Source organism: Stenotrophomonas sp. YJH_SMC_48-3, assembly GCF_059369375.1.
The window spans coordinates 166,147-221,499 of record NZ_JCAFSQ010000007.1; the positions used below are offsets into that span (position 1 = coordinate 166,147).

Genomic DNA, 55,353 nt, shown 5'->3' on the forward strand with positions numbered 1-55,353 from the left:
GCTCAGACCTCCCGATCCAGCAGCGAACCCAGCATCTGGTCCTGGCGCCGTATCACCGTGGCATTGGCGGCGAAGGCCACCACCTCGGCTTTCGCCGCCAGCAGGTCCCCCAATGGCGCGCCAGCATCGGCGTCGGCAGGGGTCATCGCGGCCTGCACCCCGCCCTGCTCCGCCTCACTGCGCAGCAGTTGCAGGCGTCGGGCATCAGGAGTCGCCAGGTTGGCCACGTTGTGCGCGGCCACCTGCACGCCCTGGTGGGCCGCGCGCATCCCGCCGAGAGCGATTCCCATCACGTCGTTCATGGCGGTCTCCGGGCCGCGCTGCGCAGCCCTTCGGACCGGTTAACGGCCGGCGGGCCGCGACCTTGAGTCCACATCAGCCCGACAGGCCCGAGTGGTAGCATATCCCCCTGATTTCAGCGCCTTTTGCCAATGCTCAGTTTTTTCCGCCGCAAGAAGCCCCAGGATGCCCCCGCCACGGAGGCACCCAAGACCCAGCACTACTCGGCTGAAGAGCTGGCGGCGGCGTTCCCGTCAGCCGCCCCGGCCGAAGACGCCGCCACGATCCCGGTAGTCGAAGCCGCAGCACCGGCACCTGTACCGGAACCGGCGCCCGTCGCCGAATGGCCTGCCGTACCGGCTGCGCAGCCGGTCACCGCGCCGGAGGACGTCCAGGCCGAAGTGCTGGCTGCGGCCGCCGTGCTGGCCCCTCTGGCTCCGGTCATTCCGGTCGAGGAACCAACCGCCCCGGCCGCCGACCTGCCAGCTCTGGTGGATGCCCCGCCAGCCCCGGCCGGCAAGCCCGGCTGGCGCGAGCGCCTGCGCAACAGCGTCATCGCGCGCAGCTTCGGTGGCCTGTTCTCGCGCAATCCCAAGCTCGACGACGACCTGCTGGACGAACTGGAAACCGCACTGATCACTGCCGACGTCGGCGTGGGTGCCACTACCGATCTGGTCGAGGGCCTGCGCAAGCGCATGAAGTCGCGCGAGTTCGCTGATGCCAATGCGCTGCTGGCCGCGCTGCGCGCCGAGCTGATCGCGATCCTGCAACCGGTCGCCAAGCCGCTGGTGATCGACCGCAACGCCAAGCCCTTCGTGGTGCTCACCGTCGGCGTCAATGGTGTCGGCAAGACCACCACCATCGGCAAGCTGGCCAAGCGCTTCAAGGACGAGGGCCACAGCCTGATGCTGGCCGCCGGTGACACCTTCCGCGCCGCCGCCGTGGCCCAGTTGCAGGCCTGGGGCGAGCGCAATGGCGTGGCCGTGGTCGCGCAGGGGCAGAACGCCGATGCCGCGTCGGTGGCGTTCGACGCGCTGCAGGCCGGCAAGGCCCGCGGCACCTCGGTGCTGATCGCCGATACCGCTGGCCGCCTGCATACCCAGTCCGGCCTGATGAACGAGCTGGGCAAGATCCGCCGCGTGCTCGGCAAGATCGACCCCACCGCCCCGCACGAAGTGCTGATGGTGATCGATGGCACCACCGGCCAGAACGCGCTGTCGCAGCTGCGCCAGTTCAATGCTGCGGTGAACGTGACCGGCCTGGTGGTGACCAAGCTGGACGGCACTGCCAAGGGCGGCGTGGTGTTCGCACTGGCCCGCGAGTTCGGCATCCCGATCCGCTTTGCCGGCATCGGCGAGCGCCCGGAAGACCTGCGCGTGTTCGACCCGGAAGCCTTCGTCGACGCCCTGCTGCCCGAAGCGCTGGGCGCCTGATACACCGTGCAGCCACGCATGGCGTGGCTCTACTGCACCGCAACCGCAATCCAGTAGAGCCACCCTACGGGTGGCTGCCTTCCCCGGAACACCCATGCCCCGCCAGCCGCACGCCAGCGCCGAGAGCCCCCAGCAAGACGACTTCATCGCTCGCCTGCTGCACTGGTTCGACGACCACGGCCGCCACGACCTGCCCTGGCAGCACCCGCGCAGCCCTTACAGGGTCTGGTTGTCGGAGATCATGCTGCAGCAGACCCAGGTGACCACGGTCATCCCGTACTTCCTGCGGTTCCTGCAGCACTTCCCGACCCTGCCCGACCTCGCCACCGCCAGCAATGACGCGGTGATGGCGCAGTGGGCAGGGCTTGGCTACTACGCCCGTGCGCGTAACCTGCATGCCGCTGCAAAGCGCTGCGTGGAACTGCACGGCGGCGACCTGCCGCGCGATTTCGATGCATTGCATGCCCTGCCCGGCATTGGCCGCAGCACCGCTGGCGCGATCCTCAGCCAGGCCTGGAACGACCCGTTCGCGATCCTTGACGGCAACGTCAAGCGCGTGCTCAGCCGCTATCACGGCATCGACGGCTTCCCCGGCCTGCCAGTCATCGAAAAGCAGCTATGGGCGATCGCCGAGGCACACGTGGCGAAGGTGCCGGCCGGTCGCATGGCCGATTACACCCAGGCACAAATGGACCTGGGCGCGTCCGTATGCAGCCGGGCCAAGCCCGCCTGCGTCATCTGCCCGCTGCAGGACACGTGCGTGGCACGCCGCGAAGGCCGCACCGCTGAACTGCCCACGCCCAAGCCCAGCAAGACCCTGCCCGAGCGCGAAGCCGTGGCTCTGCTGCTGCGTGACGCCCAGCAGCGCGTGCTGCTGCAGAAGCGGCCGGACACCGGCATCTGGGCGCAGCTGTGGACGCTGCCGCAGGCGGAGGTCGGCAGCGACCTGCAGGACTGGTTCGACGCACATGTCGACGGCTCGCTGGAAGATGCAGAGGAACTGCCGGTGCTGCAGCACACCTTCAGCCACTACAGGCTGCACCTGCAGATATTGTCACGGAAGGTGCGCGGCCTGCGCGGGGAAGAACCCACGCTGCGCTGGGTCGCCAACGACGAGCTACCCGCATTGGGCCTGCCAGCGCCGATCCGCAAACTGCTCGACGGCGCCACGATCAGGACGCCAAAACGAACTTCCAAGAAATCCCGCAACCACGAGTGAGTGCCATGCCCCGAACCGTCTTCTGCCAGTACGAACAACGCGATGCCGAGGGCCTGGACTTCGTGCCCTACCCCGGCGAGCTGGGCCAGCGCATCTTCAACAACATCGGCAAGCAGGCCTGGGCCGCATGGCTGGCGCACCAGACCATGCTGATCAACGAGAACCGGCTGTCGCCGCGCACCCCGGAGCATCGTGCGTTTCTTGAAGGCGAACTGGTCAAGTTCCTGTTCGAGAAGGACGCAGAGAAGCCGGCTGGCTTCGTTCCGGAAGCCTGACCTGCCGGTAGCGCCGGGCCATGCCCGGCGTCCAGGCATCCGCCGGGCATGGCCCGGCGCTACCCGTTCATTTCCCGGATTCCTCGCGCTCCTGCACCTGCGCCTGTCGCAGCTCCTGCTCGGACGCGCGCAGCGCCTTCACATCCAGCTTGCGGATGCTGTCGATGAAGCACGGCATGCGCGGGCCACCGGTAGGGTCGCGCACCAGCACCTTGTCGAAGCGCGCCGAAACACGATTCATCTGGCTGGTCAGGCCGATGGCGGTGGCATACGGCAGGTCCTGGCAGGGGCCTCTCAGCTCCAGCAGGTAGGCCTCGCTCGGGCGCGTCCAGACCGCCAGTGCGCTGTCGCCCAGTTCGGTCCAGCCATTGAGGGTGCCGAAGAACTGCATGTCGCTCTGCGGCGCACCGGCGTGGGCGCGGTAAAGGTCAAGCTTCTCGGCGCTGCTGAGCCGGCCGGTGGTCGCGCAGGCGACCAGGGCGAGGCAGAGGCCGGCCAGCAGGATCGGGGTCTTCATGGCGATCTCCTCGGGGAACTGTCGCCATCATGCGCCCGGGCTCGCAACGCTGGCGCGACGACCGGCAGCCCATTCAGCCGCCGGTCGGCGGCTGCTGGCCGGACCACGGTAGACGCCAACCTTGCTTGGCGCTCGCCCTGAAGGAGCAGCCGACCCAGGTCGGCTTGCACCAAAGCGGGCCCAGCGCCTCAGACGTCGGCGTGGGCCAGTGCGTGCAGGCGCCCTTCCCGCAGTTCCAGCACCCGGTCCAGGCGACGCGCCAGGCTGCGGTCATGGGTCACCAGCACCAGGCTGGTATGGCGCGCGCGGTTGAGTTCAAGCATCAGCTCGAACACCGTTGCCGCCGTGCGGTCATCCAGGTTGCCGGTAGGCTCGTCGCCCAGCACGCAGGCTGGGTGATTGACCAGTGCCCGCGCCACCGCAGCACGCTGCCGCTCGCCGCCGGACAGCTCGCCCGGCTTGTGGTCCAGGCGATGGCCGAGGCCGACCGCTTCCAGCAGCATGGTGGCGCGGCTGCTCGCTTCGGCCACCGCGGTGCCAGCCAGCAGCACCGGCATCATCACGTTTTCCAGCGCGGTGAACTCCGGCAGCAGGTGATGGAACTGGTAGACGAAGCCCAGCGCCTGGTTGCGCAGCAGGCCGCGCGCGGTGTCCGACAGCGCCGACATGCGCTGGCCGGTCACATAGACCTCACCGGCAGTGGGAATGTCCAGGCCACCCAGCAGGTGCAACAGCGTGCTCTTGCCGGCGCCGGAGGCACCGATGATCGCCACCGTTTCGCCGGCGGTCACGGTCAGGTCCAGCCCATCGAACACCGGGGTCTGCATGCGCCCTTCAGCGTAGGTCTTGCCCAGTGCTTCGGCACGGATCACTTCGTCGCCGCGGTTGAAGACCTTATTCATAACGCAGGGCCTCCGCCGGCTGGGTGCGTGCTGCCCGCCAGGCGGGATACAGGGTGGCCAGGAAGCTCATCAGCAGCGCGACCACGGTGATCGCCACCACGTCGCCCGTCTGCATGTCGGTCGGCAGGCCGGTGATGTAGTACACATCCTCCGGCAGCAGCTTGACGTTGAACACGCTCTCGATGGCGCCGAGGATGCGTTCCAGGTTGAGGGTCAGGGTGATGCCGCCGATCAGGCCAGCCAGCGTACCGAAGATGCCGATCAGCGAACCCTGCACCATGAACACCTGCATCACGCCACCCGGGGTCAGGCCGAGGGTGCGCAGGATGGCGATGTCGGCCTGCTTGTCGGTCACCAGCATCACCTGCGAAGACACCAGGTTGAACGCACCCATGGCGATGATCAGCGACAGCAGGATGCCCATCACCACCTTTTCCATGCGCAGTGAGTGGTAGAGGTTGGCATTCTGCTGGGTCCAGTCGCTTACGCGGTAGGCGCCACCGAGGTTCTGCGCAAGATCCACGCCCACCTCCAGCGAGCGGTCCATGTCGTGCAGTTTCAGGCGCACGCCGGTGGCACCGTCGCTGCGCAGCACGCGCTCCAGGTCCTGCATGTTGGCGAAGCCGACGCCGCGATCGACCTCGTTGTAGCCGGCCTCGAAGAGGCCACTGACGGTGAAGCGTTTCATCCGCGGCACCGCGCCGGCCGGCGTGCCCTGCACTTCGGCAAAGGTCACCAGCACCTGGTCACCAACGTCCACGCCCAGCCAGATCGCCAGCTCCTTGCCCAGCAGCAGGTTGAAGCTGCCCGGCTTGAGGCTGTCATAGCTGCCCTTGGTGATCTTCTTGTCGATCACCGAGACGTTCGGCTCCAGCGCCGGATCGATGCCCTGGATGATCGCGCCCTGCACGCGCGGGCCGCTGATCATCGACTGGATCTCGATGTACGGTGCGGCGCCGGCCACACGCGGGTCTTTCCTGGCCACGTCGACCACCCGCATCCAGTCCGGCATCGGTTCGCCGTCGCGGCTGATGGTGGTGTGCGCGGTCATCTGCAGCAGACGGCTGCGGATTTCCTTCTGGAAACCGCTCATGACGGCCAAGGTGGTGATCAGCACCGTAACGCCGAGCGCGATGCCCAGGATCGATGCCATCGAGATGAAGGAGATGAAGCCGTTGCGGCGCTTGGCACGCAGGTAGCGCAGGCCGATCGCCACGGGAATGGGTTTGAACATGCAGGCACGCCAGTCAATTCAGCTTATGGTGCCATTGACCGGGGCCGACGGGAAACGCCGCGTGCGGCCACGGCCAGTCGCAGTTCACGTCGCTGCCCGGAATCGAGCACATCGGGCCAGAACAGCAGGCGCCGGCGGCGCCGATCCTCACACCACAGCAACAACAGCCATGGGCCACGCACCACCAGCCGTGGCGTATCAACGTCCTGCCCGGCCACCTGCAGTGGTTCGGGAAGCGGCGCAAGAAGCACCTGTACGCGTGGCCTGCGCTGGCGCCAGGCCAGTTCGGCCAAGCCGACGCCCCAGGCCAGCAGCAGCGCGGGCATCAGCAGCCGCGCAGGCAGATCCGAGGCGCGCAACAGCCAGGGTGCGGCCAGCAGCACCGCCAACTGAGCGGCGGCCTGCAGCCTCGAAGGGCGCCACTCAAGGCTTGAGGGTGAGGATCTTCTGCATGAGGGGGATCGCGTGCGCATGCGGACAGGCCTCGTAGCCCATGAACCAGCGCCACAACTTATCGTCCTCGCAGTCGAGCAGGAACAGGAAAACCTCGCGCTCTTCGGTCGGCGCAGTGCGCCATTCGTGGTCGAGATAGCGCTCGAACAGCTGATCCAGCTCACGCATGCCGCGGCGGCAGCGCCAGCGCAGCTTCTTCAGCAGAACGTCTTCTTCCATCGTGCTTCTCCAGATACAGCAAAGCCACGCATGGCGTGGCTCTACTGAGGTGGTGCAGCCACGCATGGCGTGGCTCTACCGGGTACAGCCAGGCCTGATCAGGCGCGGCGTTCCATCATCAGCTTCTTGATCTCGGCGATGGCCAGCGCCGGGTTCAGACCCTTCGGGCAGGTGCGGGCGCAGTTCATGATGGTGTGGCAGCGGTACAGCTTGAACGGATCTTCCAGATCGTCCAGGCGCGCACCGGTGTCCTCATCGCGCGAGTCGATGATCCAGCGGTAGGCCTGCAGCAGGATTGCCGGGCCCAGGTAACGCTCGCCGTTCCACCAGTAGCTCGGGCAGCTGGTCGAGCAGCAGGCGCACAGGATGCACTCGTACAGGCCGTCCAGCTTCTTGCGGTCTTCCGGCGACTGCAGGCGCTCGCGGTCCGGCGGTGCCGGGGTCTGGGTGCGGATCCACGGCTTGATCGAGGCGTACTGCGCGTAGAAGTGGGTCAGGTCCGGAACCAGATCCTTGACCACGTTCATGTGCGGCAACGGGTAGATCGGCACTTCCTTCTTGCCGCAGTCCGAGATGGCTCGGGTGCAGGCCAGGGTGTTGGTGCCGTCGATGTTCATCGCGCACGAACCACAGATGCCTTCGCGGCACGAGCGGCGGAAGGTCAGGGTCGGGTCGATCTCGTTCTTGATCTTGATCAGGGCGTCCAGGACCATCGGGCCACAGGCATCCAGATCGACCTCATAGGTATCGGTGCGCGGGTTGCTGTCGTCGTCCGGACTCCAGCGGTAGATCTTGAAGGTGCGCACATTCTTGCCGCCGTTCTTGACGGGGAAGTGCTTGCCCTTCGTGATCTTGGAATTCTTGGGGAGTGAAAACTCGGCCATGGCTGCTCTCGTTGGCTCAGGCGGCCCGCGCCCGTGGGCGCGGATTGCATGGTAGGCGGGGTCGAATCAGTACACGCGCGGCTTCGGCGGCACCACGGACACGTCGTCGGTCAACGTGTACATGTGCACCGGACGGTAGTCGAAGCTGCACTTGCCCTTCTCGTCGACGCTGACCAGGGTGTGCTTCTGCCAGTTGACGTCGTCGCGGTCCGGATAGTCCTCGTGCGCATGCGCACCACGGCTTTCCTTGCGCTGTTCGGCCGAGTTGATCGTCGCCACCGCGTTGAGCAGCAGGTTGTTCAGCTCATAGGTCTCGATCAGGTCCGAGTTCCAGACCAGCGAGCGGTCGGAGACCTTCACGTCCTGGAACGAGTCGAAGATCTTGTCCATCTTCTCGCAGCCTTCCTTCAGCGTCTGGCTGGTGCGGAAGACCGCCGCGTCGGCCTGCATGGTGCGCTGCATGCGGTCGCGGATGACCGAGGTCGGGGTATCGCCGTTGGCGTGGCGCAGCTTGTCCAGCAGGCCCAGCGCCTTGTCGCAGGCATCGGCCGGCAGCGGCTTGTGCGCGGCGCCCGGCTTGATGGTCTCGGCGCAGCGGTTGGCCACCGCACGACCGAACACCACCAGGTCGAGCAGCGAGTTCGAGCCCAGGCGGTTGGCGCCGTGCACGGAGACGCAGGCCGCTTCGCCGATGGCGTACAGGCCCGGCACCACGGCGTTGTCGTTGTCGCCGACCTTCTGCACCACTTCACCGTGGTAGTTGGTCGGGATGCCGCCCATGTTGTAGTGCACGGTCGGAATGACCGGGATCGGCTGCTTGTGCACGTCGACGCCGGCGAAGATGCGGGCGCTCTCGGCGATGCCCGGCAGCTTCTCGTCGATCACGCCCGGGCCGAGATGGGTCAGGTCGAGCAGGATGTGGTCCTTGTGCTCGCCGACGCCGCGGCCTTCGCGGATCTCGATGGTCATCGAACGGCTGACCACGTCGCGCGAGGCCAGATCCTTGTAGTGCGGTGCATAGCGCTCCATGAAGCGCTCGCCGCTGCTGTTGCGCAGGATGCCGCCTTCACCGCGGACACCCTCGGTGATCAGGCAGCCGGCGCCGTAGATGCCGGTCGGGTGGAACTGCACGAACTCCATGTCCTGCATGGCGATGCCGGCACGCATGGCCAGGCCGCCACCGTCGCCGGTGCAGGTGTGCGCCGAGGTGGCGCTGAAGTAGGCACGGCCGTAGCCGCCGGTGGCCAGCACCACGCCCTGGGCGCGGAACAGGTGCAGCGTGCCATCGGACATGTCCAGGGCCAGCACGCCGCGGCAGGCGCCTTCGTCGTCGAAGATCAGGTCGAGCGCGAAGTACTCGATCATGAAGCGCGCATCGTGCTTCAGCGACTGCTGGTACAGGGTGTGCAGCATCGCGTGGCCGGTACGGTCGGCCGCCGCGCAGGTACGCTGCGCCGCCGGGCCTTCGCCGTACTTGGTGGTCATGCCACCGAACGGACGCTGGTAGATCTTGCCTTCGGCGGTGCGCGAGAACGGCACGCCGTAGTGTTCAAGTTCGATGATGGCCGGGATGGCCTCACGGCACATGTACTCGATGGCGTCCTGGTCACCCAGCCAGTCCGACCCCTTGATGGTGTCGAAGAAGTGGTAGCGCCAGTCGTCCTCGCCCATGTTGCCGAGCGCGGCCGAAATACCGCCTTGGGCGGCAACGGTGTGCGAACGGGTCGGGAAGACCTTGGTCAGGCACACGGTCTGCAGGCCCTTGGCGGCCAGGCCGAACGTGGCGCGCAGGCCGGCACCGCCGGCGCCGACCACGACCATGTCGTACTTGTGTTCGGTGATCTTGTAAGCGGACATCTAATCTGGATTCCTGTGTAGGTGCCTGGGCTCAGGCAACGCCGAGGGCGATGCGGCCCACCGCAAACACACTGACGATCATGCCGAGCACGGCGACGAACTTCACCGCGGTCTGCAGCACCAGGGCCAGCAGCGATTCGTGGATGTAGTCTTCCAGCACGACCTGCATGCCGAGCTGCGCGTGCCAGAACATGGCGATCAGCAGGCCGATCAGCGGCACCGCGTTCCACGGCTTGGCCACGGCGGCGGCGGCGGTCGCGTAGTCCGAGCCGAGCAGGCCCAGCACGAAGACCAGGAACCAGATGCCCAGCACCACCAGTGCGGCGGCGGTCAGGCGCTGGTGCACGAAGTGCTCGGTGCCGGTCTTGGCCGAGCCCAGGCCGCGCACGTTCTTCAACGGGGTACGGAACTTGCTCACGCGGCACCTCCGAACATCACATAGGCCCACACCAGCAGGGTGATCACCAGGCTGCCGATGACCGACAGCCAGCTGCTGCGGATGAAGGCCGGGATGCTGAAGCCGATGGCAAAGTCCTGCACCACGTGGCGGATGCCATTGCACAGGTGATAGGCGAACGACCATGTCCACGCGAACAGGAACACGCGGCCATACCAGGCCCCGGCATGGCCGGTGAAGCAGTTCCAGGACTCGGGCCCCATCATCAGGGCCAGCAGGCCGGCAGCGATGATGAGGGCACCAACAGACAGAAAGATGCCGGTGGCTCGATGCAGGATCGAGGTGGCCATCTGAATCTGCCAGCGATACACCTGAAGGTGCGGGGAAAGTGGGCGTTGTCTGGTCGCCATTCGCTGGGCTCGTTGTCTCGGCTGGGCGGCACGCGGCCGCGTTGGCTCAATGCTGATCAGAAATCGATGCAGCGTCCGTTTTTCTCCCAATCGCCATACCGCACCGGATCAAGTCCGCCGCGGCCGCCGAATTCTTCTGCCTTTTCCTGCTCCACGGGCACGGGTGCCGCAGGGACCAGCGGGGCTTCAGTTTCGTCGTCGGGAGTGGGGGTTGTTTGGCCTATCATGTTCGGTCTCGCAACGCACAAATTTTAGACCTCGTTCACGTGCCTGACAACCTGCCCCCTGCTTTCGTCGGATATCCGCGCCTGCCCGGCCACCAGCTGCTGAGCCTGCAGGGCCCGGATGCGGCCGCCTTCGCCCACGCCCAGTTCAGCAGCGATGTCACCGCCCTGCCCCTGTTGCACTGGCAGTGGAGTGCCTGGCTGAGTGCCAAGGGCCGCACCCTGGCGGTGTTCCAGCTGCTCCGGCTGGCCGACGATCACGTGATGCTGGTGCTGGCCGACGGCGATGCCGATGCGATTGCGTCGCAACTGCAGCGCTTCGTGTTCCGTCGCAAGGTGAAGGTACAGGTGCGCAGCGATCTGGCAGCGGCCGGCGCCTTCACCGCGCCCGAGGCCGCCAGCGGCGCGGCGATTGCGCAGGCCGCAGATGAGGGTTGGGAGCTGGACCTGGGCAGCGATGCACTGCCGCGCACCCTGCGCATCGGCAGCGCCGAAGCGTTCGCCGCCAGTTCTGAAGCCGATGAGACTGCTTTTGCCCTGGCCTGGCGCCAGGCCGACCTGCGCTACGGCCTGCCACGGCTGGAAGAGAGCCAGCGCGAAGTGTGGACCCCGCAGCAGCTGGGCCTGGACCGCCTGAATGGCTACAGCGTGAAGAAGGGCTGCTACCCCGGCCAGGAAATCGTCGCCCGCACCCATTTCCTCGGCAAGGCCAAGCGCGCGGTGCAGCTGCTGCATACCGCGGCACCCGCACAGGCCGGCGATGGCGTGCAGCAGGACGGCGCGACGCTGGGCACAATCGCCAGCGTGGCCGGCGAGCTGGCGCTGGCGGTGCTGCCACTGGAGGCTGGCGACGCCGAACTGCAGGTGGGTGATGCCATTGCGCAGCGCGTGCCGCTGCTGGATGGATTGGCGCGCTGAATCTGACGCGCCCTCATCCACGCATGGCGTGGATCTACTGACCGACCCGGTGGGTGCGGACCATTGGTCCGCACGCCTTCGGTGAAGGAATGGTAGTGCCGGCCGCTGGCCGGCAACCATGCAGGGTTGAGGTTGCCGGCCAGCGCCCGGCGCTACCCGTTACAGGCGCTCGCCGCTCTCTGCGTTGAAGAAATGCAGGCCCTGCGGGTGGATCGCCACGCGGATGTCATCGCCCACCGCAGGCAACGCCTGCGGTGCCACGCGCATGGTCAGCGCATGCTGGCCACTGCTGAGGTTGACGAAGATCTCGTTGCCGACCGGTTCGATGCCCTCAATGCGCGCGATGAACGCGTGCGCATCATCGGCAGCAGCCGGTTGCAGGTGCTCCGGGCGCACGCCCACCGCGATCGGTTTCTGCAGCCATGCCGGATCGATCGTGGCCTGGCCCAGCGGTGCACGCCACTGGCCGTCGACCACGGTCACGCCACCGGCATCGCCCTGCAGCGTGCCACGCAGCACGTTCATCGCCGGGCTGCCGAGGAAACCAGCCACGAACAGGTTGGCCGGGCGGTCGTACAGCGCCATCGGCGTATCGATCTGCTGGATGATGCCGTCCTTCAGCACCACGATGCGCTGACCCAGGGTCATCGCTTCAACCTGGTCGTGCGTCACGTAGATCATGGTGGTGCCCAGCTTCCGGTGCAGCTGCGCAATCTCGGTACGCACGCTGTGACGCAGCTTGGCGTCGAGGTTGGACAGCGGCTCGTCGAGCAGGAACACCGCCGGCTCGCGCACCAGCGCCCGGCCCAGTGCCACGCGCTGACGCTGGCCACCGGACATCGCCTTGGGCAGCTTGTCCATCATCTCGGTCAGGCCCAGCGTCTGCGCCGCCTCGGCAATGCGCTTGTCGATGGTCGCCTTGTCATGCCCGCGCAGCTTCAGGCCGAAGGCCAGGTTCTCGGCCACGGTCATGTGCGGGTACAACGCGTAGCTCTGGAACACCATGGCGATGTCGCGATCCTTCGGCGCCACGTCGTTGACCACGCGATCACCAATGGTCAGCGTGCCACCGCTGATCTCTTCAAGGCCGGCCACCATCCGCAACAGGGTCGACTTGCCACAGCCGGACGGTCCGACCAGCACCATCAGCTCGCCATCGGCGACCTCGAAGGTGGCGTCCTTCACCGCGACCTGGCCGTTGTCATAGACCTTGCGCACACCCTGCAACTGCACTTTTGCCATATCACCTATCCGGTCCGCCCGAAGCCGGGCTGTCTTTTGGGACTGCCTCGGCCCTCCCGATGGCAGTGATGATTGCGCGCCTGCCGCATGACGGCGAGCACTGCAATCGAATACAGTTGCCCATTCTGCCATGTAAACGTTTTCACGTGGCACTATCCGATGATCGGTGCGCACCGATCTGCGTCGGCGGTTGAACGAAGGTTCCGCCGAGGTAGTGGTTTCGAATGGAACGGTCTTCCGCAGTACGGTAGAACGCCCCTGACGAACCTCGGACAGGCAGTTGCGCGGATGTCCCCCGAACCCAGCCATGAAGCGATTGACAACGATGTCACCCGGATCTGAAACTCGAGCGATGCACGACACCCTCTTCCTGTTCGGTGCCACAGGTGATCTGGCCCAGCGCTACCTGTTCCCTTCGCTGCTTCGCCTGCTTGGCGACGGCCTGCTGCCGGAGGACTTCCGCATCCGCGCACTGGCCCTGTCCGGGCATGACACCGAAGCTTTCCATGACATCCTCCGGCCGCGCCTGCAGCAGGCCATGCCGATGGCCACGCAGGACGACATCGCTGCCCTGCTGCGCCGCATCGACTACCGTTCGGTGGACCTGCGCGATGTCGACTCGGTTGCCGCCGCCGTCTCCGACCTGGTGCACCGCAAGTGTGTCAGCTACCTGGCCATTCCGCCGGGCCTGTACATCTCCACCTGCGAAGGCCTGGCAAAGGGCGGCGCCCTCGCCGCGCCGGCACGCCTGATGCTGGAGAAGCCGATCGGCAGCGACAGCGAGAGCGCCGAGGAAATCATCAGCACCATCGGCCAGTGGATCGACGAGGACCGCGTGTTCCGCCTCGACCACTATCTGGGCAAGGCGGCAGTGCAGAACCTGATCGCGCTGCGCTTCGGCAACACGCTGCTGGAAGCGGTGTGGAACCGCAACTACATCGAATCGGTGCACATCCTGGTGGCCGAGAGCGAAGGCGTGGACGGCCGTGACGCCTACTACGCCCGCTCCGGCGCGCTGCGGGACATGGTGCAGAGCCACATCCTGCAGCTGCTGTGCATGGTGGCGATGGAACCGCCGGCATCGCTGGAAGCCGATCGCATCCGCGACGAGAAGGTCAAGGTGCTGCGCGCCCTGCGCCCGCTCGATGCCAGGCACGCCGCGCGTGACAGCATCCGTGGCCGCTACACCGCCGGCACCATCAATGGCCAGCCGGCCCAGGCCTACCAGCCGCCGGAAGGCAGCGACGTGGAAACCTTCGCCGGTGTCACCGCGCATATCGACAACTGGCGCTGGAGCGGCGTGCCGTTCCACCTGGTCACCGGCAAGCGCCTGCCAGAGCGCACCACCCGCGTGGTGGTCACGCTGAAGCCGGTCACCCACTGGCTGTTCGAGCGCCCGCAGCGCGCGCAGGCCGCGCCGAACCGCCTGGTGTTCCAGCTGCAGCCGCAGGAAAACATCGAACTGGGCCTGATGAGCAGCCTGGCCGGCCCGGAATGGGGTGCCCTGGAACTGCATCCGCTGGAACTGGAACTGTCGGTGCCGACCGGCCTGCACCGCCGCATCGCCTACGAACGCCTGTTCCTGGATGCCTTCAACGGCAACCACACGCTGTTCGTGCGCGACGACGAAGTGCGCGCAGCGTGGGCCTGGATCGACAGCGTTGCCGACGCCTGGAAGGAGGCCAAGCTGCCGCTGGAACCGTATCCTGCTGGCCAGTGGGGCCCGAGCAATGCAGGCGAGTTCCTGCCGCAGGGCGTGGACGCGCCGGACAGCGGGGCCTCGGCATGAGTGCCATCTCGCAGCCGGTGCTGGTTGCCGACATCGGCGGCACCAATGCCCGCTTCGCCCTGGCCGACACCTCGCAGGACGCGCCGCTGCTCAAGGAGAGCATCCGCGAGTACGCGGTGGCGGAATTCCCGTCGCTGGGTGATGCCGCGCGCCACCACCTGGAGCAGATCGGCGCTGCGGCCAGCCGCGGCGTGTTCGCAGTGGCCGGCCGCGTCGACGGTGACGAGGCGCGCATCACCAATCATCCGTGGGTGATCTCGCGCAGCCGCACGGCCGCGATGCTGGGGTTCGACGAGCTGCACCTGATCAACGACTTCGCCGCACAGGCGATGGCGATTTCGCTGCTGCAGCCCGAGGACGTCGTCCAGGTCGGCGGCGCCGCCTGGGTACCGGGCAAGCCGGGACAGCCGCGCAACTACGCGGTGATCGGGCCCGGTACCGGGCTCGGCGTCGGTGGCCTGATCATGCGCCACGGCCGCTGCTATCCGCTGGAAACCGAAGGCGGTCATGTCAGTTTCCCACCGGGCACACCGGAGGAAATCCGCATCCTGGAAATCCTCTCCGAGCAGTTCGGCCGCGTCTCCAACGAACGCCTGATCTGCGGACCCGGGCTGGTCAACATCCATCGCGCCGTGTGCGAGATGGCCGGCATCGACCCCGGCCAGCTGCAGCCGGTAGACGTGACCGCGCGTGCCCTGCACGGTGATCCGCAGGCAATGCGCACCGTGGACGTGTTCTGCGCGGTGTTCGGCGCCATCGCCGGCGATCTGGTACTGACCCAGGGCGCCTGGGACGGCGTGTTCCTGACGGGCGGCCTGACCCCGAAGATGCTCGATTCACTGCAGCACTCCGGCTTCCGCCAGCGCTTCGAACACAAGGGGCGGTTCTCTTCGATCATGGCGAGGGTTCCATCGCTTGCCGTGATGCATCCCCACGCCGGACTGCTGGGCGCTGCCGCCTATGCTGCCGACGCCGAACGTGACGCACCAGGAGTTGCCGCATGAGCCCCACCTTCCACGACGACCGCATCGAGTTCATTCAGCACGGCGACGCCGATGGCTGGATCGAGGCGGTGGCCGCCGAAATGGCGCAGACCCTCAACCACGACATCAATGAGGTGGGCCGGGCCCGCATCCTGCTCTCCGGTGGCACCACGCCGGCGCCGGTATACCAGGCACTGGCCGAACTGGACGTGCATTGGGACCGGGTGGAAGTGAGCCTGGCCGATGAGCGGTGGCTGTCGCCGCAGGATCGCGACAGCAACGCCTGGCTGGTGCGCGAGCACCTGCTCAAGCGTGCCGAGGGTGCGCACTTCGATCCGCTGGTGCGGATCGGCAAGCCGCTGACGGAGTGCGTCTACACCGCCAACCTGCAGGCCCAGCACAGCCAGCCACCCAGCCTGGTGGCACTGGGCATGGGCAACGATGGCCACACCGCCTCGCTGTTCCCGGGTTCGAAGGACCTGGCCCGTGCACTGGAAAGCACCCTGCCCTATGCGGCACTGGATGCCACCGGCTGCCCGGGCGCGAACCAGTGGCCGCTGCGCATCACCCTGACCCCGCACGGCCTGCGCCAGTGCCGCCAGCGTCTGCTGCTGCTGCGCGGCAAGCAGAAGCTGCAGGTACTGCGCCAGGCACTGGACAGCAATGACCCCCAGCAGTACCCGATCCTCAATGCAATCAACCTGGAAGGCGCGCGCCTGCGCGTCCACTGGGCTGATTGATGTCGGCGGCGGCGCCACGCCGCCGCTTGCCTCTCGCCACCACGAACGCCGGTAGCCAATGAGCCTCCATCCGCAACTGCAAGCCATCACTGAGCGCGTCATCCGCCGCAGCGCGGCCTCGCGCGCCGCCTATCTGGCCGCGATCGACGCCTCCCTGCGCGAAGGCCCGTTCCGCAGCCGCCTGAGCTGCGGCAACCTCGCCCACGGATTCGCCGCCTGTGGCGGCACCGACAAGAGCCGCCTGCGCGGTGGGGTGACACCGAACCTTGGCATCATCACCGCCTACAACGACATGCTGTCGGCGCACCAGCCGTTCGAGACCTATCCCGAGCAGATCCGCCAGATCGCCCGCGAGCTGGGCGCCACCGCGCAGGTGGCCGGCGGTGTGCCGGCGATGTGCGACGGCGTCACCCAGGGCCGTGGTGGCATGGAGCTGTCGCTGTTCTCGCGCGATGTGATCGCGCAGGCGACGGCGATCGGGCTCAGCCACGACATGTTCGATACCACCGTCTACCTCGGTGTCTGCGACAAGATCGTGCCGGGGCTGCTGATCGGCGCGCTGGCCTTCGGCCACCTGCCGGCGGTGTTCGTGCCGGCCGGCCCGATGACCCCGGGCATACCCAACAAGCAGAAGGCGGAAGTTCGCGAGCGCTATGCCGCCGGCGAAGCCACCCGTGAAGAACTGCTGGAAGCCGAGTCGGCCTCCTACCACGGCGCCGGCACCTGCACCTTCTACGGCACGGCCAACTCCAACCAGGTGCTGCTGGAAGCGATGGGCGTGCAGCTGCCGGGCGCGTCGTTCGTCAATCCGGGCACCCCGCTGCGCGACGCTCTTACCCGCGAAGCGACCGAACGTGCACTGGACATCACTGCGCTGGGCGATGACTTCCGTCCGCTGGGCCGGATCATCGACGAGCGCGCGATCATCAACGCGGTCATCGCGCTGATGGCCACCGGCGGTTCGACCAACCACACCATCCACTGGATCGCGGTGGCGCGTGCGGCCGGCATCGTGCTGACCTGGGACGACTTCGACGAGCTGTCGCAGCTGATTCCGCTGCTGGCCCGCGTCTACCCGAACGGCGAGGCCGACGTGAACCGCTTCGCCGCCGCCGGTGGCCCGGCGTTCGTGTTCGGCGAGCTGATCAAGGCCGGCCTGATGCATGGCGACCTGGTCAGCGTGGCCCGTGGCGGCATGGCCGACTACGCCCGCGAACCCCAGCTGCGCGACGGCCAACTGGTTTATCTGCCGGGCCTGGAACGCAGCGCCGATGACGAGGTGGTGCGTGGCGTCGACAATCCGTTCGAACACCAGGGTGGCCTGCGCCTGCTGCGCGGCAACCTGGGCAAGTCGCTGATCAAGCTGTCGGCGGTGAAGCCGCAGTACCGCACGATCGAAGCACCGGCCGTGGTGGTCGATGCACCGCAGGTGCTGAACAAGCTGCACGCCGGTGGCCTGCTGCCCGAGCATTTCGTGGCGGTGGTGCGTTACCAGGGCCCGCGTGCGAACGGCATGCCGGAACTGCATTCGCTGGCGCCGCTGCTGGGCCTGTTGCAGAACCAGGGCCGACGCGTGGCGCTGGTCACCGACGGTCGCCTGTCCGGCGCCTCGGGCAAGATTCCGGCGGCGATCCACGTGACGCCGGAAGCGGCGCGCGGCGGCCCGCTGGCGAAGGTCCGCGAAGGCGACATGATCCGGCTGGACGGCGAGGCCGGCACGCTGGAAGTGCTGGTGGACCCGGCCGAATGGGCGGCGCGTCCGCTGGCGCCGAACACTGCGCCGGCCGCGCATGACCTGGGCCGCAATCTGTTCGCGGTCAACCGTCGCGTGGTGGGCCCGGCCGACCAGGGAGCGATGTCGATTTCGTGCGGTCCGGCGGCGGCCGATGGCGGGCCGTGGGAGTACGACGCGGAGTACGAGCTGGGGCATGATGCCGCGGCGGCGGCAGCGCCGCATGAGGCGAAGGACGCCTGAAGCGAAAAGCCGCGGCAGGCTTCCCGGCCTGGGCAGTAGAGCGCCCTGGCCGGGACACGCCGTAAACCCCCTACGGGGCCGGCCCAACCGCTGGCGGTTGGGCGTTCGGGCGCTTGCAAAGCGTTGCTTCGCAAGCAAAGCGCCCTCACCCATGGGGGCTCGGTCGCGGCATCCATGCCGCTTACGGTCCCGGCTGGGGCTGACCGCGCCCTTCTGACACTCTCCGGCGCATCAATGCCGCGAAGTGATCATTGAAATCAAATTCGACAGCAAAGACAGAAGCAGAGCTATGGGTATCGAACAACATCAGGTGAAGGCGGCGGAGCTGTTGCATGCGGCGGGCATCCTGCCGGTGGTGACGGTTCATACGCTGGACCAGGCGCGGGCGGTCAGTGCGGCGCTGCTGGACGGTGGTTTGCCGGCGATCGAGCTGACGCTGCGTACGCCGGTGGCGATGGAAGCGTTGGCGATGCTCAAGCGCGAGCTGCCCGATGTGGTGGTGGGTGCGGGCACGGTGCTGACCGTGGAGCAGATGCAGCAGTCGATCGATGCGGGCGCGGACTTCCTGGTGACCCCGGGCACGCCGCCAGCGCTGGCCGATGCACTGGCTGCTGCGCCGCTGCCGGTGGTGCCGGGTGCGGCCACGCCGACCGAGCTGCTGTCGCTCTACGCGCGCGGCTTCCGCGTGTGCAAGCTGTTCCCGGCCACGGCCGTGGGCGGGCTGGCGATGATCAAGGGACTGGCCGGCCCGGTGGCGGACCTGAAGCTGTGCCCGACCGGCGGCATCACCGAAAACACCGCCGCCGAATACCTCGAGCAGAAAAACGTGGTCTGCATCGGCGGTTCGTGGATGGTGCCGGGCAACTGGATTGCCAACGGCGAATGGGACAAGGTGCGCGCCAGCGCCGCCGACGCCGCGAAGATCATCCAGCGCGTTCGCGGCCACTGAGCCCAACGCAGCTGTAGAGCCGAGCCCACGCTCGGCTCCACGCCAGCGGAATGGAAAGCAGCCGAGCATGGCTCAGCTCTACAGGACCAGCATCCAGAGCGCGCGCAGCGCGCGCCCCGCTCCCGCTCTTCCTTCTTCATTCCGCGGTGGCGGCGCACGAAAACCGTCCTTGGCCCTGCGGAGGGGATTGCGCAGGGGCGTGAGCGCCATGGATGGCGCGACCGAGCCTCCAGGGGTGGATTCACGGCGTCCCCTGCGCAATCCCTCCGCAGGGCCAACCCCACGAATCCTGCCGCACACCGCAAGGGGCTCAGCCGTTGGCCGAAACCCGTTACAGCGGCCGCGCCGGATCCACCAACCCGTACTGGCTGGCCATCCGCGCCAGCGCGATGTTGTCGTGGATCCCCATCTTCTCGAACAGCCGCGCCTTGTGCGTGTTCACCGTCTTCGCACTCAGGCTCAGCCGCCGCGCGATATCTTCCTGGCGCAGGCCCTGGGTCAGCAGCAACGCCACTTCCAGCTCGCGCGGCGACAGGCTGTCGAACGGCGAACCGTTGCCTTCCACCGTCGACAGTGCCAGATTCTGCGCGATGCTGGTGCCCAGGTAGCGGCGCCCACCTGCCACGTCACGCACCGCGCGCAGCAGTTCCTGCGCATCACAACCCTTGCCGATATATCCGGCCGCGCCGGCTTCGAGCAGCCGCTTCGGCAGCGGGCCATCTTCCAGCACCGACACGATCACCACGCGGGTGTTGCGGTGGCTGCGCACGATGCGCTCGGTCACTTCCATGCCGCTCACACCCGGCAGGTGCAGGTCACACAGCACCACATCCGGCAGCAGCTGGCGGACTTCACGCAGCGCGTCTTCGCCGGTCTCGGCTTCGCCCACCACCTCGATGTCGGCTTCCCCCGACAGAATCATCTTCATCCCGGTGCGGACCAGCGCGTGGTCATCCACCAGGTAGACTCGAATCGTCATTCACGTACCTCTTCGAATGCGGCCATTGCAGGTCAAGCTAGGCAGGGTGCCGATACCCTGCAAGCGCGTTCGGAATGCGGCCCCGGCAATCTGCCTTGCGCATCACAGTACCGCGCGTTGTGCTTGCCCCCTGTCTTGCAGAACCTGCTGCAACGAAACAACTGATCTATCACGTAGACGTCCCGCGCGGGGCATCCACGTCAATCCCCCGGTGATGATGCTTCGCTGGCCTTCGCTGGCCGCGTGCCATGATGCCGCCAAGGGTGCCGGCGACTGAACATGACCAGATAGCACCCTACCACCCAAACCAGCGCGGCACACCATCCGGCCAGGATATCGGAGGGGTAATGCACCCCCAGATAGACCCGGGAGACGCTGACCAGCAGGCTGAATGCCGGTGCCAGCAGCAGCACCGGCCAGCGCCAGCGGGTGTTCCAGGCCAGCAGTACCAGGGTCACCGCCAGGGTCATCGAGCCCATCGCGTGGCCGCTGGGAAAGCTGAACGTCGATTCCGGCGCGATCGATTCCCACAGGCTGGGGCGCTGGCGCTGGAAGAAGTGCTTGCTGCCCATGTTCAGCAGCGCCGAGCCGACGAAGCTGACCGCCACGAAGGTGGCCTCGCGCCAGCGCCGGTAGCCCAGCAGCACGCCGATGATCAGCACGTCGGCCGGGATCAGGAACCACTCATAGCCCAGTTTGGAAATGAGCACGAAGAAGCGGTCCAGCAGTGGCGAGTGCAGGCCATGCATCTGCCACAGCAGCGGCGCGTCGAAATGGAACGATTCAAACTCGTGCACCTCGTCCGCCAGGGCGACGAAGCCAGCCAGCGGCAGCAGCACGCCGCCGAACAGCAGGACCAGGCGCCAGGCATTGCGCGCCATCCAGTGGCGGAAACCGGAGGCGGACTCCGGTGCAGCGAGGATTGCAGGCTTATCCGGCGCTTCGGACATACGTGTGTTCGACGTAATCGTCGATCAGGGCGACGAACTCCTGGGCGATGTTGTCGCCGCGCAGGGTCACCTTCTTCTCGCCATCGACAAACACCGGCGCTGCGGGTGTTTCGCCCGTGCCCGGCAGCGAGATGCCGATGTTGGCATGGCGCGACTCGCCCGGCCCGTTCACGATGCAGCCCATCACCGCCAGGGTCATGTTCTCCGCCCCCGGGTGGTGGATCTTCCACAGCGGCATCTTCTCGCGCACGTGGTTCTGCACCACCTTGGCCAGCTCCTGGAAGAACTCCGAGGTGGTGCGGCCGCAGCCCGGGCAGGCCGTGACCAGCGGTGTGAAGGCGCGTTGGCCGGTGGTCTGCAGCAGTTCCTGGGCGACGATCACTTCCTGCGTGCGCGACTGGCCCGGTTCCGGGGTCAGCGAGATGCGGATGGTGTCACCGATGCCTTCCTGCAGCAGCACGCCCAGCGCCGCCGCCGACGCGACGATGCCCTTGCTGCCGATACCGGCTTCGGTCAGGCCCAGGTGCAGGGCGAAATCCGAGCGCTGAGCCAGGTCGCGGTATACCGCGATCAGCTCCTGCACGCCGCTGACCTTGGCCGACAGCACGATGCGGTCGCGCGGCAGGCCGAGTTCCACCGCCTGCTCGGCCGAATCCAGGGCCGAGCGGATCAGCGCTTCGCGCAGCACGCGGCCGGCATCCCAGGGCTGTTCGCGCAGGCTGTTCTCGTCCATCAGCTTCGCCGCCAGGGCCTGGTCCAGCGAGCCCCAGTTGGCGCCGATGCGCACCGGCTTGTTGTAGCGGATCGCAAACTCGATCAACTGCGCGAACTGCAGGTCCTTCTTCTTGCCGAAGCCGACGTTGCCGGGGTTGATGCGGTACTTTGCCAGCGCTTCGGCACACGCCGGTTCGGCGGTCAGCAGCTGGTGGCCGTTGTAATGGAAGTCACCGATCAGCGGCACGTCGATACCCATCATCGCCAGCTTGTCGACGATGCGCGGGATCGCCGCAGCCGCTTCCACGGTGTTGACGGTCAACCGCACCATTTCCGAACCCGCGCGCCACAACTCGGCCACCTGCTTGACGCTGGAAGCCACGTCGGAGGTGTCGGTGTTGGTCATCGACTGCACCACTACCGGCTTGCCTCCGCCTACGGTGACCCCGCCGATCTGCACGGCATGGGTCTGGCGGCGGGGCCAGGAGGTGGCATCGGAGGGAGGCGTAGGGCGGGTCACGGCGTCGTGCATGGGCGCATTCTACCGCCCGCTCCCGCATTCGGGGTGACTCGCATTCAGCCGGCGGCACGGCTGCGGCCGATTGTCGCAGGCACGCGCGCCCGTGAACGCATACGATGAGCATGAATGACCGGTCCCGACGCCCCGTTCCTCCGTACCCTGTGCAGCCTGCGCTGGCTTGCCGTAGGCGGCCAGGCCGCCACCATCCTGGTCGCCAGCTGGGTGCTGGGCCTGCCGTTGCCCCAGCTGCCACTATGGGCCGGCGTGGCCGTGCTCACCTTGTTCAACATCTACACCCAGCTGCGCCCGGAAGCGGCCGACACCGCCCCGCTGACCGCATTCGGCCATATCCTGGTGGACGTGATCATCCTGACCTGGATGGTGGGCTGGAGCGGCGGCATGGCCAACCCGTTCAGTTCACTGTTCCTGATCCTGATCGCGCTGGCCGCCTTCGCCCTGCCCCTGCGCTGGGCACTGGCAGTGGCCCTGGCCTGCCTGCTCGGCTACGCCGCCAGCGGCATCTTCGGCCAGCCGCTGCCGGACGGCTATTTCCGCGCGCAGGACCTCAACCGTTGGGGCGTGGTCGCCAACTTCCTCATTTCCGCAGCGGTCGTGCTGACCTTCTCCACCCGCCTGGCGCTGGCGCTGCGACAGCGCGAACTGGAACTGTCGGCACTCAGGGAACGCTTCGCCCGCAACGAAGGCATCGTCGCCCTGGCCACCCATGCCGCCTCCGTGGCGCATGAACTGAACACGCCGCTGGCGACCATGACCCTGCTTGCCGATGACGTCGCCGAGCGCAGCGAAGAGCCCGAAGTGCGCGAAGACATGGAAACCCTGCGCGAGCTGCTGGTGCAGTGCCGGGAACGTGTGCTGGCGCTGGCCGCACCAGCCTCGGCCGACGCGCCGGGCCGCAGCCATTCCAGCGCCCAGCACGTACTGGAACAATGGCGCCTGGTGCGGCCGACCATCGACCTGCACCGCAATGACGATGCGCCGCTGCGGCTGCCGCTCGACCCGGGCGTAGGCCATCTGTTGATGGTCCTGCTCAACAATGCCGCAGATGCCGGCGAGAAGGCCGGCCGGCCGCGCGTGGACCTGGACCTGCGCATCGAGGGCGACGACCTGATCGGCGAAGTACGCGACTACGGCCATGGTTTCGACGCCCGTGCCGCCGTGCTGCCGGGCAAGCTGTTCGGCAGCAGCAAGAGCGAGGGCATGGGCGTCGGCCTGGCCCTGTCCCATGCCACCATCGAACGCCTCGACGGCGAGATGTGGATGCGCCCGGCCCAGGGGGCCGGCAGCCGCGTCGGCTTCCGCCTGCCGCTGGCCCCACGCGAGGAAACCCCATGAGCGCCTCAACCCTTGGTCTGCTGGTCGACGACGACGAGCTGTACCTGCGCACCCTGCAGCGCAGCCTGGCCCGCAAGGGCCTGGAAACACAGACCGCACAGGATGCCGCCAGTGCCCTGGCACTGGCCCGCCAGCATCCGCCGGCGTTCGCGCTGATCGACCTGAAGCTGGGCAGCGATTCCGGCCTGGCGCTGATCCAGCCGCTGCGCGCACTGCGCGCGGACATGCGCATCCTGCTGGTGACCGGCTATGCCAGCATCGCCACCGCAGTGGAGGCGATCAAGCTGGGCGCGGATGATTACCTGCCGAAGCCGGCCACGGTGCCGATGATCCTGCGCGCCCTCGGTGAAGAGGACGACGGCCCGGCCGACGATGGCGAAATGGAAGTGCCGGACGCGATGACGCCGATCAGCCGCCTGCAGTGGGAACACATCCAGCAGGCGATGCACGAGACCGGCGGCAACGTGTCCGCAGCGGCGCGCCTGCTCGGCATGCACCGGCGTTCGCTGCAGCGCAAGCTGGCAAAGCGGCCGAGCCCGGAACGCGATCCGAGCCGTTGATCGCTGACGGACCGGTCCGGCTCAGGCCTCGACCAGCGCCGGCCGGTCCTGCGCGGCGCTGGAGCGCACCGCACACGCATCGGCCCGCGTGGCCATCGTCTCCTGCAGCAGCGGCGATGGCAGTACGCAGGCCGGATGCATGCGCAGGAAGCCGTAGATCGAACCCGCCAGGCCGATCATCAGGCCCGGGGTAAAGGCCGCGCGGGTGAGGCCGCCAACCATCCCCTGGTGCTCCTCGATCGAAGAAATGATCTCGATGGCGGCCTCGTCCTGCGGATAGGGACACCCTGCCGGATCCAGCGCAGCGGCCAGCACCAGCAGTTCCCGGGTGGACACATCGCCATGGCACAGGGTGTGGCTGAACCCCCATTTGCCGCGCGCATCGGCCACGGCGCGACGCATGTCGCGCAATTGCGCGGCATCACCGGTGCGGGCATACAGGTCCGCCGCCGCCAGGCCGATGCCCACGCTGCCGTGGCACCAGGTCGGGAAGTTCTTCTGCCCATCCTGCAGGTGGATGTCCCGCCAGTGCCCGGTATGTGGCTCGAACAGGGCTGCCTGGAATGCAAATGCTCCTTCGGCCAGCCGCCGCCATGCGGCCCGCTCGGGCACGCTGCCAGCCTCGGAGCGGGCCAGTCGTGCCAGCGCCCAGCCCATGCCCATCGCACCGTGGCCAAAACCACCGATCGGCTCGCTGAACTGTGGCGTCGGCCAGCGCGTACCGTCTGCGTCGACAATCGCAGCGTCCTGCATGCGGCGTCCCGCTGCGGCCGCCAGTTCCAGCCAGCGTGCGTTGCCGGTGGCTTCAGCCAGCGCCAGCAACGGCAGGATCATGCCGGACACACCATCAATCAGTTCGAACTTTGCCGCCTGCTGGAAACCGCGATGCTCCGCGGCTTCCGCGCAGCGCTCTGCCAGCGCCAGCAGCGCCGGTCGCTGCAACAGGTCGTGCAATGCCAGCAATGCCCACATTTGCGAACCGGTTCCGACGAATCCACCGTCAATTTCGGCGGGGTGCCGCTCGCACAGGGTCTGCAACACCGCAAGGGCGCCCTCGATGGCCGGATCCAGCCCGGCCACCGGATCGGCACGCCCCTGCTCCACTTCGTGGCGATAGGCCGCCAGTGCGAAAGCGATGCCGCCCAGCCCGAAGTACAGGTCTGGCTGCACCGGCTGGACGGTCCATCCGGTACGCGTCACTTCAGGTGTGATCCAGGTCATCGAGCCGTCTTCGCCGTGCACCGCCAGCCGCAGCAGGCTTTCCACCGCGCGCGTGGCCAGCGTGCGACGGCGTGCGTCCAGGTCGTCGGCGCGCGGATGCCGTGCTGCATAGCTGTAGCCGGCCCGGGCCTCGGCTCGGGCCAGTGCATGCTGGTTCAGGTCGGTGGCGACCAGCGTGCTGCGGATCGTCACGTCCTCCAGGTCGATCCGCATCGCGCGCCAGTTGGCGACGACGGAGTGGATACGCGCCGCGTCCAGCTGCGATGCGAAGATCGGAATGTCACCGTGGCGCAGGTCATCGACCTCTCCGCGTACGGTTTCCAGGTCCGATGGCGCAGCGGGCGACACCGCCGCATTCCGCACCAGCAGGTCGATCGCGCGCTCAACCGCCCGAGCTTCGTTGTGAAGCGATGCTGGATGCCAGAGCATCCGCCCGAGCTCGGCGTAGGCCATTGTCGGCCGCCGTACATCCCGCACCTGGCAGCCTTCGAAGGCCGTCAGCAGCGGCATCAGTTCGCCGTTCGCGTCCAGCGCGCGCAGGCGCCCACTGGCGTCGATGAAGCCCTCGCTGATGTGGTCCCAGTACAACGACACATCGGGCTGTGCGCTGGGATGGTTCTGCGCAATGGAGACCTCGGCCTCGACCATGCCCAACCGGGCCGGTTCCGTCCCGTCGTCGACGATCACCGGCACCTGCACCCGTGGCTGCTCGCCGGGCAGCGCGCCGGCTGCAGACAGGTCCACGCCCTCCATGCCCAGGCCGGCAGTACGGAACGGCACGATTCCGGTACGCAGCACTGAATTGCGCATCAGCTTGACGGCGGTGTCGTACGCATCGCCAAGCCCTGATAGCTCGATTTCGATTACCCGGCAGAACACGCTTTCGGCGTCGACCACCACCGGCACCGGCCCGACCGCGATCAGATTCTCCAGATGGATGTCGGTGCCACCGATCAGGCGCAGGATGGCCAGCCAGTGGCCGAGGCCGCGGTAATAGCACCGCAGTTCAGCCTCGCCGGAACAATAGCGATGCGCGGCGAATGCAGCCCAGCCGTGGCTGCCACGATCAATCACCTTCGGCACGCGCACGCGGTCAGGGGCATCACCGAAGACCGCGGACAACAGGCCATCGAGCGTGGCATCGATGCGCAATGAGCGTGGCTTGTACATCACCGTGCCGCCTTCGAACTGCAGCCGTGCCACGGTGCGGCCGCCACCGTGCAGGTCTCCGCGGCCCAATGCAACGGCATGCAGCGTGCCCGCCGGCGCACCCAGCAACTCGGCCAACGCAACACGATCACTGCCGATGCGTGCAGCGAGCTCCACCACGGCCGCGCATTGTCCTTCGAGCATGCGCGTCAGGCGCGGCAGCAGTACCGGATAACGTTGCTGCAGATGCGCGCGGAAGCCCTCGCTCGTGGCCAGGGCAACGAATTCGTCCAGCGCACCAGCACTGTCAAGCGGGCCGATGTCACCGCTGCGTGCAGCGGCGTGCAGCTCCAGCAGGAGCACGCGGTTGAGCTTGAGCTGGGCATGCTCACTCAGCGCCGCCTCGCCCTGCGAATGCAGCAGCGCACGTTCGCCGGGCTGCAGGGCAATGGCGGGATCATTCAGGCCGGCAGCCAGCGCAGCGCGCGCCTGGGCAAGGAAATGTTCGGTGATGCGCGCAAACGCGGCCGCAGCCGGAGAAGCGGTCATTACGCCCCCTGCGAGATTCAAGAGTCTGTTCCAGTCGCCGGCACGCAGCTGCATGCCTCTGCGTGCCGGCACGGGCTACATCAGCAACACAGGCAGTGGTTGATCACCGATACCGTGGTGGTGCACTCGTTGGTGCCACCGGTGATCATGGTGTCCGAAGCCCCGGTGAGGGCCGCTTCGGTGGCTGCCGCACCGTAGATGAACAGCGAACCCGCAGGGTTGGCGCACCCATCCACATCGTCCGAGCCATTGAGCCAGCCGGACACAACGTCGTCATTCAGATCCATTCGCAATCTCCTGTCATTCACAACATGAGGCGTTGAGGACATGGATCGATTCCACGTCCCTTCGGATACGGCCAGTCCCTGGCATCAACATCATGCTGCGAGCGATACTGGATGACAGGTACAGCCGCCCATGCACACTGCATTGGCACGCCATGCGTAGTCAAGCTGCGCTGCCGCAGGCACGCGAATACGTTGCATGGGCAACGCCGCAGGGCCCCGGAATGGCAGGAACGGAAGGCACGGGATGGCCGGCCTGTCGCCGGCGCATCCACGACCGGGCTCAGCGCTTCAGCTGCGCCAGTATCTCGCGGGTCATCGGATCGGCAATCGCCACACCCTCACCCTGCAGCGCCGGCAACAGGCCACTGGCCAGCTGCTTGCCAAGCTCGACACCGAACTGGTCGAAGGCATTGATGTTCCAGATCACCGCCTGCACGTACACAGCGTGTTCGTACATGGCGATCAGTGCGCCCAGCGCCTGCGGGGTCAGTGCGTCGAGCAGGATCAGCGTGCTCGGGCGGCCCCCGGGGTAATCGCGGTGCGGGTCGTCGCTGCTCTGGCCATTGGCCAGTGCTTCGGTCTGCGCCAGCAGGTTGGCCAGCAGGGCCTGGTGATTGATCGTGTAGGGATCGTCGCTGTGCACGCAGCCGATGAAGTCGGCCGGAACGATACTGGTGCCCTGGTGCAGCGCCTGGAAGAAGCTGTGCTGCACGTCGGTGCCCGCCCCGCCCCACCACACCGGCACGGTGTCGGTGGTGACCGGCTGTCCGTCACGCTGCACGCGCTTGCCCAGGCTTTCCATCACCAGCTGCTGCAGGTAGGCCGGCAGCAGCGCCAGGCGCTGGTCGTAGGTCATCACCGCGTGCGTGGCATGGCCCAGCAGGTTGCGGTTCCAGATGCCGGTCAGGCCGTGCAGCACCGGCAGGTTGCGCTCCAGCGGTGCATCCAGCGCATGCGCATCCATCTGCGCGGCGCCTTCCAGCAGCTGCTCGAAGCGCTCGAAACCGATGGCCAGCGCGATCGGGAAACCCACGGCCGACCACAGCGAATAACGGCCACCGACCCAGTCCCACATCGGCAGCACGTGATCGGCGGCGATCGCGAAAGCCTTGGCCGCGCGTTCCGGATTGGCGCTGACGGCATACAGGCGCTCACTGCCCCCCAGCCAGTCGTGCAGGATCTGGCCGTTGAGCAGGGTTTCCTGCGTGCCGAAGGTCTTGGAAATCAGGATGCCCGCGGTCTTCGCCGGATCCAGCGTGGCCAGCGTGCGCTGCATGGCGGCGCCGTCCACGTTCGACACGAAATGCACGCGCAGGCGCGCACCGCTGACCGGACGCAGCGCATCGGCGACCAAGCGCGGACCGAGGTCGGAACCACCGATGCCGACACTGACCACGTCGGTTACGCCGCTGTCTTCCAGCGCGCGCACCAGCACGCCCATGCGCTGGCGGATCTCGCGCGCGGTGGCATAGGCCTCAGCGGCAACCGGTGCATCGACCACGTCGCCGCGCAATGCGGTGTGCAGTGCGGCGCGCCCCTCGGTCAGATTGACCTGCTCGCCACGGAACAGGCGCGTGATGGCGCCGCCGACATCACGTTCGGCAGCCAGCGCCAGCAACGCCTGCAGCGCGGCGGCATCGTATTTCTGCCGCGCGAAGTTGACGTACAACGGACCGACCCGCAGCGCCAGATCCTGCACGCGGCCGGGTTCGGCGGCGAGCAGGCTGGGGATGCTTGCGCCCTTCAGGCGCTGGGTGTGGGAATGCAGCGAGTCGAATCCGTTGTTCGTTGTCATGCGGCCTGGGTCGGGATCGTGTCGTTGGTGTGGGTGATCTGGTTCTTGCCATCAACGTACACCAGCTTCGGCTTGAAGCTGTCGGCTTCCTGCTCGGTCATGCTGGCGAACGCGGCGATGATGATGATGTCACCGACCTGCACGTGGCGCGCGGCGCCACCGTTGAGCGAGACAACACCGCTGCCGGCCTCGGCGCGGATGGCATAGGTCGAGAAGCGCGCACCGTTGGTCACGTCCCAGATGTGCACCTGCTCGAACTCGCGGATGCCGGTGGCAGCCAGCAGGTTGTCATCGATGGCGATCGAGCCTTCGTAGTTCAGCTCGGAATGGGTGACGGTGGCGCGATGGATCTTGGTCTTGAGCAGGGACAGGTGCATGGGGGCGCTGCAACGGCAAAGGAAAGAGCGGATTCTAGCACCCGCACAGCGCGGGGCATCACGGCCGGCAACCTGTTCAGGTAGGCGGTGAAACCGGGGGTCAGAACCCTTTCCCCTGGAAAAGGCATCTGACCCCATGCATCGCGCGGCGCCGCCGGAACTCAGAATTCCAGGTTGTCGATCAGCCGGGTCGTACCCAGTCGCGCGGCGATCAGCGCCACGCGGCCACCGCCGTCGAAGGTCGGCTCGGCCAGCTCCGGGGTGCGCAGCACCGCATAGTCGACCTGGAAACCGGCCGCCTGCAGTGCGGCGGTGGCATCGGCCTCGATGCGTTCGCGCGGGTGACCGGCCACGTAGCCCTCGCGCATGCCCAGCAGGGTGCGGTGAATGGCGGTCGCGACCGGGCGCTGTTCCGCGCTCAGGTACTGGTTGCGCGAACTCTTGGCCAGGCCATCCTCGTCACGCACGATCTCGGCACCGACGATCTGGATCGGGAACGACAGTTCGGCCACCATCTGCCTGATGACAGCCAGCTGCTGGTAGTCCTTGCGGCCGAACACGGCCACGTCCGGCTGCACCTGCAGGAACAGGCGCGCCACCACCGTGCAGACGCCATCGAAGTGGCCCGGGCGACTGGTACCTTCAAGCACTTCACTGACACCCGGCGCGTGCATGCGCGTGGTCTTGTCCACGCCCAGCGGATACATCGCCTCCACGCTGGGCAGCCACACCGCATCGCAGCCGACCTGTTCCAGCCCGGCCACATCGGCTTCGGGCGTACGCGGATAGCGACTGAAATCCTCGTTCGGCCCGAACTGGGTCGGGTTGACGAAGATGCTTGCCACCACCTTGTCGGCGTACTGGCGGGCCAGGGTCACCAGCGAATGATGGCCACCGTGAAGGTTGCCCATGGTGGGCACCAGCGCCACGCGCAGGCCCTCGCGCTTCCAGTGGGCGATCTGCTCGCGCAATGCGCCGAGCTCGTTGAAGGTCTGGATCATGAGGCGTAAGCGTGCTGTTCGTCGGGGAAGCTGCCGTCGCGCACGGCGTCGGCGTAGGCGCGGGTGGCACCGGCCACCGAACCGCCTTCGGCAAGGAAATCCTTGACGAACTTGGGGCGGCGATGACCGCTGTCCAGGCCGAGGAAATCGTGCAGCACCAGCACCTGGCCATCGCAGTGCGGGCCGGCACCGATGCCGATGGTCGGCACCTCCACCGCAGCGGTCACTTCGGCGGCGACCGGGGTCGGTACGCATTCGAGCACCATGATGCTGGCACCGGCAGCGGCCACCGCCCTTGCGTCCTCGACCAGCCGACGGGCGGCATCGCCGCGGCCCTGGATCTTGAAGCCGCCCAGGCGCAGCACCGATTGCGGGGTCAGGCCCAGGTGCGCGCAGACCGGAATCTCGCGCTCGACCAGGTAGCGGATGATGTCGACCTTGAAGCCGGCACCTTCGATCTTGACCATCTCGGCACCGGCCTGCAGCAGCTGCAGCGAGGCATCCAGCGCGCGCTCCGGGGTGGCATCGGCGCCGAAGGGCAGGTCCGCCACCAGCAGCGCACGCTGCAGCACGCGGGCCACGGCGCGGGTGTGGTAGACCATGTCGGCCACGGTCACCGGCAGGGTCGAATCATGGCCCTGCACCACCATGCCCAGCGAATCGCCGATCAGGATCAGGTCAACGCCATTGGCGTCGAAAGTGCGGGCGAAGCCGGCGTCGTAGGCGGTCAACATGACCAGCTTCTGGCCATTGCGCTTGGCCTCGGCCAGGGCGGGAACGGTCCAGGGCTTGCTGTCTGCGTGGGTGCTCATGTGCTGATAACCGGGGGAGATAACCCGGGCATTATCACCCTATCGGGGCAATCCCGCAGGCGTCCACCCGCACCACTGCGTCCCGCACGCGGCCGTGGCCGGGAATGGCCAGATCCGGCGCGATTTCGGCCAGCGGCACCAACACGAAGGCCCGTTCGTGCATGTACGGGTGTGGCACCTTCAGCCCGGGCTGGTCGAGCTCCTGCACGCCGTACAACAACAGGTCCAGGTCCAGCGCGCGCGGGCCCCAGTGCACTGCCGGATCGCGCACGCGACCGAAGCGCTGCTCCAGCGCCAGCATGGCCTGCAGCAGCTCATCGGCCGGCAAGATGGTTTCGACCGAGGCCACCGCATTGACGAACGGCAGCTGGTCTTCATTGCCCCAGGCCGGCGTTGCGTAAAGCCGCGAGGCCTGGCGCAGCCGGGTCCCGGGCAGGCCGTCCAGCGCGGCAATCGCCGCGCCGACGGTGGCGGCCGCGTCGCCGAGGTTGGCGCCGAGGCCGATCCAGGCAGGGGTCATCGCCTACTCGCCCGCTGCACCGGCCGGGGCACCCGGACGACGGCGGCGACGGCGGCGCTTGCGCGGCGCTCCGCTCTCGTCATCGCCTTCTTCGCTGTGCATCGCATCCAGCGACGACTCCAGCTCACGCCCGGACTGCGCCTGCGCTTCGCGCCAGAACTCGACATCGGCGGCGTGCTCGGACGACGCCACCTGGCGCAGGCTGAGGAAATCGAACGCGGCACGGAAGCGAGGATGGGTCAGGGTGCGGAACACGCGCTTGCGCTGGCGCGAGCTGAAGCGCGACTGCAGCAGCCAGATTTCCTGCATCGGCAGCGAGAAGCGGCGCGGCAGCGCGATGGTGCTCAACTGCTGCACGGTGACGCGGTCGGCGGCGCGGCGCTGCGCCTCTTCCGGTGCCACGCCCTGCTTGAGCAGGGTCGCCTGTGCTCGGCAGAACGCCGGCCACAGCAGCAGCGCGAACAGGAACGCCGGCGAGACCGGTTCGTCGTTGGCCACCCGCGCATCGGTATTGGCCAGGCCCTCGACCAGCATGCGGCGCAGCGCGCCGGTGCGGTTGGCTTTCAGCGCCTTGGCGCTTTCCGGGAACAGCACGTCGAGCAGGCCGTAACGCTCAAGGCCTTCGAAGCTGGCCACGCCATGTCCGGACAGGAACAGCTTGAGCACTTCCTCGAACAGGCGCGCTGGCGCGGCTTCGTTGAGCAGGCCGGCCAGGTGCGGGATCGGCGCGGCAGTACCCTCCTCGATCTGGAAGCCGAGCTTGGCCGCCAGGCGCACCGCTCGCAGCATGCGTACGGGGTCTTCCTGGTAGCGCTGCACCGGGTCGCCGATCAGCTTCATCAGGCGCGCCTGCACGTCCTCGAAGCCACCGGTGTAGTCGCGCACCGAGAAGTCCTCGATGGCGTAGTACAGGGCGTTGCAGGTGAAGTCGCGGCGGATGGCGTCGTCTTCGATGGTCCCGTACACGTTGTCGCGCACGAGCATGCCGTTTTCCATCTCGCGGTCGCCGCTGCCGTCATCGCTGTTGGCGCGGAAGGTGGCGACTTCGATGATTTCGCGGCCGAACACAACGTGGGCGAGGCGGAACCGGCGGCCGATCAGTCGGCAGTTGCGGAACAGCTGCTTGACCTGTTCGGGCGTGGCGTCGGTGGCCACGTCGAAATCCTTGGGTTGGCCATTGACCAGCAGATCGCGCACCGCGCCGCCGACAAGGTAGGCGCCGAAGCCGGCATCGCGCAGGCGATAAAGCACGCGCAGGGCGTTCGGGCTGATGTCCTTGCGGGAGATCGTGTGCTGGTCGCGCGGGATGACGCGCAGGCTGAACGGTGATGTAGCAGGGGAAATGATGTTGGCGCTTCCGGTTGAAGTTTCGGGATTGCCCAATGGCATCGAGGTGCATATACTAGCGCTCCTGCCTCGGCAGCGACACAGTTACGCTCCCTTCGTCTAGTGGTTAGGACGTGGCCCTCTCAAGGCTAAAACAGGGGTTCGAGTCCCCTAGGGAGCGCCAGTCGCCGCAGCAGGAACCGAAAAAGCCCGCCTTGTGCGGGCTTTTCTGTTTTCCGGGGTTTGCATCGGCATCGGTCGGCCTGGTCGCAGTAGCGCCTTCCCGTTCCTGCGTGGGAGGGGGTGGGCCACCCTGACAGTTTCCCGCGACGGCGGCACGAACAGCCTCGCTCCTCCGCAGCCAATTCAATCCCGACGCGCAGACCTGCGTCCGCCAGAACCGCAATGCCTGACGCGAAGGCGGGGCAGCTCAAGCCGGGACCGATGGCGCCATGGATGGCGCCATCGAGCCCCCATGGATGGGTTCACGGCGTGTCCCGGATTGGGCTGCCCCGCCTTCGCCCTCGATGACACCGAGGCGCCAACGGAATGCAACCGAAGCCGGGCAGCGTCAGCCTTCCATCTGCTCCAGCTCCTTGCCCTTGGTCTCGCGCACGTAGCGGACCACGAAGAAGATCGAGAGGATGGCCGCCACCGTATAGATCCCGTAGGCCCCGGCCAGGCCGATGCCCGCCAGCAGCATCGGGAACGTCACGGTGATCGCGAAGTTCGAGGTCCACTGCGCCGCACCGGCGACGGCCAATGCCGGGCCGCGGATCTGGTTGGGGAACATTTCACCCAGCATCACCCACATCACCGGGCCCCAGGACATGTTGAAGAACACCACATAGACGTTGGCCGCCACCAGCGCCAGCCGGCCCATGCCGTCGGACAGTTGCAGGCGACCGTCGGCGATACTGCCACTGGCGAACGCGACCACCATCAGTACCAGCGCTACCGACATGCCGACCGAGCCGATCCACAGCAGCGGCTTGCGTCCGATGCGGTCGATCAGCAGCACCGTCAGCAGGCAGGCACCGATGCTCAGCGCACCGGACAATACATTGATCAGCAGCGCGTCGCTTTCCGAGAACCCCACCGCCTGCCACAGCACCGCGCCGTAGTAGAACACCACGTTGATGCCGACCAGCTGCTGGAACATCGCCAGGCCGATGCCGACCCAGAGGATCGGGCGCAGCCTGCCGGTGACCTTGTCGCGCAGGTCGGCGAAGCGTGGCTTGTGCTGGTCCTGGGCCAGGCTCGCCTCGATCTCGGCCTGCTTGGCCGTGGCTGCGGCCTCGCCGTACAGCCGCGCCAACACCGCCCTCGCCTGCTCCGGGCGCCCCTTCACGACCAGGAAGCGCGGGCTTTCGGGAATCACCAGCAACAGCAGCAGGAACAGCCCCGATGGCAGCGCCTGCATCCAGAACATCCAGCGCCAGGCCTCATGGCCCAGCCATAGCGGCTCGGTCGACGCCCCAGCGGCACGGGCCAGCAGGTAATTGCTGAGGAAGGCGGCGAACAGGCCGCAGATGATCGCCATCTGCTGCACCGTGGCCAAGCGCCCGCGATAGCGCGCCGAGGCCACCTCGGCGATGTAGGCCGGCGACATCACGCTGGCCGCGCCCACCGCGAAACCGCCCAGCACGCGCGCGGCGATGAACAGCCAGGAAGCGTGAGCGGCACCGGCGCCCAGCGCCGAAACCAGGAACATCAGCGCCGACACGATCAGCACGCCTCGGCGGCCCAGGCGATCCCCCAGCCAGCCTGCCAGGAAGGCACCGACCGCACACCCCAGCAGCATCGAAGCGACTTCGAAACCGAGCGCCGCCTCGCTGGAGTTGAAGGCCTGGCGAAGGCCGTCGACCGTGCCATTGATGACACCACTATCGAAGCCGAACAGGAATCCACCGAGGGTGGCCACGCAGCTGATGAGGACGATGAATGCCGTGTTTTCGCCGCCGTGGGAGGCGATGCCGGGTTGGCGCTGGGACATGGATGAACCTGTTGGGAAGGGAGGCCGGCCATCCGACGCAGCCGGCTGACCCGCAGCGTCGCACAGGCCTTGCCCTGCCGCCAATGTCCGCCACGGCCGCGCCTGCCAGGCGCCCGATTTCCGCCCCGCGCCGACACTGGGGGCCAACCTGTTCTAGAATTGGCGGGTTCAGGAATCGATCCGCCCCCAGCCCATGCCCTTTGTCGTCACCGAAAACTGCATCAAGTGCAAACACACCGATTGCGTGGAAGTGTGCCCCGTGGATTGCTTCCACGAAGGCCCGAACTTCCTGGTGATCGATCCGGATGAGTGCATCGACTGCACCCTGTGCGAACCGGAATGCCCGGTCAACGCGATCTTTCCGGAGGACGATGTTCCTGCCGGCCAGGAGAGCTTCGTCGCCCTCAACGCCGAGCTGGCGAAGGAGTGGCCGGTGCTGACCGTGCGCAAGGACCCGCCTGCCGACGCTGGCGAATGGGATGGCAAGCCGGACAAGCTGAAGCTGCTGGAACGCTGAGAAGCGCCTGCTGCGACAACGAAAAAGGGCGCCTTGGGCGCCCTTTTCCATTTCCGCTAGCGCCGGGCCATGCCCGGCGGATCCTGGGCCGCGCTTCAAGCTCGCCGGGCATGGCCCGGCGCTACCCAAGGCAGGTGCGGACCAAGGCCCGCACCCACCCGACCAGCCCTTACTGGGCCAGCTTCGCCTTGAGCGCGGCGATCAGCTTTACCGGCGCTTCGGCCGTGGCCGGCAGGCCGCGCGGGTCCACCGCGGAGATGTAGGCGCCGGCATCGACGGCCACCACGCGGACCAGGAAGTTGCTGCCTTCGTAGGCCACGTCATACGAGCCCAGCAGCTGCGCGCGGCTGGCGATGGTCACGCCTTCCACGCCTTCCAGCGCGGTGCCGACCTTGGCGAAGGCCTCATCCTTGCCACCGGCGATGGTGAAACCCGTGTTGCCCACGGCCGGGGCCGCAGCCACCGGGGCCGCCGGCTTGGTCGCCGAGGAAAGGGTCGGCACCTTGTTGTCGCCGGTGGTGGCCGGCAGGTTCAGGTCCGGCGGCACTTCCAGCGGACGCATTTCCGGAGCCAGGGCGTAGTCGCCCTTGACGCCGCGCTTGAAGCAGCCGGTGGTGCCGGCAGCGACCGCCACAGCAAGCAGGGCATAGGACAGCACGCGGACGGTGGAAACGGATTGACGCATGTGAATCTCCTGGGTCAGACCAAGACGGAAGGTCAGTGGCTGGAAAGGGCTTCGAGGGCGGCGATGTCGCCGGCAAGGTGGTCGGCGGCCGCATGGTGCGGCGCCGACAGCGGCAGCAGCGGCAGGCGCAGGTCATGGCCGACACCGATGCGGCGCAGCAGCGCCTTGACCGGAATCGGGTTCGGTTCAACGCCGCAGAAATCGTGGAACGGCTGCAGGCGCGCGTCCCAGGATTCGGTGGCTGCATGGTCGTGCGCGGCGGCCAGTTCGCACATCCGGCGGTAGGCACCCGGAAGCACGTTGGAGCCCACGGAGATCAGGCCATCGATGCCGGCCCGGATCGAGCGCGCCGCGGTGCCGTCATCGCCACTGAGGACCGCGAACTTCGGGCTGCGCAGCGCCAGCAGCGCCTGCACCCGGCCGGTGTCGCCCACCGCCTCCTTGATGCCGACGATGTTGGGGTGGCTGGCCAGTTCGGCCACGGTCTCCGGCTGCATGTCGCAACCGGTACGGCCGGGCACGTTGTACAGCACGACCGGCAACCCGCCCTGGTCGGCGACCGCACGATAATGGGCAATCAGGCCGGCCTGGGTCGGCCTTACGTAAGGCGGGGTGACCACCAGTGCATGGCTGGCGCCAAGCGCGGCCGCACGACGGGTCTGTTCGATGGTTTTGGCAGTACCGGACAGGCCGGTGCCGGCCATGACCGGGATGCGGCCGCCAATGCGTTCGACCGCGCTGGCCAGCAGCAGGTCGTACTCGGCATCGGTGAGGGTTGCCGCTTCGCCGGTCGAGCCGGCAACGACAACGCCATGGACGCCACCTTCCAGTTGCAGGTGCAGCAGGCGCTGCCAACCGTCGGGATCGAGGGCGCCGTCGGCCCGGAACGGGGTCGCCAGCGCGGTGATGAGGCCGGAAAGGGACAAGGACGTGCTGCTCTTGGCTGGAAAGGGAAAACGCCCGCCACGAAAGGCCGGGGGCGACCTGAATGTTACTTGCGGCGCGAAAGCACGGGCAAGTATGCTGGACACCGGTGGATCCCCGCCTCTGGCGGGCATTCAGACTCACGCATGCATTACCCGGAATCGCCTTGACCGACACCACCCCGCGCCCCGCGCCGAGCGAAAACCACCTCCTGATCAACGCCTACACGACGCATCCGGAGTCCCCCCTGCTGCCCGTCACCCGCCGCATCGCCGACAGCGGCTGCAATCTGGTGGACGCACGCCTGGCCACGGTCGGCCGCGACGTCTCGGTCACCGCCCTGGCCACCGGCTCCTGGGACTCGGTGGCCAAGCTGGAGGCGATGCTGACCCGGCTGGAGCGCGAGGAAGGGCTGAAGCTGGTCTGGTACCGCACCGCCGCCAAGCAGGCGCAGTCCAACCTGCTGCCCTACATCGTCGAGGTGATCGCCGCCGACAAGCCGGGCATCCTGTTCCAGCTGGCCGATTTCTTCGACCGCCAGGGCATCACCATCGAGAACCTGCAGAGCACGCGCTACCGCGCCATGCAGACCGGTGCGGAAATGTTCAGCGCACAGGTCACCATCGGCGTGCCGGCCAACATGCATATTGCCGCGCTGCGCGACGATTTCCTTGAGTTCTGCGACCACCTGAACCTGGACGCGATCATGGATCCCATGAAGTTCTGATTCTTCGCGCGTCTCTCACGCGCGCGTGGCGTTTCATGTAGCTGTAATGGCAAGAACCCAGGCTCGACAGAAGGACCTCATGAACAACGGCGACACCCTGGACAGCACTACCCTCTCCCTGCCGCTGGCCCTGTCCGGCGGCGACCACGCCACCCTCGGCGACTATGCCGGCCAATGGCTGGTGCTGTACTTCTATCCCAAGGACAGCACGCCGGGCTGCACCACCGAAGGCATCGACTTCAACGCCCTGCTGCCGAAGTTCAGGAAGGCGGGCGCGGTGGTACTGGGCGTCTCGCGCGATTCGGTGAAGTCGCACGACAACTTCTGCGCCAAACAGGGCTTCAACTTCCCGCTGGTCAGCGATGGCGACGAAGCGCTGTGCAGCGCCTTCGACGTGATCAAGATGAAGAACATGTACGGCAAGCAGGTACGTGGCATCGAACGCAGCACCTTCCTGATTTCCCCCGACAGCCGCATCGTGCAGTCCTGGCGCAAGGTCAAGGTTGCCGGCCATGCCGATGCCGTTCTCGCCGAACTGAAGGCCTCCCAGTCCAAGTGAGTCCCACTGCCTACCGTGTCTGCCATCACCCTGCCCCGCTGCAGGCCGTGGTGGTTTTTCCCTGCCCGTAACCAGGAATCGACGATGACCCGAGGCAAGCGCATCTACGTGCTGGATACCAACGTGCTGATGCACGATCCCACCGCGCTGTTCAAATTCGAGGAGCACGACATCTACCTGCCCATGCAGGTGATCGAGGAGCTGGACAACGGCAAGAAGGGCACCTCCGAAGCCAGCCGCAACGCTCGCCAGGTGAGCCGTTTCCTCAACGAGCTGGTGCAGGAATCCGGCCTGGACAACCTGGCCGACGGCATTCCACTGCAGCGTCCCAATGGCCTGCAGCTGCGCGGCAAGCAGAGCGCCGGCAAGCTGCGCTTCCAGACCAGCCATTTCGACGCGGGCAAGAGCTTTGGCAAGGTCATTCCGGACAATGCCATCCTCGGCGCGATCCTGGCCCTCAAGGAAGAAACGCCGGACCTGCCGGTGGTGTTCGTTTCCAAGGACATCAACCTGCGGATCAAGGCCGCCATCGCCGGCATCGTGTCCGAGGACTACGAGAACGACCGCGCACTGGACGATTTCAGCCTGCTCTACACCGGTGCCACCGAGCTGCCCGAAGACTTCTGGAAGCGCCACGGCGAGGATCTGCGCAGCTGGAGCGACAAGGGCCGCAGCCATTACGAGATCCAGGCGCAGGATGGCGAGGAGTGGTACCCGAACCAGTACGTCTACCTGCCCGGCGAAGACGAAGTCGAACTGCGCGTCAGCCGCGTGGTCGGCGACGGCAAGGTAGTGCTGTCGCTGGTCGATGATTTCCGCCACGGCAGCCATGCCGTGTGGGGCATCAGCGCACGCAACCGCGAGCAGAATTTCGCCCTCAACGCACTGATGGACCCGGAGATCGACTTCGTCACCCTGCTGGGTACCGCCGGTACCGGCAAGACCCTGCTGGCACTCGCCGCCGGCCTGGCACAGACGATGGACCAGCAGCGCTACCGCGAGATCATCATGACCCGCGCCACGGTCAGCGTTGGCGAGGACATCGGTTTCCTGCCGGGCACCGAGGAAGAGAAGATGACGCCGTGGATGGGCGCGCTGACCGACAACCTGGAAGTGCTCACGCACAACCAGGAAGGCGGCACCTGGGGCCGCCAGGCCACCAACGACCTGCTCGCCAGCCGCATCAAGATCCGCTCGATGAACTTCATGCGCGGCCGCACGTTCCTGTCACGCTACCTGATCCTGGACGAGGCGCAGAACCTCACCCCCAAGCAGATGAAGACGCTGATCACCCGTGCTGGCCCCGGCACCAAGATCGTCTGCCTGGGCAACGTCGAGCAGATCGACACCCCGTACCTGACCGAAACCACCTCGGGCCTGACCTACGCGGTGGATCGCTTCAAGAACTGGCCGCATAGTGCGCACATCACCCTGCGCCGTGGCGAACGCTCGCGCCTGGCCGATTACGCGTCGGAGGTGTTGTGAACCGCTGCACCCGCCTGCTGCTGCCCACGGCTGCGATCGCCCTCGCAGCCGCGCTCGGCGCCTGCACCACCACGCGCGGCCCGGCCAGCGTGCCGACCGCCGAACGTACCGGACAATCCTGGGTGGTCACCCGCCCGATCATCGCCGCGCAGGTGCTCGACACCTGCTCGCGGCCCAGTCCAGGCCGCGAGGCGGGCCGGGTCAGCGGCTATTGGGCACCCAGCCGGCAGCAGATCGACCAACTGGAAGCACAGCTCTCGTCGCTGCAGGCACAGGTCCCGAAGGTGCTGGACTTCGACCGCCAGTACGTCGGCATCGAAAGCGCCGGCAAGCGGCTGATCTACGTCAACGCCTTCCATCTGCCCGATGGCAGCGGCATCAATCCGGCACGGGAAGCGATCCGCGTCTGCGACGGCGGCACGCAGTTCTGGGGCGCGGTGTTCGACCCCTCCAGCAATACCTTCAGCGAGCTGCAGTTCAACGGCGGCTTCGGCGGGCCCTGAGGGGCCTTGCCGATGGGAATACGCCTGCCCACCTGGGTCTGGATTGGTGCGGTCGCGCTCTCGTGCGTGGCCGGCATGGTCAACGTGGTCGGCTTCCTCGGCTTCGAGCATCAGGCGGTCAGCCACATGACCGGCAGCACCAGCCAGCTGGGCATGGCGCTGGCGCAGGGCGACTGGCGCGCGGTCGGCCATCTGTGGGGGCTGCTGATCGCGTTCTCACTGGGTGCGATGCTCAGCGGCCTGTTGATCCAGGACAGTACCCTGCAACTGGGCCGACGCTACGGCGTGGCGCTGGCCTTGGAGTCCGCGCTGCTGCTGGTGGCCATTCCGCTGTTCGAACGCCACCAGATCTGGGGCGCACTGGCCGCCGCCATGGCCTGCGGCCTGCAGAACGCGATGGCCACCACCTTCAGCGGCGCGGTGGTACGCACCACCCATCTCAGCGGCATGTTCACCGACCTCGGCATCGGCCTGGGCCACCTGCTGCGCGGATTGCCGCTGCAGGTACGACGCCTGACCCTCAGCGGCCTCATCATCAGCGGCTTCCTGGCCGGCGGCATCCTCGGCGCCTGGCTGTTCATGCGTTGGCAATATGACGCCCTGCTCGCCCCTGCCCTGCTGACTGGCCTGACGGGCCTGGGCTATGTGCTGTACCAGCAGTGGGCGCGCTGGCGGCATTGAGGTGAAGCGCATCCACGCATGGCGTGGGTCTACCTTCCCCTGCGGGACCACGGCACAATCGCTGGATGAGCCCGACCACCCCCGTTTCCGCCCTCACCATCGCCGGCTCCGACTCCGGTGGAGGGGCGGGCATCCAGGCCGACCTGAAAACCTTCGCCGCGCATCGCGTGCACGGCCTCTCCGCAATCACCGCACTGACCGCACAGAACACGCGTGGCGTCATCGCCGTGCATGTGCCGCCGATCGACTTCCTGCGCGCGCAGCTGGATGCCTGTTTCGACGATTTCGACATTCACGCGGTAAAGCTGGGCATGCTGGCCAACGCCGGTGTGATCAACGCCGTTGCTGACGCACTGGAGAAGCATCGTCCGCCGCACGTGGTGCTGGACCCGGTGATGGTCGCCACCAGTGGGGCGCGCCTGCTGGAAGACAGCGCATTGCAGGCCATGCGTGAGCGCCTGATCCCGCTGGCCACGCTGATCACCCCCAACACACCGGAAGCAGAACTGCTGGTCGGACGGAAGATCAGCAATGGCGATGACGCTGAGCGCGCGGCGTCAGCCCTGCTCGATCTCGGTGCCGGCGCCGTACTGCTGAAAGGTGGCCACCTGCAGGAAGGCAACCGCGTAATCGACCGCTACTTCGACGGCGTCAGCAACGAAGAATTCATCCACGCCCGCCTGCCACTGGATGCACATGGCACCGGCTGCACGCTGGCTGCGGCCATCGCCGCGCAGCTGTGCAATGGCCTGAGCCTGGCCAACGCCTGCGAAGCCGGCATCGATTACGTCGCACGCGGCCTGCAGCGGAGCCATGCCCCTGGTCGCAGCGAGGTGCGGGTGCTCGATCACTTCGGCGCGGCACCACACGCATGAACCTGGCGCCGCGCATCCTCGCCGTACAGTGCGACGACGGCCATCGCTACGAAGTGATTGCCTGCGTGCCCGCGCACCCCATTGCGCGCCTGCTGTGGCTGCCCGCGCTGGGCGTGGCCGCGCGCCATTACCTGCCGTTGGCGCAGGCGCTGGCTGCGAAGGGCGTGGCGGTGTACCTGCACGAGTGGCGCGGCAACGGCAGCAGTTCGCTGCGCCCATCGCGCGCGCTGGACTGGGGCTATCGCGAGGTACTCGAACAGGATCTGCCAGGCAGCCAGGCCGTTCTGGCTGCAGCGGATGAAGAGGCTGGCACCCTGCCCTGGATCATCGGCGGCCACAGCCTTGGCGGGCAGCTGGCCTGCGTGCATGCCGGACGCCATCCGCAGCACTTCAACCGGCTGTGGCTGGCCGCCAGCGGCTCACCGTTCTGGCGTGGCTTCCCGCCACCACGCGGATGGCTGCTGCCGCTGGTCTACCGCTTTCTGCCGTGGATCGCGCAGCGCCAGGGCGTGCTGCATGGCCGTCGCCTTGGCTTCGGCGGCACCGAGGCGCGCGGCCTGATTGCCGACTGGGCGCGCGTGGGCCTGAACAACCACTACGCCGCGTCCGGCATGGACGAAGACCTCGATGCGCAGATGGCGCGCGTGCATGGCAGCGCGCAGGCGGTGCTGATGGAGCACGACTGGTTGGCCCCCACCGGATCGATGCAGACGCTGCTGGCGAAACTGCCGAATGTGGACGCGCAGCTGCGCGTGCTGTCCGCGCAGGAACTGGGCACGCGCGCCGATCATTTCGCGTGGCTGAAGGCGCCGGACGCCGTGGCTGACAGCTTTTTCATTCAGTTGGATGAAAATTTTCACAAAACTGTTGACGGTCCGCGCCGACATCCGCATAATTCCGCTCCTGTCGCAGGGCGCCCGTAGCTCAGTTGGATAGAGTACCTGGCTACGAACCAGGCGGTCGGGAGTTCGAATCTCTCCGGGCGCACCACTCGACAGGTTTCCGGCATCCGCCGCTGGAAATGCAGTAAAATTTGATTGTGTACCGCGCGCCCGTAGCTCAGTTGGATAGAGTACCTGGCTACGAACCAGGCGGTCGGGAGTTCGAATCTCTCCGGGCGCACCATACACAGTCAACACAACAAGTTTATGTAATTGGCGCCCGTAGCTCAGTTGGATAGAGTACCTGGCTACGAACCAGGCGGTCGGGAGTTCGAATCTCTCCGGGCGCACCATTACACCGAAACAGCAGGCCTCGGCCTGCTGTTTTTTTATGTGCGTCTTTCGGCAGGGCTGCGCCCTGCACCCGCCGAAGCAACAGCTATGGCCGAAGCAACAGCAACAGCAACAGCAACAGCAACAGCTGGTGTTCCGTGGGTTGGCGGGGCGGCATGGACAGGCAGGACACGCCGTAAACCCATCCATGGGGGCTCGATGGCGGCATCCATGCCGCCAACGGTCCTGCCTGCCCATGCCGCCCCACCTCTGACAGATTTCCGCGATCTGATGGATCCACGCCATGCGTGGATGAATCTCCATCGAGTTCGAGTATTTCGATAATTGATCGAAGAGCATCCACGCATGGCGTGGATCTACCGTGTCGACCCAGGTCGACACCTACCAACAGCAGCGGGACTCTGTCGAAGGCGGGGTGGGTCCGGTTGCGGGAGTGTCCGCGGCATGGATGCCGCGGCCAAGCCCCCATGGACGGGTTTACGGCGTCTCCCGCAACCGGACCCACCCCGCCATCCCTCAGGAAACCAGCTGTTGCTGTTGCTGTTGCTGTTGCTTCGGCCATAGCTGTTGCTTCGGCGGGTGCAGGGCGCAGCCCTGCCAAACCCCTACCCCCTGGCCATTGCCTGCCACCACTGCGACAGCAGCTCCGGCCTGCGCAAGCGCTCGCGCCACCAACGCAGTGCGGCGCCGTCCTCGCCGGTGCGCCAGGCCAGCCAGAAGGTCTCTTCCGGCTTGTGCTCCTCCACCTCGCGGATCACCAGCTGGCCACGCGCCACCGCAGCGCGCGCGCACGGCTCGGGCAGGAAACCGAAGCCCACGCCTTCGCACTGCAGTTTCAGCTTGCTGGCCATGTCAGGCACCGTCAGCATCTCCTGCCCCATCAACAGGCCCACCGTGCGCGGCAGCAGCCGTCGTGCCGAATCGGAGACCGCGATCGCGCAGTGTTCGACCAGCTGCTCGCGACCGAGCACGCCAGGCACGTTGGCCAACGGATGTTCGGGCGCGACCGCGAATACGAACGCCACCGTACCCAGCGGCTCGACCACGTAGCCACCGCCGCTGGGGCCCTCGCCCGGCGCGCCGACCAGCAGGTCGGCACGCCGGTCCAGCAGGGCCTCCCAGGTGCCGGACAGGGCCTCGCCGATCAATCGCAGCCGGGTCGGCGCCTGGGCCTCACGAAACGCGGCGATGTCCGGGCCAAGCAGCCAGGTCGGGAACACCGAGTCCACCGCCAGGGTCAGTTCGGTCTCCCAGCCCGAGGCCACCCGCCGCACCCGCAGTTCCAGCTCGCGGGCTGCACGCAGCAGGTGCCGACCCTCGTCCAGCAGCGCGCGGCCAGCTGCGGTCAGCTCGGCGCGCGGGCCAACCCGGTCGAACAGCTGCACGCCCAGGTCCTCCTCCAGCTTGGCCACGGTGTAGGAGATGGTCGAGGGCACCTTGTGCAGCGCCTTGCCAGCGCCCGCAAACGAGCCGCGGCGGTCGATGGCATCCAGGATCTGCAGGGCATCGAGGCTGAGCTTGAGCATTCGAATTTTTCGATGATGGCTGTCAAAACTATCCGTTTTTCAAACCCGGGGCGCAAGCGGATACTTCTCTCCAACGGGGAAATGCAAGAGCTACTCGCCCGTCCCGCCCCATCGAAACCATCGAACAAGGAGATTCCATCATGCTGCAGATCCGCAAGAGCGCTACCCGTGGCCTGGCCGAGCATGGCTGGCTGTCCTCGCGCCATACCTTCTCCTTCGCCAACTACTACGACCCGCGTTACGTCAGCTTCGGCCCGCTGCGGGTCATCAACGAAGACAAGGTCATCGGCGGCCAGGGCTTCGGCACCCACGGCCACAGCAACATGGAAATCATTTCCTATGTGCTGGGTGGTGCGCTGGAACACAAGGACTCGATGGGCACCGGTTCGGTGCTGCGCTACGGCGACGTACAGCGCATGAGCGCCGGCAGCGGCGTCACCCACAGCGAGTTCAACCACTCGGCCGACGAAACCGTGCACTTCCTGCAGATCTGGATCTTCCCGGACACCGAGAACATCGCGCCGTCCTACGAGGAGACCCACTTCTCGCCGGAGGCCAAGCGCGGCCAGCTGCGCCTGATCGCCTCGCCTGACGGTGCCGACGGTTCGCTGCGCATCCACCAGGATGCCCGCATCTTCGCCACCATTCTTGATGGCGGCCAGAAGCTGCTTCACGCCCTCGGCAACGGTCGTGGCGCCTATGTGCAGGTGGCGCGTGGCCAGCTGCAGGTCAACGGCATCACCCTGGAAGCCGGCGATGCACTGCAGGTCAGCGACGAAGCCCAGTTGACGCTGGAAAACGGCAACGATGCCGAAGTGCTGGTGTTCGACCTGCCGCTGTAACCACAAGGCCCTCGATGCTGCTGAGCATCGGGGGCCTTTTCGTAGAGCCCGGCCTGCGCCAGGCGTGCTACAGGAGGAGTGTTACCCACCGATGGCGGCGCAGGCCTCCAGGATCAGCGCGGTCACTTCCTTCGGCTGCGAGGCCAGCGAGGCATGGCTGGCATCCAGCTCCAGCAGGCGCTTGGGCTGCATTCTTGCGGCCATGGCCTTCTGGTTTTCCGGTGCGATCATGCGATCGTGGCGGGACAGCTGGTACCAGCTCGGCCTGTCCTTCCACGCTGGATCGCTGACCGTATCACCGAACGTGCTGGCCAGCGGCGCCTTCTGGGTCACCGCCATCACCCGGCCCTCGTCCTCGCTCAGATCCTGGCAGAAGCTCTCATGGAACTTGTCCGCACGCAGCCACAGGTAGCCATCGCTGTCCGGTGCCAGGTTCGGCGCCGCCTCCGGCAGGTGCTGCTGGGTGATGCCACCGGGACTCTCGCCGGCATCAGGCGCGAACGCGGCGATGTAGACCAGGCCCTTCACATTGGCCTCGTTGCCGGCCTGGCTGATCACTGCGCCGCCGTAGGAATGGCCGACCAGCAGCACCGGACCGTCGATCTGCCGGATCATTTTCTGGGTGCGTCCTGCGTCGTCGGCCAGCGACGTGAGCGGCAATTCCACCGCCTGCACCCGGTCGTGGCCGTTGCGATGCAGTTCCAGGATCACCTTGGCCCAGTGTGCGGCCCCGCCCCAGAATCCATGGACGAGGAGGATGGTCGGTGTCGTGCTCATGTACGGATCTCCGGCAGCGGCCGGCGGGGTGCCGACCGTGCAGCCACTGTCCGTGAGTCGCGTTAATCACTGGTGACGTCCTCGCGTCATTGCAAACGTATGCGTCGAAGGTTGTCGCCCTTGGCACTTGCCGATTCTTCTTGGGAACGTTTTCATGACGATTCCCTGAAGCTTCGTATCGCGCATGACGCCTTCATCCCCACGTGCCCAGCAGCACGCCACCCGTGCCGCCTTCTTCATTCCCGGATTCGCCACCGCCGCGTGGGCGCCGATGGTGCCCTATGCCAAGGCCAAGGCCGGGCTGACCGATGCCAGCCTTGGTGCAGTGCTGCTGTGCCTGGGGCTGGGTTCGTTGCTGGCGATGCCGCTGGCGGGTGCGCTGACTGGGCGACTGGGATGCCGCCGTCTGCTGGTGGCCACCTGCTCGATGGTGCTGCTGGCGTTGCCGATGCTGGCGCTGGCCCCCTCGCCACTCGCACTGGGCACTGCCCTGTTCGTGTTCGGTGCCGGCGTGGGCGCGATGGACTGCACGGTGAACATGCAGGCGGTAGCGGTCGAACGCGACGCCGGGCGCGCGATGATGTCCGGCTTCCACGCCTTCTACAGCATCGGCGGGTTCGTTGGCGCCGGCTGCATGACCGGGCTGCTGATCCTCGGCACGCCGCTGTGGCTGGCCGCTCTGGTTGCGGTGGCTGCTCTGCTGCTGGTGGCAGCGCTCTCGGCGCCGCACTGGCGTCCGCAACGGATCCTGCATGAAGGCCCGCTGCTGGCGCTGCCGCATGGCGTGGTGCTGTTCATCGGCGTGCTGGCCTTCGTGGTGTTCCTCGGCGAAGGCTCGATGCTGGACTGGAGCGCGGTGTTCCTGGCCGAAGTGCGACAGGTGCCACGCGACCAGGCCGGTGCCGGCTTCGCGTTGTTCACCCTGGCGATGACCGCGATGCGTCTGTTCGGCGACGGCATCGTCGAGCGCCTCGGCCGCACCCGTACCCTGGTCTTCGGCGGCATCACCGCCGCAACAGGCTTCACCCTGGCCACGCTGGTGCCCTCGTTCCCGGTGGCGCTGGCCGGCTACGTGCTGGTCGGGCTGGGCTGCGCCAACATCGTGCCGGCACTGTTCTCGATGGCCGGCCAGCAGCGGGTGATGCCGGAGAGCATCGCCATCACTGCAGTGACCACACTGGGTTACGCCGGCATCCTCGCCGGCCCGGCGGCGATCGGCGCAGTGGCGCATGCCACCAGCCTCGGCTTTGCCTTCCTGTGCGTAGCCGTACTGCTGCTGGGCGTAGCTGCCTCCGCCCGCTCACTGGCCCGACGCGTGGCCTGACAAAAAAAGGGGACGGAGGGGATTAAGTCGCATCTGCCACGGGTGTGCTGCAAACGACTTAATCCCCTCCGTCCCCTTTTTCAGCCGTGTGCCAGCCATTCGGCCTGGGCCGGCAGCTGCGGCGCCGGGCATGCGCTCTGCGGGTGGTGCTCGTCGCGCGCCATCCAGTCGTCAACCACTCCGGCCAGCAGATCCAGCCGCAGCGGCAGGGTGATATGGTCTTCGCCGCGCATCTCGATGTAGTGCGCGCGCGGGTTGGCCTGGGCCAGTTCGCGGCCCTGGCTGACGGGTATGTGCTGATCGCCCTGCCCGTGCAGCAGCAGCACGCAGGCGCGGGTATCGGCCAGCGCACGCGCGACGTCGACGCGGTCCAGATCGACGTCGATGCGACGGCTGGCGTCGGCGATCACCTGGTTGATGTCCTGGCCGCCGTAGCGCCAGCGCGCGTACGACGCCATCGCCTGCGCCTTCAGGCCTTCCGGCTGCAGCCCCATCAGGTGCGGGATCATCGTGCGGATGGCCACGCCGGCGTTGGCGAAGGACTCCATCGCCACCACGCCTGCTATCTGATCGCCCAGCTTGTCGGCGGTGAACACTGCCGTGGCGGCGCCGTAGGATACGCCGAACAGGTACAGCGGGCCGGTCACTTCACCGCGTGCGCGCAGCTCGCCGATCACATCGACCACATCGTCAGATTCGTAAGTGCCATAGCCGGACGGCCCCGCACCGGACTGGCCATGATTGCGCAGGTCGAGCGTGACCACGCGGTAGCCGGATTCAGCCAACTGTAGCGACCACGGCAACATCGAATCGCCGTTCATCATCCAGCCGTGCAGCAGCACCACGGTACCGCGCGGTGCCTGCGCGCGGAACGGCCGCGGTACCGCCAGGCTCAGACCGGTATCCAGCGGCAGGCCGTTCTCGTGGCGCTGCGGCAGGTAGTGGTAACGCGCGCCGTAATCGCCCGGATCAAACACACGCCAGAAGATCGGCACGCCATCGCGGCCCCGCGCAAAGCCGTGGCGGTTGGGCAGTTCGGCGATGGCCGCTGCGATGCGCGGGCGATCGAGCAGGGTCGACACGCCACCTGGCGCGATCAGCCGATCGGCGAGCGAAGTGGACGAGGCATTGATCGAGGACGAGCATGCAGCCAGCCACAGGCCGGCGCACGCCAGCGACAACAGCAGCAGGCGCTTCATGGGCAATCAGGGAAAAGGTGCGACAGCGTGGCAGGTTAGCGACGCGGGCGTGGGCCATCTATCGCGCATGGATGACGGCTTGATGACAACGCAGGAACGATTCAGGTTGTCACAATGGCGCGATTGACCTCGGCATTGATCCGGATCAATGAATACGCCGGCACGATTGCCCACAGTGCCGCCATGCGCACCTCGTTCAAGCTCGCCATTGCCCTGGTCGCCACGCTGGCCGCCGCCTACGGCGTCGCCCGCACCACGCCCTACTGGTTCGCACCGCGACAGACCGCGCAGGTCGACATCCACGATCCGGCATTGATCGCGCAGGGACAATACCTGTCGCGCGCCGCAGACTGCGCGGCCTGCCACACCGCACCGGGTGGCAAGCCGTTCGCCGGTGGCCTCGGCATGCAGACGCCGATGGGCACGATCTACTCGACCAACATCACGCCCGATCCGGACACCGGCATTGGTGCCTACGACTACGCCGACTTCGAGCGCGCGGTACGTCGCGGCATCCGTCACGATGGCCAGCCGTTGTATCCGGCCATGCCGTACGCCTCGTACGTGATCGCCAGCGACGCCGAGATCAAGGCGCTGTACGCCTACTTCATGGGCTCGGTGCAACCGGTGAAGCAGAACAACGCCGACAGCACGATCCCGTGGCCGGCAAACATGCGCTGGCCATTGGCCTGGTGGCAGCTGCTGTTCGCACGCCCGCGCACGTTCAACCCGGATCCGTCGCTGGATGCCAGCCAGCAGCGCGGCGCCGAACTGGTGGAAGGCCTGGCCCACTGCGGCGCCTGCCACACGCCACGCGGGTTGGCGTTCCAGGAAAAGGCAATGGCCGACGATGGCAGCCGCCAGTTCCTGTCCGGCTCGGTGCTGGAAGGCTGGTATGCGAAGAACCTGCGCAATGAAGCGAGCGGCCTGGCCAGCTGGAGCGAGGGCGAGATCGTCGACTTCCTGCGCACCGGACGCACCGATCGGTCGGCGGCCTTCGGTGGCATGGCCGACGTGGTCGAGCACAGCACGCAGTACCTGTCCGACGCTGACCTGCTGGCGATGGCCCGCTACCTGAAGCAGCTGCCCGCCCGCGAAGGACGCAGCGCACAGTGGTCGCCCGGCAGCGACACGACCACCGCCGCACTGCGCAGCGGCGACTACCGCGTGGCCGGTTCGCTGGCCTATGCCGAGCACTGCCAGGCCTGCCACCGGGCCGACGGACGCGGCATACCCCGCGTCTATCCGGCCCTGGCCGGCAACTCGATCGTGTTCGCCGACGATCCCAGCTCGCTGGTGCAGGTGACCCTGATCGGTGGCCGCACGCCGCATACCCCGCACGACCGCATGGCCTTCACCATGCCCGGCTTCGAACAGCTGCCGAACGCGCAGCTGGCACAGATCCTGACCTTCATCCGCAGCAGCTGGGGCAACCAGGCCAGCGCAGTGAGCGAGGTCGACGTGGCACGCATGCGCCGGGTGGTGCGCGACAAGCCAGTGCACTACGTTCCGCAGGAGTCCGCACGATGAAACGTTCGCGCAAACGCTCCCGCCTGCTGATCGGCAGTGCGATCACCCTCGTGCTGCTGGCCGGCGCCGGTACCCTCGCTTACCGCCATCTGTACCCGGACCTGGATACCGCCGTGGCCAGCACGATCGATATCCTCGATGCACAGGGCAAGGTGGTCGGCCACTACCGTGCACCCAGCGCCGAAGAAATCGCCGGGCTCGGCAATGCCGAGTCGGTGATGCTCGGCCGCCGCCTCCTCAACGAGACCGCACGGCTGCTGCCGGACAACGTCGGCAACGATCTGAACTGCAACTCGTGCCACATGGCCGAAGGCAAGCGGCCGTTCGGCAATCACTACTTCAACACCGGCGGCGGCGCCTATCCGCGCTACATGCCGCGTCCGGGCAAGGTGATCGGGCTGACCGAGCGCATCAACGGCTGCCTGCAGCGTTCAATGAACGGCAAGCCGCTGCCGAAGGACTCGCCGCAGATGCGTGCGATGCTCGACTACATGGCGTGGCTGAGCAGCCCTGTGCCAGTGGGTGCAAGGGTGGCTGCCCCCAGTGAGGGGCCCATCGACAGCACGCTAACCCCGGACCCGATCCGTGGCCAGGCGCTGTACGCCGTGCAGTGCGCTGCCTGCCATGGCGACAATGGTGAAGGCCGGCGCGACGCCAGCGGTGACATCGCGTTCCCGCCGCTATGGGGCGACCACAGCTTCAACATCGGCGCCGGCATGGCGCGCCTGTACAAGGCCGCCGGTTTCGTCAAACACAACATGCCGCCGGCAGTGACCCGTGAACCGCCACTGGGCCAGCAGGTGATGCCCGACCAGGATGCGGTGGACATCGCCAGCTACTTCATCAACCAGCCACGCCCGGACTTCGCCAACAAGGCCAAGGACTGGCCGCGCGACCCGAAACCCAAGGACGCGCGGTACTGAGCAGAAGCCATTGGAACCGGCCGTCACACAACACGGTTCCTGCTTCGCCGCGTCATGCCGATGTCATGGGCGCTGCCGACACTCCGGGGCTTCCCTCCCCTGAAGGTCCGGTTTCAATGCGAACGTTTGCGCGTTTTCCCCGTGTCTCGCTGCTTGCCGTGCTGATCGCCCCCGCCCTGGACGCCCTCGCAGAAGCACCGCAGGGCGATACGGGCGAAGCGCACAGCAGCGATGCCCGTACCCTGGACCAGGTACAGGTGATCGGCCAGGCCACCAGCTACGCCAAGACGTCGGTGCGCGCAGAAACACTGAACCGGCAGACGGTGATGAGCAGCGTCAACGATGCGCTGAACGAAGTACCCGGCGTGGTGGTCAGCGAGGCCGACGCCACCGGCTCGTCGGTGTGGGGCACGCAGATCAGCATGCGCGGTTTCGTCACCAATCGTGATACCCAGCAGATCGGCACCACCATCGACGGCCTGCCCAACGGCGGCTCAGGTTACGGTGGCGGCTCGCTGGCCAACCGCTACATCGACACCCTCGACCTGGAGACGGTGGAAGTCAGCCAGGGCACCGCTGACATCTCCTCGCGCTCGAACGAAGCACTGGGCGGCACGCTCAACTTCCTTACCAGCGACCCGCTGCAGGACAGCCGCCTGCGCTTCGTGGTCGGTGCCGGTGACAACGAGGCGCGCAAGTACTACGTGCGCTACGACACCGGCCTGCTCGGCGGCCACACCCGCGCGTGGGTCAGCGCCTCCTCGTCGAAGGTGCACGACTGGATCGACGGCACCGGCCACGCCAGCAACAACCACGTCGCCGGCAAGTTCATCACCGAACTGGATCGCTGGACGCTGGCCGGCTACCTGTCCTACAACGATGCCGACGAGCCCGAATACACCAGTGTTTCGCCGAAGGGCTTTGCCACCCATCCGGATCGCGACAACCTGGTCGGCACCCTCACCGGCATTCCCTATCTGGACCAGAACTTCCGTTCGGGCTCGCGTGCGCTGCGCGAGAACACCTTCGGTTACCTGCGTGCGGCCTTCGACGGCGGCAACGGGTTCAAGGCCTCGGTGGCCGCCTACGGGCACCGCATGCAAGGTCGTGGCGACTGGCTTCCACCCTACCTGGCGCAGGTCAGCGATGAGGGTGCGGGCCGCCCCGAATCGGAATATCTGGGTGGCAAAACCGTGTACGGCGGCAGCAACCGTGGCCAGATCTTCTTCGTCAATCCCGATGGCAGCGCCGCGCAGCGCCTGGCCAGCTGCACCCCGCGCCTGGGCTTCACCGCCGAGTACGATCCGAACTGCTACGCGGGCAACGTGCTGGGCGCGCAGTCCTACCGCCACACCCACTACGACAACGACCGCATGGGCGTGACCGCCGACGTCGAATGGCGGCAGACCTTCGGCGCAGTCGACAACACGCTGCGTGGCGGCCTGTGGGTGGAGAAGCTGGACCGTTCGGCACGCCGTGACTGGCACCGCCTGCTCAACGTCGGCCAGGATATCGCCTTCGACCACCAGCCGTACTGGGTGCAGTTCGAGGACAAGTACAAGGTTGACGAACAGATGTACTACGTCGAGGACGTGGCCCGCTTCGGGCCGTTCAGTGCCCGCCTGGGCGTGAAGCAGTTCTTCGTCGACCAGTCGCGCCGCCGCGTGATCGGTGCCAGCGAGCACGTCGAATCCGATTCCAGGTCCGATCCACTGTTGTCCACCGGCGTCACCTGGGCACCGGGTGTGGAAGGCATGGAGCTGTTCGCCGGCTTCTCGCAGAATTTCGCCGCCATTCCTTCAGGCGTACTTGGCGAGACCGACCCGCAGCGCTTCCGCAATGTCGAACCGGAGACCGCCGACAACATCGAAGTGGGCATGCGCATCAGCCGCTGGCCGCTGACCGCCTCGGTCACGCTTTACAACATCAAGTTCGACAACCGCATCGTCTACCTGCCGGCGGGCTTCGTCAGCGGCATCGACTACCTGGGCGAGACCGACGGCGTCTATGAGAACTTCGGTGGCGTGGAAAGCAACGGCCTGGAAGCCGCGTTCGGCTATGGGTGGAACAACGGCTGGCGGATCAACGCGGCCTACACCTACAACCGCTCCAAGTACCTGGGCAGCGGCAGTGCCGCGCGTGATGCCCAGCTGGGCATCGTCGACGGCGCCAAGGTGATCGGCCAGCCGGAGAACACCCTGGTGCTGTCGGCCGACTGGCAGGGCGCCAACTGGAACTTCGGCCTGTCCGGCCGTTACCTGGGCACGCGCTACCTTGATGCCGCCAACGTCAACACGCTGCCCTCGGCCACCGTGTTCAACGCCAACATCGGCTTCGACCTGCAGGGGCTGTCGCCGCGCCTGAAGGGCATGGGTGCCAACCTGGTGGTGAGCAATCTCACCGACAAGCGGTATCTTGCAGGGGTGGACGGCCGCGACAACGCCTTCATCGGCGCCCCGCGCACCGTCGGCATCTCCTTCCGCGTGGACCTGTGAGTGAGCCCGTGACCGATATCGGCCGACGCCGGTTGTTGCAGGCCGGCGTTGCCGCCGGCCTTTCTCCGCTGCTGCCCAGCATCGCCCGGGCCGCAGCGATCGCCCCTGCCGCGCAGACGCGCAGCCTCGAAGACCTGCAGCACATCGTGGTGTTCATGCAGGAGAACCGTTCGTTCGACCACTACTTCGGCACGCTGCCGGGGGTACGTGGCTTCGGTGATCGGTTCGTCGCCCCGGCCGCCGCGCTGCAAGCAGGTGGCCGCACCCGCAGCCTGTGGCTGCAACCCGATGCCAGTGGCACGCGGGCGATCGCGCCGTTCCCGCTGGATACCGCCGCGCACTTCGGCTACATGCGCGTGGAAGGCACGCCGCATACCTGGCCCGATGCGCAGCGCGCCTGGGACCACGGCCGCATGGGGCACTGGCCGAAGGCCAAGCAGAACCACTCGATGGGCTACTTCCAGCGCAGCGACCTGCCGTTCCAGTTCGCGCTGGCCGATGCCTTCACGATCTGCGATGCGTACCACTGCGCCATGCAGGCCGGCACCAACCCGAACCGGGTGTTCCTGTGGACCGGCCACAACGATGCACAGGCCCGTGCCGGTGGCCCGGTGATCGCCAACTCGCATGACAACTTCCCCGAACACGGCGGGCATCCGGCGTCGTACCGCTGGACCAGCTATGTCGAGCGCCTGCAGAACGCCGGCGTATCCTGGCAGATCTACCAGGACATGGCCGACAACTTCACCGACAACCCGCTGGCCGGCTTCGAGGCGTTCCGTCGTGCCTACAGCGCGGCACCCGGACATGATCCGCAGCTGCGCGCACGCGCTGTCAGCACCCGTGGCCTGCCACAGCTGCGCCAGGACGTACTCGACGGGCGCCTGCCTCAGGTCAGCTTCATCATCGCCGATGCCGCCGGCAGCGAACATCCCGGCCCGTCCAGCCCGGCCCAGGGCGCGGCCTATACCGCGCGCGTGCTGGATGCGCTGACCGCCGATCCGGAAGTGTGGAGCCGCACCGCCCTGCTGCTGATGTTCGACGAGAACGACGGATTCTTCGACCACATGCCGCCACCGGCCCCTCCCTCACCGGTGAACGGTGGATGGGCAGGTGCCTCGTCGGTCAGTACCGAGGGCGAGTATCACCGTCATCCCGCACCGGGCGACGAGAAGTACGATGCCGCCGAACTGCGCGGGCGCCCGTATGGTCTCGGTCCGCGTGTGCCGCTGTACGTGATTTCGCCGTGGAGCCGCGGCGGCTGGGTCGATTCGCAGGTGTACGACCACACCTCGGTCATACGCCTGATCGAACGTCGCTTCGGCGTGGCCGCACCGGACATCTCGCCGTGGCGCCGTGCGGTCTGCGGGGATCTGAGCAACGCGTTCGACTTCGCCCAGCGTGATACCCGTCCGTTCGTGCGCGGCCTGCCGGACATGAGCGCGGTGGCCGCGCGTGCCGCCGCCTTGCCGGGACGCACCGTGCCCACGCTGCCAGAGGGGCTGAAACCAGCGAAACAGGAAAGCGGTGTACGCCCG

The 55,353-nt window shown here is 67.0% G+C and carries 54 protein-coding genes and 4 tRNA genes (1 of these 58 only partly in view); 29 read left to right on the forward strand and 29 right to left on the reverse strand.

Going from position 1 to position 55,353, the window contains the following annotated elements; all coding sequences use genetic code 11:
* Positions 1–2: 2 nt before the first annotated feature.
* Entirely contained in the window at positions 3–302 is a 300-nt protein-coding gene (locus AC5P65_RS13015) for a hypothetical protein (protein ID WP_021203986.1), read from the reverse strand.
* A 129-nt stretch (positions 303–431) separates the two neighbouring features.
* Between AC5P65_RS13015 and ftsY the strand changes: the two genes are divergently transcribed.
* The 3 genes from ftsY (at position 432) to AC5P65_RS13030 (ending at position 3,206) form a co-directional block, all read left to right on the forward strand.
* A complete protein-coding gene (ftsY, locus tag AC5P65_RS13020) occupies positions 432–1,712 on the forward strand; it encodes a signal recognition particle-docking protein FtsY (RefSeq protein WP_111103658.1) in 1,281 nt (426 codons plus the stop codon).
* Between the two features lie 94 nt (positions 1,713–1,806).
* Positions 1,807–2,931 (forward strand): A/G-specific adenine glycosylase, encoded by a 1,125-nt coding sequence (gene mutY / locus AC5P65_RS13025; RefSeq protein ID WP_495215650.1) that lies wholly within the window; start codon positions 1,807–1,809, stop codon positions 2,929–2,931.
* A 5-nt stretch (positions 2,932–2,936) separates the two neighbouring features.
* On the forward strand, positions 2,937–3,206 hold the full coding sequence (locus tag AC5P65_RS13030) for an oxidative damage protection protein (RefSeq protein WP_019661206.1): 270 nt from the start codon (positions 2,937–2,939) through the stop codon (positions 3,204–3,206).
* A 67-nt stretch (positions 3,207–3,273) separates the two neighbouring features.
* Here AC5P65_RS13030 and AC5P65_RS13035 read toward each other — a convergent pair whose 3' ends face one another.
* The 10 genes from AC5P65_RS13035 to AC5P65_RS13080 form a co-directional block, all read right to left on the reverse strand.
* Positions 3,274–3,723 carry a DUF6491 family protein gene (locus tag AC5P65_RS13035; protein WP_021202024.1) on the reverse strand — a complete coding sequence of 150 codons (450 nt, stop codon included), beginning with the start codon at positions 3,721–3,723 and terminating at the stop codon, positions 3,274–3,276.
* A gap of 188 nt (positions 3,724–3,911) precedes the next feature.
* Complete coding sequence (gene lolD, locus AC5P65_RS13040; protein ID WP_019661204.1) at positions 3,912–4,625, reverse strand: lipoprotein-releasing ABC transporter ATP-binding protein LolD; 714 nt, start codon at positions 4,623–4,625, stop codon at positions 3,912–3,914.
* Positions 4,618–5,859 carry a lipoprotein-releasing ABC transporter permease subunit gene (locus AC5P65_RS13045; RefSeq protein WP_019661203.1) on the reverse strand — a complete coding sequence of 414 codons (1,242 nt, stop codon included), beginning with the start codon at positions 5,857–5,859 and terminating at the stop codon, positions 4,618–4,620. Before AC5P65_RS13045 ends, lolD begins: the two co-directional genes overlap by 8 nt.
* 23 nt (positions 5,860–5,882) lie before the next feature.
* Complete coding sequence (locus tag AC5P65_RS13050) at positions 5,883–6,332, reverse strand: hypothetical protein (protein WP_021202023.1); 450 nt, start codon at positions 6,330–6,332, stop codon at positions 5,883–5,885.
* Positions 6,283–6,531: an FAD assembly factor SdhE gene (locus tag AC5P65_RS13055; protein ID WP_019661201.1), complete on the reverse strand. Its 249-nt coding sequence runs from the start codon at positions 6,529–6,531 to the stop codon at positions 6,283–6,285. The genes AC5P65_RS13050 and AC5P65_RS13055 overlap by 50 nt, the downstream gene beginning before the upstream one ends.
* 98 nt (positions 6,532–6,629) lie before the next feature.
* Positions 6,630–7,415 carry a succinate dehydrogenase iron-sulfur subunit gene (locus AC5P65_RS13060; protein WP_005409079.1) on the reverse strand — a complete coding sequence of 262 codons (786 nt, stop codon included), beginning with the start codon at positions 7,413–7,415 and terminating at the stop codon, positions 6,630–6,632.
* A 66-nt stretch (positions 7,416–7,481) separates the two neighbouring features.
* Complete coding sequence (gene sdhA, locus AC5P65_RS13065; protein WP_014036803.1) at positions 7,482–9,272, reverse strand: succinate dehydrogenase flavoprotein subunit; 1,791 nt, start codon at positions 9,270–9,272, stop codon at positions 7,482–7,484.
* Positions 9,273–9,303: 31 nt separating this feature from the next.
* On the reverse strand, positions 9,304–9,690 hold the full coding sequence (sdhD, locus tag AC5P65_RS13070) for a succinate dehydrogenase, hydrophobic membrane anchor protein (RefSeq protein ID WP_005409077.1): 387 nt from the start codon (positions 9,688–9,690) through the stop codon (positions 9,304–9,306).
* A complete protein-coding gene (sdhC, locus tag AC5P65_RS13075; protein WP_005416132.1) occupies positions 9,687–10,079 on the reverse strand; it encodes a succinate dehydrogenase, cytochrome b556 subunit in 393 nt (130 codons plus the stop codon). The genes sdhD and sdhC overlap by 4 nt, the downstream gene beginning before the upstream one ends.
* A gap of 56 nt (positions 10,080–10,135) precedes the next feature.
* Positions 10,136–10,306 carry a DUF1674 domain-containing protein gene (locus AC5P65_RS13080; RefSeq protein ID WP_074901279.1) on the reverse strand — a complete coding sequence of 57 codons (171 nt, stop codon included), beginning with the start codon at positions 10,304–10,306 and terminating at the stop codon, positions 10,136–10,138.
* A 39-nt stretch (positions 10,307–10,345) separates the two neighbouring features.
* On the opposite strand from AC5P65_RS13080, the gene ygfZ reads away from it, so the two are divergent.
* Positions 10,346–11,221: a CAF17-like 4Fe-4S cluster assembly/insertion protein YgfZ gene (gene ygfZ, locus AC5P65_RS13085; RefSeq protein WP_495215651.1), complete on the forward strand. Its 876-nt coding sequence runs from the start codon at positions 10,346–10,348 to the stop codon at positions 11,219–11,221.
* A 159-nt stretch (positions 11,222–11,380) separates the two neighbouring features.
* Here ygfZ and AC5P65_RS13090 read toward each other — a convergent pair whose 3' ends face one another.
* Positions 11,381–12,463 (reverse strand): ABC transporter ATP-binding protein, encoded by a 1,083-nt coding sequence (locus AC5P65_RS13090; protein ID WP_019661198.1) that lies wholly within the window; start codon positions 12,461–12,463, stop codon positions 11,381–11,383.
* Between the two features lie 352 nt (positions 12,464–12,815).
* Between AC5P65_RS13090 and zwf the strand changes: the two genes are divergently transcribed.
* The 5 genes from zwf (at position 12,816) to eda (ending at position 18,899) form a co-directional block, all read left to right on the forward strand.
* Positions 12,816–14,252, forward strand: coding sequence for a glucose-6-phosphate dehydrogenase (gene zwf, locus AC5P65_RS13095; protein ID WP_019661197.1), 1,437 nt, complete (start codon positions 12,816–12,818; stop codon positions 14,250–14,252).
* Complete coding sequence (gene glk, locus AC5P65_RS13100) at positions 14,249–15,256, forward strand: glucokinase (protein WP_019661196.1); 1,008 nt, start codon at positions 14,249–14,251, stop codon at positions 15,254–15,256. The genes zwf and glk overlap by 4 nt, the downstream gene beginning before the upstream one ends.
* On the forward strand, positions 15,253–15,975 hold the full coding sequence (gene pgl / locus AC5P65_RS13105) for a 6-phosphogluconolactonase (protein ID WP_058980277.1): 723 nt from the start codon (positions 15,253–15,255) through the stop codon (positions 15,973–15,975). The genes glk and pgl overlap by 4 nt, the downstream gene beginning before the upstream one ends.
* A gap of 58 nt (positions 15,976–16,033) precedes the next feature.
* Positions 16,034–17,950, forward strand: coding sequence for a phosphogluconate dehydratase (gene edd / locus AC5P65_RS13110; RefSeq protein WP_021202019.1), 1,917 nt, complete (start codon positions 16,034–16,036; stop codon positions 17,948–17,950).
* A 289-nt stretch (positions 17,951–18,239) separates the two neighbouring features.
* A complete protein-coding gene (gene eda, locus AC5P65_RS13115; protein ID WP_109814982.1) occupies positions 18,240–18,899 on the forward strand; it encodes a bifunctional 4-hydroxy-2-oxoglutarate aldolase/2-dehydro-3-deoxy-phosphogluconate aldolase in 660 nt (219 codons plus the stop codon).
* Positions 18,900–19,230: 331 nt separating this feature from the next.
* Here the strand turns inward: eda and AC5P65_RS13120 are convergent, their stop codons facing one another.
* The 3 genes from AC5P65_RS13120 to ispG form a co-directional block, all read right to left on the reverse strand.
* Positions 19,231–19,878, reverse strand: coding sequence for a response regulator (locus AC5P65_RS13120; RefSeq protein ID WP_021202017.1), 648 nt, complete (start codon positions 19,876–19,878; stop codon positions 19,231–19,233).
* Between the two features lie 200 nt (positions 19,879–20,078).
* Positions 20,079–20,828 (reverse strand): phosphatase PAP2 family protein, encoded by a 750-nt coding sequence (locus AC5P65_RS13125; protein WP_021202016.1) that lies wholly within the window; start codon positions 20,826–20,828, stop codon positions 20,079–20,081.
* Positions 20,809–22,074, reverse strand: a complete 1,266-nt coding sequence (gene ispG / locus AC5P65_RS13130; RefSeq protein ID WP_019661189.1) for a flavodoxin-dependent (E)-4-hydroxy-3-methylbut-2-enyl-diphosphate synthase — start codon at positions 22,072–22,074, stop codon at positions 20,809–20,811. Before ispG ends, AC5P65_RS13125 begins: the two co-directional genes overlap by 20 nt.
* 114 nt (positions 22,075–22,188) lie before the next feature.
* Here ispG and AC5P65_RS13135 point away from each other — a divergent pair, with 114 nt between their 5' ends.
* Positions 22,189–23,415, forward strand: a complete 1,227-nt coding sequence (locus AC5P65_RS13135) for an ATP-binding protein (protein ID WP_197576026.1) — start codon at positions 22,189–22,191, stop codon at positions 23,413–23,415.
* A complete protein-coding gene (locus tag AC5P65_RS13140) occupies positions 23,412–23,975 on the forward strand; it encodes a response regulator transcription factor (RefSeq protein WP_005409063.1) in 564 nt (187 codons plus the stop codon). Before AC5P65_RS13135 ends, AC5P65_RS13140 begins: the two co-directional genes overlap by 4 nt.
* 21 nt (positions 23,976–23,996) lie before the next feature.
* On the opposite strand, the gene AC5P65_RS13145 is transcribed toward AC5P65_RS13140, so the two are convergent.
* The 8 genes from AC5P65_RS13145 to pcnB all read right to left on the reverse strand — a co-directional run bounded on the left by AC5P65_RS13145 (position 23,997) and on the right by pcnB (position 33,069).
* The gene (locus tag AC5P65_RS13145) at positions 23,997–26,894 is read right to left on the reverse strand and encodes a type 2 lanthipeptide synthetase LanM family protein (RefSeq protein WP_197576025.1); all 2,898 of its coding nucleotides are present in this window, start codon (positions 26,892–26,894) and stop codon (positions 23,997–23,999) included.
* Positions 26,895–26,974: 80 nt separating this feature from the next.
* Complete coding sequence (locus AC5P65_RS13150; protein WP_010484314.1) at positions 26,975–27,181, reverse strand: DUF6229 family protein; 207 nt, start codon at positions 27,179–27,181, stop codon at positions 26,975–26,977.
* Positions 27,182–27,461: 280 nt separating this feature from the next.
* Positions 27,462–28,976: a glucose-6-phosphate isomerase gene (gene pgi, locus AC5P65_RS13155; protein WP_495215652.1), complete on the reverse strand. Its 1,515-nt coding sequence runs from the start codon at positions 28,974–28,976 to the stop codon at positions 27,462–27,464.
* The gene (panD, locus tag AC5P65_RS13160) at positions 28,973–29,353 is read right to left on the reverse strand and encodes an aspartate 1-decarboxylase (protein ID WP_005409061.1); all 381 of its coding nucleotides are present in this window, start codon (positions 29,351–29,353) and stop codon (positions 28,973–28,975) included. Before panD ends, pgi begins: the two co-directional genes overlap by 4 nt.
* 161 nt (positions 29,354–29,514) lie before the next feature.
* Entirely contained in the window at positions 29,515–30,354 is an 840-nt protein-coding gene (gene panC / locus AC5P65_RS13165; protein WP_021202011.1) for a pantoate--beta-alanine ligase, read from the reverse strand.
* Positions 30,351–31,166 carry a 3-methyl-2-oxobutanoate hydroxymethyltransferase gene (gene panB, locus AC5P65_RS13170; RefSeq protein ID WP_021202010.1) on the reverse strand — a complete coding sequence of 272 codons (816 nt, stop codon included), beginning with the start codon at positions 31,164–31,166 and terminating at the stop codon, positions 30,351–30,353. The genes panC and panB overlap by 4 nt, the downstream gene beginning before the upstream one ends.
* Before the next feature lie 34 nt (positions 31,167–31,200).
* Positions 31,201–31,686 carry a 2-amino-4-hydroxy-6-hydroxymethyldihydropteridine diphosphokinase gene (gene folK, locus AC5P65_RS13175; protein WP_111103702.1) on the reverse strand — a complete coding sequence of 162 codons (486 nt, stop codon included), beginning with the start codon at positions 31,684–31,686 and terminating at the stop codon, positions 31,201–31,203.
* Positions 31,687–31,689: 3 nt separating this feature from the next.
* Positions 31,690–33,069, reverse strand: coding sequence for a polynucleotide adenylyltransferase PcnB (pcnB, locus tag AC5P65_RS13180; protein WP_111098753.1), 1,380 nt, complete (start codon positions 33,067–33,069; stop codon positions 31,690–31,692).
* A gap of 52 nt (positions 33,070–33,121) precedes the next feature.
* Between pcnB and AC5P65_RS13185 the strand changes: the two genes are divergently transcribed.
* Positions 33,122–33,196, forward strand: a tRNA-Glu gene (locus AC5P65_RS13185).
* Positions 33,197–33,583: 387 nt separating this feature from the next.
* Here the strand turns inward: AC5P65_RS13185 and AC5P65_RS13190 are convergent.
* Positions 33,584–35,008 (reverse strand): sugar porter family MFS transporter, encoded by a 1,425-nt coding sequence (locus tag AC5P65_RS13190; RefSeq protein ID WP_495215653.1) that lies wholly within the window; start codon positions 35,006–35,008, stop codon positions 33,584–33,586.
* 193 nt (positions 35,009–35,201) lie between these two features.
* On the opposite strand from AC5P65_RS13190, the gene fdxA reads away from it, so the two are divergent.
* Positions 35,202–35,525 carry a ferredoxin FdxA gene (gene fdxA, locus AC5P65_RS13195; protein ID WP_004153066.1) on the forward strand — a complete coding sequence of 108 codons (324 nt, stop codon included), beginning with the start codon at positions 35,202–35,204 and terminating at the stop codon, positions 35,523–35,525.
* A 169-nt stretch (positions 35,526–35,694) separates the two neighbouring features.
* Here the strand turns inward: fdxA and AC5P65_RS13200 are convergent, their stop codons facing one another.
* Positions 35,695–36,210 (reverse strand): hypothetical protein, encoded by a 516-nt coding sequence (locus tag AC5P65_RS13200; protein WP_019661179.1) that lies wholly within the window; start codon positions 36,208–36,210, stop codon positions 35,695–35,697.
* Between the two features lie 32 nt (positions 36,211–36,242).
* Positions 36,243–37,136, reverse strand: a complete 894-nt coding sequence (gene dapA, locus AC5P65_RS13205) for a 4-hydroxy-tetrahydrodipicolinate synthase (protein ID WP_019661178.1) — start codon at positions 37,134–37,136, stop codon at positions 36,243–36,245.
* 164 nt (positions 37,137–37,300) lie between these two features.
* Here dapA and AC5P65_RS13210 point away from each other — a divergent pair, with 164 nt between their 5' ends.
* The 10 genes from AC5P65_RS13210 to AC5P65_RS13255 all read left to right on the forward strand — a co-directional run bounded on the left by AC5P65_RS13210 (position 37,301) and on the right by AC5P65_RS13255 (position 43,198).
* Positions 37,301–37,861 (forward strand): glycine cleavage system transcriptional repressor, encoded by a 561-nt coding sequence (locus AC5P65_RS13210; protein ID WP_019661177.1) that lies wholly within the window; start codon positions 37,301–37,303, stop codon positions 37,859–37,861.
* A 79-nt stretch (positions 37,862–37,940) separates the two neighbouring features.
* Complete coding sequence (locus tag AC5P65_RS13215; protein ID WP_019661176.1) at positions 37,941–38,420, forward strand: peroxiredoxin; 480 nt, start codon at positions 37,941–37,943, stop codon at positions 38,418–38,420.
* An 84-nt stretch (positions 38,421–38,504) separates the two neighbouring features.
* Positions 38,505–39,905 carry a PhoH family protein gene (locus AC5P65_RS13220; RefSeq protein ID WP_019661175.1) on the forward strand — a complete coding sequence of 467 codons (1,401 nt, stop codon included), beginning with the start codon at positions 38,505–38,507 and terminating at the stop codon, positions 39,903–39,905.
* Complete coding sequence (locus AC5P65_RS13225; protein WP_019661174.1) at positions 39,902–40,408, forward strand: hypothetical protein; 507 nt, start codon at positions 39,902–39,904, stop codon at positions 40,406–40,408. The genes AC5P65_RS13220 and AC5P65_RS13225 overlap by 4 nt, the downstream gene beginning before the upstream one ends.
* A gap of 12 nt (positions 40,409–40,420) precedes the next feature.
* Positions 40,421–41,089, forward strand: a complete 669-nt coding sequence (locus AC5P65_RS13230) for a YoaK family protein (RefSeq protein WP_019661173.1) — start codon at positions 40,421–40,423, stop codon at positions 41,087–41,089.
* Positions 41,090–41,154: 65 nt separating this feature from the next.
* A complete protein-coding gene (thiD, locus tag AC5P65_RS13235) occupies positions 41,155–41,964 on the forward strand; it encodes a bifunctional hydroxymethylpyrimidine kinase/phosphomethylpyrimidine kinase (protein ID WP_180833044.1) in 810 nt (269 codons plus the stop codon).
* A complete protein-coding gene (locus AC5P65_RS13240) occupies positions 41,961–42,887 on the forward strand; it encodes an alpha/beta hydrolase family protein (RefSeq protein ID WP_111103711.1) in 927 nt (308 codons plus the stop codon). Before thiD ends, AC5P65_RS13240 begins: the two co-directional genes overlap by 4 nt.
* Positions 42,878–42,954, forward strand: a tRNA-Arg gene (locus AC5P65_RS13245). The genes AC5P65_RS13240 and AC5P65_RS13245 overlap by 10 nt, the downstream gene beginning before the upstream one ends.
* Before the next feature lie 58 nt (positions 42,955–43,012).
* A tRNA-Arg gene (locus AC5P65_RS13250) sits at positions 43,013–43,089 on the forward strand.
* 32 nt (positions 43,090–43,121) lie between these two features.
* Positions 43,122–43,198, forward strand: a tRNA-Arg gene (locus AC5P65_RS13255).
* A gap of 606 nt (positions 43,199–43,804) precedes the next feature.
* Here AC5P65_RS13255 and AC5P65_RS13260 read toward each other — a convergent pair.
* On the reverse strand, positions 43,805–44,725 hold the full coding sequence (locus AC5P65_RS13260; protein ID WP_111103851.1) for a LysR family transcriptional regulator: 921 nt from the start codon (positions 44,723–44,725) through the stop codon (positions 43,805–43,807).
* A 140-nt stretch (positions 44,726–44,865) separates the two neighbouring features.
* On the opposite strand from AC5P65_RS13260, the gene AC5P65_RS13265 reads away from it, so the two are divergent.
* Positions 44,866–45,567, forward strand: coding sequence for a pirin family protein (locus AC5P65_RS13265; RefSeq protein ID WP_206621970.1), 702 nt, complete (start codon positions 44,866–44,868; stop codon positions 45,565–45,567).
* Positions 45,568–45,648: 81 nt separating this feature from the next.
* Here AC5P65_RS13265 and AC5P65_RS13270 read toward each other — a convergent pair whose 3' ends face one another.
* On the reverse strand, positions 45,649–46,344 hold the full coding sequence (locus AC5P65_RS13270) for an alpha/beta hydrolase (RefSeq protein ID WP_021202527.1): 696 nt from the start codon (positions 46,342–46,344) through the stop codon (positions 45,649–45,651).
* A 184-nt stretch (positions 46,345–46,528) separates the two neighbouring features.
* On the opposite strand from AC5P65_RS13270, the gene AC5P65_RS13275 reads away from it, so the two are divergent.
* The gene (locus AC5P65_RS13275) at positions 46,529–47,668 is read left to right on the forward strand and encodes an MFS transporter (protein WP_495215654.1); all 1,140 of its coding nucleotides are present in this window, start codon (positions 46,529–46,531) and stop codon (positions 47,666–47,668) included.
* Between the two features lie 80 nt (positions 47,669–47,748).
* On the opposite strand, the gene AC5P65_RS13280 is transcribed toward AC5P65_RS13275, so the two are convergent.
* Positions 47,749–48,867: an alpha/beta hydrolase gene (locus tag AC5P65_RS13280; protein WP_495215655.1), complete on the reverse strand. Its 1,119-nt coding sequence runs from the start codon at positions 48,865–48,867 to the stop codon at positions 47,749–47,751.
* 183 nt (positions 48,868–49,050) lie between these two features.
* Between AC5P65_RS13280 and AC5P65_RS13285 the strand changes: the two genes are divergently transcribed.
* The 4 genes from AC5P65_RS13285 to AC5P65_RS13300 all read left to right on the forward strand — a co-directional run.
* A complete protein-coding gene (locus AC5P65_RS13285) occupies positions 49,051–50,397 on the forward strand; it encodes a c-type cytochrome (RefSeq protein WP_111103867.1) in 1,347 nt (448 codons plus the stop codon).
* Positions 50,394–51,320, forward strand: coding sequence for a c-type cytochrome (locus AC5P65_RS13290; RefSeq protein ID WP_021202531.1), 927 nt, complete (start codon positions 50,394–50,396; stop codon positions 51,318–51,320). Before AC5P65_RS13285 ends, AC5P65_RS13290 begins: the two co-directional genes overlap by 4 nt.
* Positions 51,321–51,436: 116 nt before the next feature.
* Positions 51,437–53,815: a TonB-dependent receptor gene (locus tag AC5P65_RS13295; protein ID WP_329859493.1), complete on the forward strand. Its 2,379-nt coding sequence runs from the start codon at positions 51,437–51,439 to the stop codon at positions 53,813–53,815.
* Between the two features lie 8 nt (positions 53,816–53,823).
* A protein-coding gene (locus tag AC5P65_RS13300) for a phosphocholine-specific phospholipase C (protein ID WP_495215656.1) crosses the window boundary here: on the forward strand, positions 53,824–55,353 show its 5' portion. Its footprint extends 579 nt past the window's final position; the window shows 1,530 of its 2,109 coding nt (coding positions 1–1,530); it begins with the start codon at positions 53,824–53,826; its stop codon lies beyond the right edge, outside the window.

Bases quoted from the DNA above. Each gene is read 5' to 3' on its own strand.
- panB (WP_021202010.1), bottom strand. From the start codon at position 31,166: ATGAGCACCCACGCAGACAGCAAGCCCTGGACCGTTCCCGCCCTGGCC.
- AC5P65_RS13270 (WP_021202527.1), bottom strand. From the start codon at position 46,344: ATGAGCACGACACCGACCATCCTCCTCGTCCATGGATTCTGGGGCGGG.
- lolD (WP_019661204.1), bottom strand. From the start codon at position 4,625: ATGAATAAGGTCTTCAACCGCGGCGACGAAGTGATCCGTGCCGAAGCA.
- ftsY (WP_111103658.1), top strand. From the start codon at position 432: ATGCTCAGTTTTTTCCGCCGCAAGAAGCCCCAGGATGCCCCCGCCACG.
- edd (WP_021202019.1), top strand. From the start codon at position 16,034: ATGAGCCTCCATCCGCAACTGCAAGCCATCACTGAGCGCGTCATCCGC.
- glk (WP_019661196.1), top strand. From the start codon at position 14,249: ATGAGTGCCATCTCGCAGCCGGTGCTGGTTGCCGACATCGGCGGCACC.
- AC5P65_RS13090 (WP_019661198.1), bottom strand. From the start codon at position 12,463: ATGGCAAAAGTGCAGTTGCAGGGTGTGCGCAAGGTCTATGACAACGGC.
- AC5P65_RS13135 (WP_197576026.1), top strand. From the start codon at position 22,189: ATGACCGGTCCCGACGCCCCGTTCCTCCGTACCCTGTGCAGCCTGCGC.
- thiD (WP_180833044.1), top strand. From the start codon at position 41,155: ATGAGCCCGACCACCCCCGTTTCCGCCCTCACCATCGCCGGCTCCGAC.
- ispG (WP_019661189.1), bottom strand. From the start codon at position 22,074: ATGCACGACGCCGTGACCCGCCCTACGCCTCCCTCCGATGCCACCTCC.
- AC5P65_RS13200 (WP_019661179.1), bottom strand. From the start codon at position 36,210: ATGCGTCAATCCGTTTCCACCGTCCGCGTGCTGTCCTATGCCCTGCTT.
- AC5P65_RS13120 (WP_021202017.1), bottom strand. From the start codon at position 19,878: ATGACGATTCGAGTCTACCTGGTGGATGACCACGCGCTGGTCCGCACC.
- mutY (WP_495215650.1), top strand. From the start codon at position 1,807: ATGCCCCGCCAGCCGCACGCCAGCGCCGAGAGCCCCCAGCAAGACGAC.
- AC5P65_RS13240 (WP_111103711.1), top strand. From the start codon at position 41,961: ATGAACCTGGCGCCGCGCATCCTCGCCGTACAGTGCGACGACGGCCAT.
- AC5P65_RS13080 (WP_074901279.1), bottom strand. From the start codon at position 10,306: ATGATAGGCCAAACAACCCCCACTCCCGACGACGAAACTGAAGCCCCG.
- AC5P65_RS13035 (WP_021202024.1), bottom strand. From the start codon at position 3,723: ATGAAGACCCCGATCCTGCTGGCCGGCCTCTGCCTCGCCCTGGTCGCC.
- AC5P65_RS13030 (WP_019661206.1), top strand. From the start codon at position 2,937: ATGCCCCGAACCGTCTTCTGCCAGTACGAACAACGCGATGCCGAGGGC.
- AC5P65_RS13050 (WP_021202023.1), bottom strand. From the start codon at position 6,332: ATGCGCACGCGATCCCCCTCATGCAGAAGATCCTCACCCTCAAGCCTT.
- panD (WP_005409061.1), bottom strand. From the start codon at position 29,353: ATGCACCTGTCCCTGCTCAAGACCAAGATCCATCGCGCCACCGTCACC.
- AC5P65_RS13140 (WP_005409063.1), top strand. From the start codon at position 23,412: ATGAGCGCCTCAACCCTTGGTCTGCTGGTCGACGACGACGAGCTGTAC.
- AC5P65_RS13015 (WP_021203986.1), bottom strand. From the start codon at position 302: ATGAACGACGTGATGGGAATCGCTCTCGGCGGGATGCGCGCGGCCCAC.
- AC5P65_RS13275 (WP_495215654.1), top strand. From the start codon at position 46,529: ATGACGCCTTCATCCCCACGTGCCCAGCAGCACGCCACCCGTGCCGCC.
- pgl (WP_058980277.1), top strand. From the start codon at position 15,253: ATGAGCCCCACCTTCCACGACGACCGCATCGAGTTCATTCAGCACGGC.
- pgi (WP_495215652.1), bottom strand. From the start codon at position 28,976: ATGACAACGAACAACGGATTCGACTCGCTGCATTCCCACACCCAGCGC.
- sdhC (WP_005416132.1), bottom strand. From the start codon at position 10,079: ATGGCGACCAGACAACGCCCACTTTCCCCGCACCTTCAGGTGTATCGC.
- AC5P65_RS13220 (WP_019661175.1), top strand. From the start codon at position 38,505: ATGACCCGAGGCAAGCGCATCTACGTGCTGGATACCAACGTGCTGATG.
- AC5P65_RS13145 (WP_197576025.1), bottom strand. From the start codon at position 26,894: ATGACCGCTTCTCCGGCTGCGGCCGCGTTTGCGCGCATCACCGAACAT.
- AC5P65_RS13060 (WP_005409079.1), bottom strand. From the start codon at position 7,415: ATGGCCGAGTTTTCACTCCCCAAGAATTCCAAGATCACGAAGGGCAAG.
- AC5P65_RS13230 (WP_019661173.1), top strand. From the start codon at position 40,421: ATGGGAATACGCCTGCCCACCTGGGTCTGGATTGGTGCGGTCGCGCTC.
- AC5P65_RS13055 (WP_019661201.1), bottom strand. From the start codon at position 6,531: ATGGAAGAAGACGTTCTGCTGAAGAAGCTGCGCTGGCGCTGCCGCCGC.
- AC5P65_RS13215 (WP_019661176.1), top strand. From the start codon at position 37,941: ATGAACAACGGCGACACCCTGGACAGCACTACCCTCTCCCTGCCGCTG.
- AC5P65_RS13150 (WP_010484314.1), bottom strand. From the start codon at position 27,181: ATGGATCTGAATGACGACGTTGTGTCCGGCTGGCTCAATGGCTCGGAC.
- AC5P65_RS13045 (WP_019661203.1), bottom strand. From the start codon at position 5,859: ATGTTCAAACCCATTCCCGTGGCGATCGGCCTGCGCTACCTGCGTGCC.
- zwf (WP_019661197.1), top strand. From the start codon at position 12,816: ATGCACGACACCCTCTTCCTGTTCGGTGCCACAGGTGATCTGGCCCAG.
- AC5P65_RS13260 (WP_111103851.1), bottom strand. From the start codon at position 44,725: ATGCTCAAGCTCAGCCTCGATGCCCTGCAGATCCTGGATGCCATCGAC.
- AC5P65_RS13295 (WP_329859493.1), top strand. From the start codon at position 51,437: ATGCGAACGTTTGCGCGTTTTCCCCGTGTCTCGCTGCTTGCCGTGCTG.
- AC5P65_RS13265 (WP_206621970.1), top strand. From the start codon at position 44,866: ATGCTGCAGATCCGCAAGAGCGCTACCCGTGGCCTGGCCGAGCATGGC.
- folK (WP_111103702.1), bottom strand. From the start codon at position 31,686: ATGACCCCTGCCTGGATCGGCCTCGGCGCCAACCTCGGCGACGCGGCC.
- panC (WP_021202011.1), bottom strand. From the start codon at position 30,354: ATGATCCAGACCTTCAACGAGCTCGGCGCATTGCGCGAGCAGATCGCC.
- AC5P65_RS13285 (WP_111103867.1), top strand. From the start codon at position 49,051: ATGCGCACCTCGTTCAAGCTCGCCATTGCCCTGGTCGCCACGCTGGCC.
- sdhA (WP_014036803.1), bottom strand. From the start codon at position 9,272: ATGTCCGCTTACAAGATCACCGAACACAAGTACGACATGGTCGTGGTC.
- AC5P65_RS13280 (WP_495215655.1), bottom strand. From the start codon at position 48,867: ATGAAGCGCCTGCTGCTGTTGTCGCTGGCGTGCGCCGGCCTGTGGCTG.
- eda (WP_109814982.1), top strand. From the start codon at position 18,240: ATGGGTATCGAACAACATCAGGTGAAGGCGGCGGAGCTGTTGCATGCG.
- fdxA (WP_004153066.1), top strand. From the start codon at position 35,202: ATGCCCTTTGTCGTCACCGAAAACTGCATCAAGTGCAAACACACCGAT.
- AC5P65_RS13125 (WP_021202016.1), bottom strand. From the start codon at position 20,828: ATGTCCGAAGCGCCGGATAAGCCTGCAATCCTCGCTGCACCGGAGTCC.
- AC5P65_RS13290 (WP_021202531.1), top strand. From the start codon at position 50,394: ATGAAACGTTCGCGCAAACGCTCCCGCCTGCTGATCGGCAGTGCGATC.
- AC5P65_RS13190 (WP_495215653.1), bottom strand. From the start codon at position 35,008: ATGTCCCAGCGCCAACCCGGCATCGCCTCCCACGGCGGCGAAAACACG.